Raw genomic sequence first — 57,671 nt, 5'->3', positions numbered from 1 at the left:
AGAGGGGTTGATTATTAATACGTCAGGTGACAATCAAGAGTACTTGAACAAGTTAAATCACTCTTCGATCCCTGTTGTATTGTTAGACAGAGGTGTACCAGATAGCCAAATAGAATTGATTTCGAATGATAATTACGGTATTGGCATTGAGGCGATGACTTATTTAGTGGCGAGTGGTTTTCGTTCTATTGGTTTTTTTGTTAATCCAGTGACGAATACGGTCAGAGCAGAGCGACTACGTGCGTTTCATGATGGCTTGGCCAATCATCCTGAACTATCAGGTGAGGTATATGTCGTTGAACCAGATAAGCAAGAAATAATCGCGACTCATTTGGCTGACTTTTATCAGTTACCTGAACCACGGGCTATTTTTACAGCGAATGGCTTAACAGCGCTATCCGTGATTGAAAAGATAAAAGCTGAAGGCTATCAACTTATTCGTGATTTTGGCTTACTTTCATTTGATGAGCTTGCATGGGCTAAGGTTATGAGCCCGAGTATTACAACGATTGACCAATCCTCTTATGGCCTTGGTGAAGAGGCATGTCGGCAATTGGTTAATAAAATCGAAGGGCATGGTACGACACGGGCTAAGGAGACACTTTTGCCTAGTGAATTAATTATTCGTGAATCAACGAAGTTGTGACAAAAGGGTGTGACAACTCTCGTTTTTCCTGTTCGTTGTTAATCGATACACTTATTGATTTAGCAGGAGTTTAAACTATGTGGAAATGAGGAATAATAATGGCAGAAGTAATGTTAATTGGTGAGCCGATGGTGATTTTTTACGCAAATGATGAAGGTTCCTTGGTGGAAGCTAGTTCCTTTTCTAAAGGCCTGGCAGGTGCAGAGGTAAATGTCGGCATTGGCTTATCTCGCTTAGGGCATTCGGCCGCGTATATGACCAAGTTGAGCAAGGATGAGCTTGGTACTTATATTTACAATTATTTGGAAAAAGAGGGGTTAGCGTCTGATCTGATTTCCTTTGACGAAACTAAACAAGTCGGTCTAATGTTTAAAAATAAGGTAATCAGTGGCGATCCCAAGACTCTTTATTACCGTAAAGGAAGTGCGGCTTCGACTCTATCGGTTGCAGATGTCAAGACTATCGACTTTAGTCAAATCGACGTACTACATGTAACGGGGATTCCGCCGGCACTCAGTCCAGAAACGCGTGAAGCTTGTTTCTACATGATGAAGGCAGCTCGTCAGGCCGGATGCTTTATTACCTTTGATCCTAACTTAAGACCTGCGCTATGGGAAAGTCAAGAGTTGATGATTGAGACATTGAATCAATTGGCTCAATACGCTAACATCGTTTTACCAGGTGTTGAAGAAGGAGAGCTACTGACAGGAAAAAAAACAGTTGAGAGTATTTCAGATTTTTACTTAAATCAAGGGGCAGACGCTGTTGTGATGAAGCTCGGGGGAGACGGTGCTTTTGTCAAAGAAAAGGGAAAAGAAAGCTACACTGTTCCAGGTTTTAAGGTCACTAAAATAATTGATACTGTTGGGGCTGGAGATGGTTTTGCAGTTGGCATCGTTAGTGGTCGCTTAGATGGTTTGAGTCTGGCAGATTCTGTTAGGCAAGCTAATGCCATTGGCGCGATTCAAATTCAAGATGCGAGTGATAATGAGGCCTTACCGACTCGAGAAGAATTACAGCGATTCATGATTGATAATCGTTAGTTGAGGGCGCTTATTATAAATTAAGTGGAGAGTGAGACATTTGTCTTACTCTTATTTTTGTAGCAAAGCATAGGTTTATTAAGAGAGGTAGCTTCGAGGGTGATTAAGTGTGTATTTGGAGTGGAAACTGTTATTAATCGAAAAAATCTCGACCTGTTCAAAAGGCTAAAAGCGTACATAGGGTTAAGTGTCGATGTGATTTAACCGATCTTACAATCAGCTGAAATCACTGATATACTCAACATTTAATAGGATAGACATGAAATTAAGCTGTTGTTTCAAGAGTGTCCGTATTTGGCGTACATGAGTTTTTGAGTTAATCGAAAAATTGTTATTAAATCGAAAATAGTTTAAATTTAAGAGACAAAATGAGCCGATGTTATTAATGAAAAAAATCTCGAGCCGTTCAAAAGGCCAAAAGCGTACATAGGGTTAAGCGTCGATGTGATTTAACCGATCTTACAATCAGCTGAAATCATTGATACAATCAACAGTTTAATAGGATGAACATGAAATTAAGCTGTTGTTTCAAGAGTGTCCGTATTTGGCGTACATCAGTTTTCGATCTAATCGAAAAACTGTTATTAAATCGACAATGGTTTAAATTTAAGAGACAAAATGAGCCGATGTTATTAATGAAAAAAATCTCGACCTGTTCAAAAGGCTAAAAGCGTACATAGGGTTAAGTGCCGATGTGATTTAACCGATCTTACAAGCAGCTGTAATCACTGATACAATCAACAGTTTAATAGGATGGATATGAAATGAAGTTGTTGTTTCAAGAGTGTCCGTATTTGGCGTACATCAGTTGTCGAGTTAATCGAAAAATTGTTATTAAATCAACATGATGGCTGATTCTTCTTTGTTAGTTCAGTTATACCATAGTCCTATGATGTTTGTCTAATGGGGATGTTTCCCTATTTGATGCTAACTTGCCTTAAATTAAGTCTAAATAGAACTAGTTTATTTTAGAAATGCCAGAAAGACGACAGTTAGAAAAAAATCCCTCTTTTTTTTAGATAATAACGGGGGAAAAGAGGTAAATTAGGAAATTAATTGTTATATAGGAAAGTTTTCGATAAATAGTTGCCCTTATTTTACTTTATCTTCAAAAAATGGTAAATTTTTAAAGATAGAATAGTTTGAGTAGACAATAGTCAAGCTTAAGAACGAGGTGAACCATGGAAATTTTTGAAACAGTGTTATTGATGCTAGCGATGGTCTTGGCATCAAATATTTTGAATCGATTTTTACCGAATATTGCAATTCCTTTGATACAGGTTGCTTTAGGGATGCTTTTAGCAATTCCATCTGCTCTTCATTCATTTGAATTGAGTTCTGAATTATTTATGCTCTTATTTTTGGCTCCGCTATTATTTAATGATGGTGCAAATGTTGATAAACGGGCCTTGTGGCAGCAGCGAAAAGCGGTATTGACGTTGTCAATTGGTCTAGTGTTTGTAACAGTGGCGATTCTAGGGAGCTTTTTACATTGGTTGATTCCTAGCTTGCCTTGGGCGGGAAGTTTTGCATTAGCTGCTGCTCTCGCGCCGACAGATGCGGTAGCTGTATCGGCTTTAGCTGAAAAGGTAAAAATTCCCCATAAAATGCTACACACGTTGGAAGGGGAGTCGCTAATTAATGATGCGTCTGGTTTAGTTTCTTTTCAATTCGCAGTGGCAGCCCTTTTAACTGGCGCTTTCTCATTTGCAAATGCGAGTCTTAGCTTTGTGTTAATTTCTTTGGGCGGGGTAATTGTTGGAATTATCGGAAGTGCTTTGGCGATGCAGTTCGTTAAATGGTTAAGGAGTCTAGGGATTGAAAATACTGTATCCTTTATGTTATTAGAATTGTTATTGCCTTTTGGTATTTTTTTACTGGCAGAAGCACTGAAAGTCAACGGAATTTTAGCTGTTGTGAGTGGTGGTTTGGTTTACTCTTTCAGCTATCAAAAGGTAAATCCAGAAGTAGCTCAGTTAAACCTTTTATCAAAAAATACATGGTCAATTTTTACCTTTAGCTTGAACGGTTTGGTGTTTGTTTTATTAGGAACGCAATTGCCACAGGTGATTCAAGTTGTTTGGAAAAATAACAATATCAATAACCCAACCTTGATTTTATATGTTTTGGCAACGACGGCGATTTTATTAGGGATTCGGTTGATCTGTTTTCTACTATTTAAAAACTTTGAAAAAGCGAGCGAGTTGACTCCTAAAGAACGATTACAGCAAGCGTTACTTTATACGATTTCAGGTGTGCGTGGAACCATTACTTTAGTCAGTGCTCTTAGTTTACCAGTGTTGTTTGCTGACGGTGGCGTTTTTATGGAACGAGAACTATTGATAAGTATTGCTGGTGGAGTGATTTTGACGACCTTACTTTTGGCTAATTTTGCGATGCCGCTGTTCGCTGAAAAACGAGAAACGCTTACTGGAGAGGTCAATCACGATCAGGAAATAGCGATTCTTCGTGAGGTTACATTAGAATTGAAGGAACAAGAAACTCCAGAAAATCAGCGAGCGATTGCGAGAGTAATCAAGATGTACAACGAACGGATTATGACACTTATTAATTCTGATGAGTTAGATGATAGTCAGGCTAAGTTGATGGAGTTGGTTTTGAAATGGCAATTTGCAGATACCCTTAAACAAGTCAGTAATCGCAAAATCAGTTTACAAGTGGCATTCATGCATTTACGCCGTCTAAATCGTCGTTTGTTCCGCTTAACTAAGGAGCAAACTTATCGAAATAATATGTTTTATGCTCGAGTGATTCGTCAAAAATTACGCTACGTGCGGTTACGTCCCTTAAGCTTCGATGAACGACAAGACCAACGAAGCTTTTTGATGGAGAGCAATCGAGAGTTTGTTGTGAGTAAATTACAGGATTTAGAGCCTGGGGCTTTTCCTCAGGAATTAATTGATTTTTATATGACGCGATATTTACAACGACGTAAAATTAAAGGAGCCGTTTCTACTGGGACAGTTGATGAATGGTTAGAGTATGCGATTCAACTGGAACGTGATGGGATTCAACAGGCTTTTGAGCGAGGAGACATTAATCGCAATGAGTTGAAGGGGTACCGAGAAAACTTATTAGCGATTGAAAATACGGTTCAGTTTATTGATTAATGGCGAACTGATTCTATTAAGAAAAAATTGGAGTGAACGATAAATGACGAATTATTTTAAATGGGGCTATACTCAGAAAATCATCAACGTATAAGTAGAAAGGAGAGGATAAAAACAACTAAATGACGGAGGTTAGTTTGATGTTAGATAATAGAAGCGTAACTAAAGAGGATTATGAGTTAATTTTAGCTATTTGGGAAAGATCAGTTAGAGCAAGCCATCACTTTTTATTGGAGAAGGATTTACTTTTTTTCAAAACCATTATTCCTGAAAATTTGGCCAGTATTAATGTGCTGTTGTGGTATGACGGGAGTTGTCCAGTTGGTTTTAGTGGTAGCGATGATGAGGAATTAGCGATGTTGTTCCTTGAGCCAGTATTTATTGGTAAAGGTTATGGCAGCAAAATTTTAGACTGGTTAATTGAGCATCATGAAATTAAGCAGGTTGATGTTAATTCTCAAAATGAAAGAGCAAAGGCGTTCTACCTTAGTCATGGTTTTAGGAGCGTTTCAGAAGAGGTTAGTGACGGGTTTGGTAAACCATATCCAATTACACATCTCGTCAGATAACCTATATATAGGTAAAGTGGGAGTGAGACAAAAGTCTCACTCTCTATTTTTTGCCATGAAGATATCATAATTCTCTCGTCGTTTTCTTATAAAGAACACCGTTTACATATGCTGTGATATACTTAACAAATAAAAAAGACAGAAAGGAAGAATCTTGATGAAAGTAACAGAAGGATACATGCCTTACCTTGGCTACCAGACCTATTACCGCACAGTTGGTGAATGCACTGGAAATAAGAAACCGCTTATTTTAATCCACGGTGGGCCCGGATCGTCTCATAATTATTTTGAGTTATTGGATGATTACGCAGAAGAAGGTCGCATGATTGTCATGTATGATCAATTAGGCTGTGGCAATTCGGAGGTGCCGAATCGTCCTGATTTGTGGCATGCGGAAACGTGGATTGAAGAGTTGATTGCTCTGAGAAAGCATTTGAAGTTGGAGGAGGTTCATGTTTTAGGTCAATCGTGGGGCGGGATGTTAACGATTGCTTATTTATGTGACTATCAACCAGAAGGGATAGCTAGTGCTATCTTCTCGAGTACGTTGCCTTCAGCCCAGCTTTGGAAGCAAGAACAACGGCGGATGATTAAGTTCATGTCTGAACAAGATCAGGAAATTATTCGTTTAGCAGAAGAGCGTGAGGACTATGAAAATCCCGCGTATTTGGCTGTCAATGCTAAGTATATGAGCTTGCATGCGGCGGATGAGCCTAATGAACAGTCACCAGAGCCGCTGCGACGACCAAAGGGTTCTGGTGCAGAAGCTTATGTTACTGCTTGGGGGCCCAATGAGTATTCACCAACAGGAACCTTAAAAGAGTTTGATTATGTGGATCAATTGGCAACTATTGAGGTGCCCGTCTTGATTACAAGTGGCACAAGTGATTTGTCGACACCTTTAATCAATAAAACGATGGTTGACCGTCTGCCAAATGCTCGTTGGGAGTTATTTGCTGCGAGTCGTCATATGCCATTTTTAGATGAAAAGGACTCTTATAAACAAATTTTGAGCGACTGGTTAGGGCAACATGATTAACAAATGAGTGAATTGGAGAGAGAAAAATGAATGAAGCAACTGAAAAAACAAAATTTCCTTTAGGGTTTTATTTATGTTCGATTACATTTTCCTTTGAACGAGCGGCTTATTATGCAGCCAAATGGTTAATTTATAGTTTTTTAACGACTGCGATTGTTAGTGGCGGGTTAAATATCAGTAATGGTGAGGCGGCTGTTATGCAATCTTATTTAGTTGCCTTTACGTATGCGGCGCCACTTTTTTTAGGAGTGATTGCGGATCGCTGGATTGGTGCGAGATACTTGATTCCAATCGGTATGTTTTTGATGGGGATTGGCTATTACTTAGCATCTATTGCTACCTCAACAGGAATGATTTGGGCGATGGTGATTTTGGTGTCGATCGGTACAGGTTTATTTAAAGGCAATTTGGCTGCTGTAACAGGAGAATTATTTGACAATCAAAAAGAGTTAGATGCTGCTTATTCTGTTCAATATTCCTTCGTTAATATGGGGTCTTTTATTGGGACAACGGCTGTCGGTGTGTTGGTGGCTTCAACTTTCTTAAAAAATGGTGTTCAAGGGTTTTCTCAGTGTTTCTTAATTGCGGCTATTTTATGTGTGGTCGGCGGAATTTGGTTTATTATTGCTTGGCGCTTTTTAGGTGATGCAGGGAAGACACCTTTTGCTAAAGACAAGGCTCATGAGTCTGTTGAAAAGGTAGCGACGGAAAAACAGCCTCTAACAGCTATTGAGAAAAAGAGAATTATGGCGATTATCATGGTCTCATTCTTTTCAATTATCTTCTGGTTGTTCTGGTATATGTCTTACTTATCTGTTTATGATTATATGGCTGAGTTTGTGAACTTATCTATTGGTAAGGTAACGGTCTCTACTGCGTGGTTTGATTCGTTGAATGGGTTAACTTGTATTGTTTTGGGACCTGTTTTGGCTGTTCTTTGGCTAAAATTATCGAAGCGGCCCCAAGGAGACATGAGTTTATTTAGAAAAACAGGAATAGGCCTAGCCTTGCTCGGTGCTTCTTTTGTCATGTTGATTGGTGCTGAGGTAACACGTGGAGTTGGTGCAAGTAGCGATCATAAGGCGAGCCTGATGTGGATTATTTTGTTTGGCTTGTTATTGAGTTTAGGCGAGATGTTCTTTTCACCACTGGGCAATTCATTCGTCAGTAAGTACGCACCGAAAAGAATATTGAGTATTTTGATGGGCGTCTGGACATTGGCGACCTTTGTTGCGGGCTTTAGTTATGGTCATCTATATGCGTTTGTTTTACAATTTGATATGATGGTTGTTTACACGGTTATTCCAGCGATTGCTTTTGCTGCGGCGTTGTTACTCTTTTTATTCGATAATAAACTTAAAAAACTTATTATTGAAGACTAGCTTCGTGTTGATTTTTAGTTATAATATAGGAAAAGAATAATTAGTTCTTGGTAATGAAACAGGAGGGATTTAGATGAAAGTACCTGAAAAACTTGCGCTTTTACGACAACGAATGGCAGAAGAGGGAATGGATATTTATGTTGTACTAACGGCTGATTTCCATCAGAGCGAGTATGTTGGTGAACACTTTAAGGCGAGACAATGGTTAACGGGTTTTACTGGGTCGGCTGGAACGGCAGTTGTTACGATGGATCGTGCAGGTCTATGGACAGATGGTCGTTATTTCTTGGCGGCTGAAAACCAATTAGCGACTAGTACGGTCGAGTTGTTCCGCATGGGTGAAGCAGGTGTGCCGACAATCGTGGAGTTTATTGATTCAGCGCTTCCGCAAAATGGCATACTGGGCTTTGATGGTCGAGTCGTTTCCATGGAGGAAGGCCAGTCTTACGAGTCAGTTGTCGAGAAGAAGCAGGGGACAATTATTTCTCAACATGATTTAATTAATGAGTGTTGGTCTGAGCGTCCGCCTTTATCTGAGGAACCAGTCTTTTTACTAGACACCGTATATGCAGGTGAATCAGTTGCCTCTAAGCTAGGAAGACTTCGAGCGAAAATGTCAGAAGTAGGGGCCAACTGTCATGTTATTGCGTCTTTAGACGACATTTGTTGGTTATTAAACTACCGTGGAAATGATATTGAGTTCTTTCCGTTGGTTCTGAGTTATGCGATTGTTCGAATGAATCAAGTGGATCTGTTTATTGATAGAAATAAACTGACCGAGGCGATGATAGAGCAACTAGCAGTTGACGGGGTTATTTTAAGAGATTATGATGACGTTTATGATAGTGTGGCTCAATTGAGTGAGGAGGATGTGGTATTAGTCGATCCAACTCGAATCAATTATGCGTTATTAACGAATATACCTGCAGAAACTAGTGTAGTAGCCCAAATGAATCCGACGGTCCTGTTTAAAGCGATGAAAAATCCGATTGAAGTTGAGAATATTAAAAAAGCTCAAATCAAGGATGGGATTGCTCATACAAAGTATATGTATTGGTTGAAAAATCGTGTAGGTAAAGAAACCATTACTGAAATGAGTGCGTCTGATAAGTTGGAGGAGCTTCGCCGAGAGCAAGGCGAGTTCATTCGTCAAAGCTTTGCGCCGATTGCGGCGTTTGGCGAGCATGGAGCGATTGTTCATTATAGTGCGACTCCAGAAACTAATTTGACCCTTAAAGAGGGAAATTTATTTTTAAGTGATACAGGTGCTGGCTTTATCGAGGGGTCAACTGATATAACCAGAACGTTTGCTTTAGGGGAGATTCCCGAATATATGAAGGAACATTTCACCTTGACATTGAAAAGCAATCTTCATTTAAGTCAGGCTCAATTTTTATATGGTACAACAGGGGTCAATCTTGATATTCTAGCTAGAGCTCCTTTTTGGAATCATCAGTTAAATTATAATCATGGAACAGGACATGGCGTCGGCTACTTGCTGAATATTCATGAAGCGCCAGCTGGAATTCGTTGGCAGTACCGGCCAGGTGAGGCACAGCCCTTTGAAGATGGCATGGTGATTACCAATGAACCGGGAATCTACATTGAAGGTTCTCATGGTGTTCGTCTAGAAAATGAATTATTAGTAAGAAATGGGCAGAAAAATGCCTATGGACAATTTATGTATTTTGAAGTGATTACATTTGTTCCTTTTGATTTGGATGGGTTACTTTCTGAGTTATTAACGATTGAAGAAAAAACATGGTTGAATGACTACCATCAAAGAGTTTATGAGTTAATCTCTCCAGGGTTGACTGATGAAGAACGGGTTTGGCTTAAGGAATACACAAGGAAAGTTGATTAGGAAGCCATTTTTGTAAAAATGATTGTTGAGGGAGAGAGGCGGATGGAGTATCAGGAGTTTGAAGGTGGAAATAGCTCATCTGTCTATACAGATGGCACGTATATTTACCGTGATTTGAAACCTCAAAGTCAAACGGCGCACCGACTTCTTCGTCATTTGCAACAAAAAGGAGCAGACTATGTTCCTATGTTTATTAAAGCAGATGAAACGACTGAGACGCTGTCATTTGTTCAAGGAGAAACCTTTGGGGATTATCCTCAAGCTACGGGTTTTAAGGGGCAATTAAGGACTGTTCGTTCTCTTGGGCACTTATTACGTAAGTTTCATGATGCAACGGCTGATTTTGAGGTAAGGGAAACGGATTGTTACTTTTTAAGTTATCCTGGATCTCTAGCCAAAGAGGTCATCTGTCATAATGATTTTGCGCCTTATAATGTGACGTTTCGTGATGGCGTAGCAGTAGGAATGATTGATTTTGATACATTATGTCCGGGGCCGAGAATTTGGGATGTGGCTTATGCTGTCTATCGATGTGTTCCATTGAGTCGTGAGGTTTTTGTTACTAAGACTAAATCTTATCGACCCTATGAGCAAAGAGATGCAGCGAAACGACGTCAGTTACTAGCTGAATTTTTAACAAGCTATGGCGGAGTAAATTCGGCTGAACTTTTTGAGGTGTTGGTGGAACGGCTTCAATCTTTAGTAGAGTTGTTTGACAGACAGTGTGAAAAGGGGGATGTTGCTTTTATTAAGATGAAGGCAGAAGGCCATCAAACTTTTTATCAAGAGGAGATCAACTTTATTAAGGGGCACTATCAGGAGTGGCTTTAAATTTGTTAAAATGAAGAAGGGAGTGGGACAAAAGTCTCACTCCTATTTTTCATGTATGTTAAATGACAAACGAGCGCCAAATGTCTGCTCACTACCCTATCCTAGACGTAATCTTGAACTTGGGTTTTGCTGTTAACTTGTTGGGCAAAATCTGTATAAATTCGTTTGGTTAGGTCAATTCCTTTTTCTTTAGCGATCAACCATGCAAGGAGTTGGAAAGGAATGATGAAGAGTAGTGGCGCTTTCCATTCGTCAACATCACTATCAAGAGAAATAGTTCGGGGAGCGCTACTCTTTTCAGTCGTAATCGTGTAGACATAGTCAGTGCATTTTTGTTCATATTTTTTTAATAGTTGCTCCTTTTCTAAATTAGGGCTGGCTACTTCCAAAAAGAAGATCCGATGCTCTGGATTCACTTCTAAGTATGGTCCGTGCATGAAGGCTTCAAGTTCAATTCCTTGTGAGGGAACTCGAACTGTTTCTGAAAATTTCGTCTCCATTTCTTTGGCAGAGCCAAACGCAGGGCCATAAGCAACGCTGGAAAAGCGAGGAGCAGCTTTAAGTTCTGCTTTATAGCTTTCGAAGAAATGGTTTGTCTGATTAAGTACTGTCGGGACTTTTTTGACTAATTGCTTGAATGAAGCGAGTTCCACCGCTTCTTGTTCCTGAGAAATTAGTCCCTTTTGTACTCCAAGATATAGGCCTAACAACATCAAACTTAGGACTGTTGAGGTAAAGCCAAGAGTGACATAACCAACTCGTTCTCGTCCACAGCCAATGTCCAGAGTCCAATCAGTCTCCTTTGTAATTTCACTATCAGGGATGCTAGTGACCGCAATACTTGGTAAAGGAACCGAGTGTTTTAGGTGGTTGATCGCATCGATGGTTGAGGTACTTTGTCCACTTTGAGATATACCCAAAACTAGGTCTAGTTGGGTTGAGATCCGCTCATAATGTTGAAAGTTAAAGGGTTCTTGGATGTCAATGCTGACATCAGCAACTCGTTCAATATAATATTTGGCGCTGTTTGCTGCATTAATACTAGAGCCTGTACCTAAAACAAGCCAGTTTTTTCTTTCAGTTAAGTCAGGCATTGTCACGAATTGTTGTGGGTAATTATCAAGAATGCGAAGTAATTTTTCAGGTTGTTCGTGGATATAAGAAAACATGGTTGGTTTAGTCATTAAAGAGACCTTCTTTCTGAAAATAGTTAGTTAAAAACTGATGCACACCATTCTCTAGATTCGTTGAAGTGGTGTATTTGGCTTGATTTTTGATAGTTTGGCTAGCGTTCCCCATCGCAACGCTGGTCTCAGCGGCTTGGAACATCTCTAAATCATTTTCCCCGTCGCCAAAACAAATAGTATGGGTGGCAGTGATACCGACGGCATGTTGAATAGCCGTAATGGCCGTTTTCTTAGATGTTTGGGCACGGGTGATTTCAATATTGTTACTATGAGAAGAAGAAATAGCTAGACGTGAGTCAGCTTTTAAGAGCGATTTAGCTTGCTCGAAAGAATCATCAGGTGTTTCACTTATCATGATGCCATTAATATAGTGGTCAGCGTGTTGTTTAAAATCTTCCTTTGAACGAATTGGGATAAAAGCATTTTCAGTCTCATCTCCTAATCGATCGCTATCGTTTTTATCCGTAAAATAATGAGGCAGAGTATCTGAATAGTAAACGGTTTGAGCAGAGAAAAAGAACAATGGAATGGCGTATTTTTTCGCAATATCATAAGCTTGCTCGGCATCTTTAGGATGTAGCCGACTAGTATGGCAATGATTGTTCAAATCGTAGATGCCACCATTTGAGCCAATAATTTGAATGCGCTCATCAATACTTCTAGCAATACTTTGTCCTGATTGATACATTCGCCCAGTTGCTAGGTAGACAATATGTCCAGCATCTAGTAATTGGCGGAATAGTTGTTTGGTTTCCAATGGAACCTGATGGTGGTTGTCTAATAAAGTTCCATCTATGTCTGATAAAATTAAATGTTTTGTCACAAGATTTGCTCCCTTAATTCTCTATTTTTTTGCACCACAAGATTCTCGTATGACTAATTCTGGGCGATGGTCAAAGGGTGTTTCAACTGCTTCTTCGGCGATAAGTTTTGTGAGAGTTTTAATCGCGATACGACCTAGAAAGTCGTTGTGTTGATTGATGCTTGTTAGTCGTGGAACTGAAAAAGCACTGGTTGAAAACTGATCACAGCTGGCAATTGCTAAGTCCTTGGGACAGCTTTTCTGGGCATCTGCTAAGGCTCTAATTGCGCCTAAGGCAACGGTGTCATTGATAGCAACAATCGCTTCTGGTAGAGCTTTTTTTGCTAATAGCTGGTTCATCGCTTCATAACCATCTTTAGCGTAATAATCATTTAAAATAATATAGTCATTTTGCAGAGTGGCATAAAGAGAAACTGTTTCTTTGAAAGCCTTTAATCGTTTTTCAGTGATGGTGACACCAGGTTCACCGCCGATAAAGCCGATCGTTTTATTGCCAAGAGCGAGGAGATGCTGAGTAATCATCATCGTGCCGAGTTCGAGATTTCGTTCGATAAAGTGACAATCAATATCAGGATGTTTTTGACCAACCACAACAGTAGGTATCTTGTGACTTAATTGATTTACTGCATGTGAGTATGTGTCAGCGATGATTTCTTTATCAATTTCTCCACCAAGAATAATGACACCATCAACTTGTTTTTCAATAATTGTTTTAAACATCTCGATTTCACTTTCGATAGGTGAACTGAATTTAGAACTGCCAGCAGACATGGTATTGAATAAAAGGATAGAGTAACCAACTGTTTTACTATATTGATTGATTTCAGCCACCAACTCAGTAAAATAAGGGTTGGTAATGTCAGAAACAACAACAGCTATAGTATTGGTTTTATTAGAAATCATCCCACGAGCAAACATACTTGGTTGATAATTGTATTCATCGATTACAGCTTTGATTTTTGCGCGCTTAGCAGGATTAACAGAAGGGCTGTCGTTTAGGACACGTGAAACAGTGGAGACAGAAACCCCGCATTTTTGGGCAATTTCCTTGATAGTGATATTTTTTTTATCCAAGATAGGCCACCTCGTTTATTTTTGTTAGTTCAAGTGTATCTCAATAAGATTATAAATTCAAGATAAATTTGACAACGATACCAAAAATTGTTTTTTGATCAAATTAAGGTTGACAAATTGATACAAACTGATTATATTGAGGATGTTAACGTTTTATGGAAAGTGGAATTATTTGGTAACGTTATCTAGGAGGTTATTAAAATTAAAACTATTTTATCTATTGATTTAGGTGGAACTAAGGTGATGATTGGCGAAGTAACGTTAGAAGGAAATGTGATTGCACATAAAAAATATCCTTCAATTGTCACATCCCAACAAGCAGCCTTAACAACAATCAAGGAAGCTTTAAAAAATTATCAAGAAAGTGTTGGTTATCATGGAGATGTTCAAGCTGTAGGGATCGGCTTAGTGGGGCGCGTTGATCATCAATCAGGACGATGGTTTGAAATCCATCCTGAACTTTCTGATGAAGTTGATGTTGTTGCTGAGATTCAACAACTCATTGATGTGCCCTGTTTTTTAGCTAACGACGTTTATTGCGCAACATTAGCTGAACTTTTCTTCGGATTTGGTAAGCTTACCAAAAATTTTGTTTACTTAAATATTGGCACAGGTATTGCTGCTAGAATGGTGATTGATGGCCAGATAATTTCTGGTAGTCACTATGATGCTGGTGAAATAGGTCATATGGTAGTAGATATGAATAGTCCACTAACTTGTGTCTGCGGCCGTCAAGGGTGTTCGGAAATGATCGCCTCTGGATTAGGCATGAGCAATCGGGTTAAAGCGTTAAAAAGTGAGTACCCGGATAGTCAATTTAATCGTTCTTACACAGTAGATGAGCGAATCACAACTCAGGCTATTTTTAAGGCCTATGAGGCTGGCGACGAGTTGGCAGTATATGTTATTGATGAAGCGTTAAAAGCTGTTGCTGCTGTCATCATGAATTTAGTGAGAACTAGTGATCCAACAGGATTTGTGCTTGGTGGTGGTGTGGTTTTAGATGGGTGGTTTTTAGAGAAGTTACAGCCCTATCTAGCAAAACGCACTAATCGTTTCTTAGACCATGGGATTGTGATCACTGCATTAGATACACGTTATATTACCTTAGTTGGTTGTGCTATTTTGGCCAAACAGGGATTAGAGCAAGGGAATCAATAAGAAAAGGGGGAAGCGTAGTGGAACAATTTAATCGTGTGTTGGAGCAGACTGGCTATTTAAGGCGTCCATTGAGAGTAAGTGACTTTAACCACAACTCTTATGAAGCTTTGAACCGGGAGAAGGAAATACTAAATCATCGTGGTCTAGATAGTGGTGATGAAAGTAAGTGGCTGACTAGAGGACAAGGGCTAGGAGGGTGCCTTGAGAATAGTGAAGGCGTATTTTTATCGTCTCAAGCAACTCTGACAAGTTGGGCCCCTGGAGCACCTGCTGACGGTGATTATGTGGGGTACGGAGAGGCGGTTGTTTATCAATCTTTGGCTCGAGAGAATTGGGAAGGATTTAATCGTTTATCTTTTAAAGTAAAACCGTTGTGTGATGGTTTGCCCAATCCTCATATTATTGTTGGAATTAAAAACGATGGCCAAATCAAAGTGCCAGATATATATAATCGAGAGGGGTATCATGTTGTCAATTTGGTTAATCATGAGGTGCAAGAGGTTTTCTTGGACTTTCCAGATTTGCCGAGAGATGAGATAACGGAAATTAGTTTTTCAACCCTGATTAATGGTCAAGATAAAGCGACAGGTGAGGAACTTTACTATGAGATCAGTGAGATTTTTTTACAGGAAGTGGCTGACTCAAATCACTCAAAAGGTTGGTTGCCTGTCGCAGGAGATATTATCTTTTCTCATAATGGGTATCAATCGAGTCAGCGGAAAACAGCATGGATGAAGCCGAGTGATGAGCCTACTTTTACTCTTTATTCTGAAACAAATGAGAAACGATTAGTTAAGCCACTTGAAAAAATTGAGAGCTCAGTCGGTGTTTTTAGTCTCTTGGATTTTTCTGAGGTGACTGAAGCGGGCTCATATTTTCTAGAAGTGGGCACAAGTCGAACGGAGAATTTTAAAATCGCGGCCTCTAAAGAACTGTGGTTGAATTCAGCTTGGAAAGCATTAAATTTTGTTTTTTGTCAACGCTGTGGCTGTATAGTTCCTGATCAGCATAGTAGCTGTCACGAGGATATTGTAGCGATTCATCAAGGAAAACATATTTCTTTTAATGGTGGTTGGCATGATGCGGGAGACCTTTCTCAACAATTGATTCAAACAGCAGAAGTGACGTTGAGTCTATTTGAATTAGCAGATAAAGTTCGTGAGACCGATCATCAATTGTATTTAAGGTTGATTGAAGAGGGAGAGTGGGGATATGACTTTATCTTGAAAACTCGCTTTGGAGATGGTAATCGAGCAACAAGTGCAGGGGTTACACGTTGGACTAATGGAAAAACTGGTGATATGGATGATGTTGTTGCTCGTGTTCATGATACTGCATATGAGAACTTTTTACTGGCGGGAATAGAGGCAAAGATTTCTCGTTATTTATCTGAGGATAATCGGCTAAAGCTTAGCGCGAAAAAGGTGGCTTTAGCAGATTTTGATTTTGCATTGACTGATTTTGAGAAGGATGGGTATAAGACGACCCCGATTTTTTGGGAACATACCTATAGCACGTCTAAGAGTACTTATTTAGCCACAATGATTGATGCCAGTGCGGCGCTTTATGAGCTAACTCAAGAAAAGCGATATGAAACATTGGCAGTGACTTGGATGGATGAACTATTGGATTGTCAAGAACGTCATGGACTTAAATTAACGTCGGGAGAGTATTTAAAAGGTTTCTTTTACCGAGATGAACATCGAAAGGTTATTCAGCATTTCAATCATCAAGCACGTGAGCATCTTTATAGTCAAGCTTTTGCAGGGGTGATGAATACTTTTCTGCATCACATTAATTATGACCGGTGGTTAGAGGCGGCAATAGATTATGGCAATTACTTCAAGTTTTTAGTGCCATTTACTGCTCCTTACCCAATGCTTGCGAGTGGTGTTTATCTGGCGAGCGAAGTGGCAGAGATTGAAAGCTTTGATCGACAACATTTATTAGTGGGTGAAGAGGCCAAGGCAGATTATATTGAGCAATTGAAGCAAGGGGTCGAGATTGGCGAAGGGCTCTACCTTAAGCGTTTTCCAGTATGGTTCTCATTTAGAGGGAATAATGCGATGGTCCTTTCTACTGGAAAGGCTGTGATTAGTATTGGCAAGCTACTTGAGGATGAGGTATTAAAAGAGTTGGGAGCTTGTCAACTTCAATGGGTATTAGGTGCAAATCCTTTTAATCAGTCACTGATGTACGGTGAAGGGTATCGCTTCGCTCAGCAATATGCTGTTTTACCTGGTGAAATGGTAGGGGAGTTACCAGTTGGAATTCAAACATTTGGAAATGAAGATGAGCCGTATTGGCCACAACTTAATAATGCGACTTATAAGGAAGTCTGGACTGGTAATGCTGGGAAATGGTTAAGTTTGCTTACTGATGTGTTATAAAAAATAGGAGGTTTTGGGGTTATGTCAAAAAACAATGAAGAGTCGAATTTAGTAATGAAGCTAACAATGATAGCAAATAAGGTAGCATCTCAAAGATATATAACCGCGATTCGAGATGCGTTTGCTTCAACAATTGCTATTACGATTGTAGCTGCGTTCTTTCTATTAGTGAATAACGTGCTTTTAAATCCAGAGACAGGTTTACTGAAAAGTATGCCTGGTCGGGAGATTGTTTCAGAGGTTTCAATTCAAGCTTATAATGGCACACTGGGAATTTTAGGGTTATTAGTAACTTTTTTGATAGGTTATCGTTTGGCAAAAACGTACGACTTAGAAGGGTCAGTCGAAGGGATTATCGCTGTGGCTTGTTACGTAGCGGTGGTGCCAAATACTCTTTCTGTTTATACAGCAGCAGGTAAAAATGTCGACGCTTCTGGTGTTTTAACTCAAACGTTTACAAGTTCGTCAGCGATGCTTTTGGGAATTATTGCGGCTTTGACAAGTGTCACATTGTTAGCGAAATTATATCAAATTAAGCAATTGAAAATTTCGATGCCAGATTCAGTGCCACCGGCTGTTGCAAAATCATTTAACTCGTTAATTCCAGCTTTTCTAGTGATTTCTCTTTTTGCTATTTTAGAAGTAGCGATTCGTCACCTTTCAGGAATGACAGTGCCGGATTTGGTGGTTAAGGTTTTACAAACACCGTTGATTGGTGGCTTTCAAACATTACCAGGGATTTTACTTTATGTATACCTTGCTACCTTTGTTTTTGTTTTTGGTATTCATGGCGCTTTTGTTTTTGGGGCTATTTCTGGACCGATTCTACTCACTTCTTTACAACAAAATGTTGATGCGATTAAGTTAGGGCAAGCAGCTCCAAACATTGTAACAGGTCCTTTTCTTGATGCGTATGTTTATATGGGTGGTGGAGGCACGATGATTTGCTTAGTGATAGCACTATTGATTGGATCAAAACGTTCTGACGAGCGAATGATTGCTAAAATTGGCGGTGTATCTAGTTTGTTTAATATTAGTGAACCATTGATGTTCGGGTTGCCGGTGGTGTTTAATCCGATTTACGCTATTCCATTTTGTATTGTTCCGATGATGTCAACCACACTTGCTTATTTAGCGACAAGTTGGGGGCTAGTGAGTCCGACTTACATTTTAGTTCCGTGGGTGACGCCGCCATTATTGTCAGGTTATTTGGCAACTGCTGGTGATATTAAAGCCTCTTTGTTACAGTTAGTGATCATAGTCGTGGGCGTATTGATTTATCTGCCTTTTGTTTGGATTTCTAATCGAGCTGAAAAATTACAGGAAGAAGGAACTATTTAAAGGGCTAGAGATAAGGAAAATTGGTTATGTCTCTTGAGAGGGTGTCGTTTAGCGGACTCTTTCAAGAGTTTTTTTGTAGAAAATTTTAGTGTTAATTGAAGAGGTTGAAAAGTGATTTAAGTTATGGCTTAGATGGTATATAATAGAGTTGTTTAAAAATTCACAAGTTAAATTCAGGGGGGAAGTAATGATGACGAAGTATCAACCGCTTTTGGAACCATTGACTTTAAAAAATGGGGCAGTGATTCCTAATAGGTTAGCTATGGCCCCAACATCTGTCACAGATGCGACAGATGATGGGCAGATTACAGCAGCCAATTTATTATTTTTTGAGAAACGCAGTCAAGTAGCTGGCTTATTAATAGCTGGAGCGGCAACTATTTCTGAGAATGGTAAGGCTTTTGAAGGTCAGATGAGTATCGGAAATGACCGTCATTTAGCCGGTTTAAAAGAATTGGCCAAGGCTATGAAAAAGGATGGCGCTAAGGCTGTTTTGCAGATTTATCATGCGGGACGTCAAGCTAAAGCTTCTTTTAGAGGTCAAGGTGAAACAGTAGCGCCGAGTAGTATTGACTTTCCGGGTGCTGTGACAGTCCCCCGAGAGTTAAGTGATTCTGAGATACTCAGCATTATTCGTCAGTTTGGTGAAGCGACTGCTCGAGCAATTGAAGCTGGCTTTGATGGGGTAGAAATTCACGGTGCTAATAACTTTTTGATTCATCAATTTTTTTCGCCTAACTCTAATTTAAGGCAAGACCGATGGGGCGGGAGTTTGGAAAAGCGTTTAGCGTTTCCTCTGGCAGTTGTTAAAGAAGTTAAGGCAGTTGTTGCGGCTCAAGGATCTGCAGATTTTATTGTTGGCTATCGTTTAATTCCAGAAGAAATGATCGATAAAGGTAAAGGCTATAGCTTTTCAGACGCATTACAGTTAATAGATGCGTTAGCAAATCAGCAACTTGACTACATTCACTTATCCCTTTTTTCAGGCTATGGCAGTCAAGCGAGTGAGTCTGAAAAGTCATATGGAACAGTTGTTAAAGAACTTGTGGGCGAACGATCAGCGGTCATGGTAGTGTCTCAAGTCACGACAGCAGATCAAGCTTTAGAGGCACTCGATAATGGCGATTTAGTTGCCTTGGGCCGAAGCTCGATGATTGAGCCAGCTTTTGCAGCGAAAATAAAAAAAGGGCAGGCAGAAATGATTATGACCGAAATTACGGCGGAAAGCGCCTCAGATTTAGGAATGCCTAAAGGGTTAACGCAACTTTTTGTATCTGGTGAAGTTTCGTTACCGTTACCTGGTAAGGAATTTTTGTAAGCGAAGATAATTGCTAGTAAAAACACAATTCGGTTGGTAGTCCGAATATTAAGAAGGCGCCGCGTTCTTATCAGTAACCTTCCCTCCTCGGGTCGTCCAGCTAGCAAATTAGTAAAATAAATGAAAAGAGGAGGAGTAAACATGTATTTACTTGTTTATTTTGATGGTCAGTATTGGATTGGAATTACGGAAGTCTGGGAGGATAATCGATTACGCGTATACCGGCATTTATTTGGAAGCCAGCCGAATGATGCGGAAATCTGGGAGTTTATTCATAAGACGCTGCCAGTGTTGTTAGTCCGCTCTCAGCAGTCTGGGGTATATGTTACACCAGAAAAATCGTTACAGCAGATGAATCCCAAAAGACGTCAACGTCAAGTAGCAAAAGAAATGAAGCGAAAAGGCACGTCGACGAAATCGCAGTTGGCGATGCAGGCTGCATTAGATGAGTCAAAGGTTGTTAGCCGTCAACAACGAGCGGTTAATAAAAAGCTAGTAGCCCAGCAAGCCTATGAGCGACGAGTTGCTAAGGCTAAACGTAAAAAACGTGGAAAGTAATTAATAATAAGCCTCTTAGTGATGGTAATCAGTAGGAGGTTTGTTTTTTTTATACATTAATAACGTATTTGTTTTATAATTCATGATTTTTAACTGTCGTATTTGTGAACGTCGATAGGTGATTAATTGCTTAATGTTCGTAAATTAACCTAACTACGACTAATGATAGTGACGACTATTAGAATGAGTGTCTAAAAGTGTTCTAAGGTTTAGTATGAGAAATCACTGTTTACGTAGTATTAATAGTAGAGTTATTTTTTTTAAGAAATTTTTCTTTAAAGGGTGGACTTTTGGCGAGAGTTTGGTAGAATTGATTTGTACGAACGATACCGTGAAACGGAAAAAATATACAGGGGGTAGTATTTATTTTTAGTAAAACGGTTTACATGGGATGTTTGTATATAAGATTGGGTATAAATTGATAGGAGGGAAAGAGTGAAAAAGAACAGATTACGCTTTACTAATGTTATGATGTTAGTCTTTTTACTTTTAGGCACAGTAGCACCGTCTTTTACGGCTGTTGCAGAAACGATCGATCGCACAGTTGGTAGTAGTAGTGAGGTGTTGACAAGTCAAAAAGAAATGGAACCGCTGTCAAGTCCGACTAGTAAAGATCAGGAGACGATGGGGTCAGTTTCAGATGAACAAATTACTGGAAGTGAAGCCAATTCTCAAGAGGAAGCTATTGTTCAAAAAGCCAAGAAGGAAGAACCAAAATCTGTGGAGAAAGCAACCAAAACTCTGACGATTTTAGGAACATCTGATGTTCATGGGAATGTTTGGGATTGGTCCTATGAAGACGATGCGCCTGCAGATTTAGGCTTTGCTAAGATAGGCACTATTGTAAAAAATGTTCGCCAGGAGAATCCTAATACGATTTTAGTTGATGCTGGTGATAACTTGCAAGGAACTCTTTTAACAGATGATTTATATAGTTCGGATGCGTCGCTTCAAGGTGTAGAGCATCCAGTGATTACAGCTATGAAAACGATCGGCTATGATTCGATGTCGTTAGGAAATCATGAATTTAACTTTGGTTTAGAGTTAATTAAAAAAGTCGAGGCAGAGGCGGCACCTGTTTTTCCATTGCTTTCTGCTAATACATATGTGAAAGAGACTAATAAGAATTTTGTTGAGCCGTATAAAATTAAAGAAGTAGATGGCGTTAAGGTTGGGATTTTAGGCTTAACGATTCCCCATGTTGCGATGTGGGATGGCGAAAAGGTGAAGAGTCTCTATTTTACTAATTTAAATGAAGAGGCCGCTAAGCAAGTTAAGTTGATGCAAGAAAATGAAAATCCAGACATTATTGTAGCTGCAATTCATGCAGGGCTTGATAATAGTGATCCAGGGGCAGCTGCTCGTAATGTGATTTTAGAAGTGCCAGAAATTGATGCTTTTGTGTTAGGGCATGATCACCGTGAATACGCAGAAATGATTACTGATGGTCAAGGAACACCTAAACCAGCTGCAGCAGTCAAGGATACTGGTGCAGGTGTGGTAAGGATTGACTTGGCTCTTGAAAAAGACCAAAGCGATGAAGAGGCAAAATGGCAAGTGGCTAGCAGTTCGCCAAGTATCATCTCTTCAAAAGGTGTTGCGACAGATCAAGCTGTTCGTGATGCGACGGTGGAGGCTCATAAAGCGACACAGGATTATGTTAAGGAGACGATTGGGACAGCCACGGCAGATTTCTTACCAGATAATGAGATTCCGGGGATTCCTGAGGCACAGTTACGTCCTACAGCAATGATTTCTTTGATTAATAATGTACAAAAGAAAGTAACTGGAGCAGATATTGCGGCAGGAGCTTTGTTTAGAGCGGATAGTGATTTAAAAGCAGGTCCTATTACTTTTGCCAATGTGTTTAATATTTATAAGTACCCAAATACTTTAGTTGGGGCTAATATGACAGGGAAACAGTTAAGGGCATTTTTGGAAAAACAAGCGGATTATTATCAACAATATGAAGCAGGGGATTTATCAATCGGGTTCAATTCAGGTATTCGTGTTTATAATTATGATATAGTCACAGGTGTTAAGTATAAAATTGATATTTCGAAGCCTGTAGGGCAGAGAATTGTTGAGTTGACTTACAAGGATGAGCCAGTTTCAGATGATTTACCACTAAAGATTGCGATTAATAATTATCGTTTTGAGGGAATGGTTAAGGAAGGCTTTGTTGATCCTGATCCGTACTATGAATCAGATCCTGATACACTACGTGGTGAAATTGTTAAGTATATTAAAGAGTTTCGTAAAGGAATTATTAAACCAGAGGAAGAGCTTGAAGATAGCTTTGAAATTGTTGGAGCAGATTTATCTCATCCTTTAAGGAATTATGTGATTCAACAGATTAAAGCGGGAGCTGACGGTTTTAAGGATTTAGTTAAGGTATCGGCAGACGGTCGAACTCCAAATGTTCAAAAGATTAATATTAACCAACTAATCGAGGCGGGGGTGATTCCGCCAGAATTATTAGGTGATGGATTCAATATCATGCATACGAATGATATTCATGGTCGTTTGGAGTATTTAGAGGATAAATATAGTCCATCGATTGGGATGGGACGTCTAAAAACCTTTAAGGATAATCAAAAGCCTACCCTGTTGGTTGATGCCGGAGATGCTATGCAAGGACTACCAATCTCTAATTTAACTAAAGGGGCAGATATGGTTAAAGCGATGAATGCTGTGGGGTACGATGCCATGACCCTCGGTAATCATGAATTTGATTTTGGGATTGAGACTGCTTTACAGTATCAACAGGATCTTAATTTTCCAATTGTATCTGCGAATGTATATAAAGGAGACAAGTTAGTATTCGATCCTTATACGATTGTAACGAAGAAAGCGGCAGATAAGGAGTTGAAATTCGCGCTTATCGGGTTAACAACACCTGAAACGAGTGTCAAAACTCATCCAAATAACATTAAAGGGATTACCTTTAAAAAGCCAGCACCAGTTGCGATAGAGATGATTAGAGAGATTGGCGATGCTGCAGATGTCTATGTCTTTATGACTCATTTAGGCTTCGATGAAACGACAGTTGAGGATGAAAGAAGTACTTATTTAGCTAAGGAGTTAGCTAAGGCTTACCCAGATAAGAAAATCTTTATCGCAGATGGTCATTCTCATTCTGAGTTACCAAATGGCCAAAAAGAAGGCAATGTTTTAATCGGGCAAACAGGTAATTACTTAAATAATGTCGGACTTATGTCTGCCGATTATTCGGGTGAAACGGCAACAACATCTGCTAAATTAGTTCCTTTTGCTGAAATAAAAGGGCTAGTACCTGATCCAACCGTTCAAAAAATTGTGGACGATGCTAAAGCTAATTTTGAAGAAGTTATGCAGGAAGTTGTGATTGAGACTAATACGATTCGTTTTAACGGGACGCGAGAGCATGTTCGTTCGCGGGAAACCAATTTAGGAAACTTGATTGGCGATGCATTGTATAAGTACGGTCAAACTGGATTCAAGGAAGCATCAGATTTTGCTGTAGTTAATGGTGGTGGAATTCGACAGGATATTGGGATTGGTCAAGTGACTAAGGGCGATATTGTCGGTGTCATGCCGTTTGGTAATACGATTAGCCAAATCCAGATGACAGGTCAAGAAATCTATGACATGTTTGAGCATTCACTTCGTTCAACGGCTAAAGATGCTGAAGGGAATACCATACCAGATGAAAATGGCTTGCCAACTTTAGGTCAGAATGGTGGCTTTTTACAAGTATCAGAGTCAATTAAGGTTACATATGATTCTAATAAAGTCGGGGCTGATCCTGAGAATAAAATACCAGGTGAGCGTGTGACGTTGATTCAACTTAAAGATAAAAAGACAGGTAAGTTTGTCGCGATTGATAAGGCCAAGAAAGATTATTTTATGGCGACGAATGATTTCTTAGCTGCTGGTGGCGATGGCTATTCGATGTTGGTTGGAAAACCAGTTGAAGAAGGAGCTTCTCTAGATGAAGCCTTTTTACCTTATTTACGTGAACTAGATGAGGCTGGAATGGCTAAGTATGCGAAGGAGTTTAGTTTTGACCGGATTATTCCGAAAAAATCAGAGAGTGTGAGTAAGGACTTCACTTTCTCAATCATGCATACAAATGATATGCATGGCCGTCTAGATTTTGAAAAGGATAAATCTCTTGGTATGGCTAAGTTGAAAACTTATAAGGATACAATTAACCCAACCCTGATGTTAGATGGCGGTGATTCTGTCCAAGGTTTAGCGATCTCCAATTTTAGTGAAGGGATGGATATGGCAAAAGCAATGAGCTTGCTGCCATACGATGGGGTTGCTGCTGGAAACCATGAGTTTGACTTTGGTTACGAGCGTGCAATGGCCTTTAAACAGTTGTTGCCAATGCTTTCAGCTAATGCAGTTAAGGATGGTAAAACGTCGTTTGACGCCCATAAAATAGTCGAAAAAGATGGCAAAAAATTTGCGCTAATTGGGTTGTCTACTCCAGAGACTGCTTTTAAAACGCATCCTAAGAATGTTGAGGGCGTGACGTTTAGAGAACCGATTGAAGTAGCAAAAGAACAGATTAATGAGTTAAAAGATCAGGTTGATGCCTTTATTTTTGTGACTCACTTGGGAATTGATAAAACAACTCCAGAAGCATGGCGTGGAGATACGTTGGCCCAAGAATTGTCACAGGCGTATCCTTCTGACATGATTGTGATTATTGATGGTCATTCTCACAGTGAATTGCGTGAAGGTCAGGTTTATGGAAATACACTTTTGGCTCAGACTGGTAATTACCTTAACAATGTCGGGAATATTGAAGTAGCAGTTAAGGATGGTAAAGCCGCATTTAATGCTCGTTTGGTACCGACTAAGGAATTAAATGATGTTGTAGATAATCCAGAGGTCAAGGAAATTGTTGAGGCTACTAAGAAAAAATTTGAAAAAGAAATGAGTCAAATTGTTTTAGAGGATAATCCTGTTTATTTTGAAGGAGACGGCGCTTATGGTCGGACTCGTGAAACAAATCTAGGAAATATCATTGGTGATGCGTTATATAATTATGGACAAACTGCTTTTAGCACACCATCAGATTTTGCTGTGATCAATGGCGGCGGGATTCGCGTACCAGTTGAAAAAGGGAAAGTGACTAAGGGAGATATTTTAGCAGTTTTACCTTTTGGAAATACAATTGCCCAAATTGATGTTACCGGGCAACAAATTTATGACATGTTTGAGCACTCACTTCGTTCTGAGGCACAGAAAAATGCGGATGGCACAGTCATTTTGGATGAAAAAGGGTTGCCGATGCTCGGTCGTAATGGTGGTTATCTACAGGTGTCGGATTCTGTTAAAATAATTTACGATGCGAATTTGCAAGGAGCGGTTCCTGAGAAGAATATTGTAGGGGAGCGGGTTTTGGAAGTTCAGATATTGAATCGTCAGACTACTAAATTTGAAGCAGTGAATCGTGAGGCAATTTATAAAGTAGCGACGAATGATTTCTTAGCAGCTGGTGGTGATGGCTATACGATGCTAGGCGGAAAACGTGAAGAAGGTAAGTCAATGGATGTCATCTTTACGGAATTCCTTCAAGCTATCGCAACACCTAAACAAGCTAAGGTAGTTCCTTTAGCTGCAGGTAAGTATCAGTTAGCGGATTATGCAGATCCCTTCCCTTATAGTCGGATTATTCCAATGACTAAGGCGGATTTTGAGGCACAAAAACCTCAGCCAGAATTGGATGTATCTAAATTAGTAATGGCAATTGAAACAGCGACTGCCTTGAAGGAAGCGAGCTATACAAAAGAGTCTTGGACATTTGTTGCAGAGACTTTGGCTGCTGCTAAAGTAATGTTAGAGAAGTCTCAAGAAACACCAACGACTATCTCTCAGACGGAAATTGACAATGCTGAAAAAGCTTTAGTTAAGGCATGTGAGTCTCTTGTTGAAATCAAATTAGATTTAAGTAAGCTTGAATTAGCTATCAATTCGGCACGCGGACCAAAAGAAACTGATTTTACAGCTAAATCATGGGAGAAATTTGCGAAAGCTCTAGCAGAGGCTCAATCTGTTTTAGCTGAAGCGAAAAAGGCGGATACGACTGTGACTCAAACTGAGGTGGATTTGGCAGCTGTGAATTTAGGAGTTGCTCAAGGTCAGTTGATCAACAAAGATGAACAATTAAAAGTGAAGTCTCTTGCTGATGCGATTGAGAAGGCTATGTTACTTGTTGAAACAAATTATACTGCGGAGAGTTGGCTGCCATTTGCTACAGCTTTAGAAGAGGCTCAAGATGTCTTGGCACTGGCTAATGCAGAGAATTATCCAATGACCCGTGTGGTTAATACCACAGTGGGACAGCTTGAGGTTGATACGGCTCTTGCTAAGTTAGTAGCAGCTCAAGCTGCTCTTAAACCGATCAGCAATCCAGCATTAGATTTTGCTCGTTTGAATGCAGTTATTAAACAGGCTGAAACAAAGGTTGAGAAAAAGTATACAGCGGCTAGTTGGAAAGTCTTTGCTGAAGCGCTAGCTCATGCAAAAGTGATTGTAACTAATGCTAATCAGACAGTGACTCAAGCTGATATTGATCAAGCAGTAGTTAAATTGGAAGTAGCGATGAAACAACTGGTTCTTGTTACTGGAGCAGGTAAAGGCACAATTAATAAGGGGAAAGATTTGCCAAAAGCTGGAGAAATTGCAGCGAACGGTATGCTTCAAGGGTTGATTCTTATTTTGGGTGTTGGTTACTTGTATAGAGAAAAACGTCGACGTGAAGGTGGCTTGTAGTAGTCAGTTTTAGCGTATGACAAAAAAAGAGCTCTTAAAGACTGGATTATCCATTCTTTAAGAGTCTTTTTTATAGATTAATAAACACGAACAACTTCAGAACCAAAAGGCATTAAGGCTAGTTTAGCCATTTTAAATGATTGTAAGCCAAAAGGAATGCCAATAATTGTAAGACACATTAAAAGGCCTGAAACAATTGATACGATCGCCATAGGAATACCAGTTATAATCAACCAAATGATATTTAGGATCAAGGAGCCTGCTCCGCCACCGTAGCGAATTTCTTTTCCGAAGGGGGTAAAAGAAATTGAAGCAAATTTGAAGCATTGTAAGCCAATTGGAATGCCGACAATGGTGATACACCAAATAACACCTGCTAGAAACCAACCTAGACCTTGGACGAGACCGCCAAAAACAAACCATATTAGATTTCCAATAAAATTCATATTATCACCTTTATCCTTTTTATAGTTCTAGTTTAACATAAAAATGTGAGAGAATTATGGGGCCAAAGAAGTATCTTTATGTCAGACAGATTACAGTTATATTGATTTTCTTTATCTTTTTCGTGCATTTTTAATAAAAAAGCGCTTATCAGTTGTGAATGTCAACCATTACACGTATGATAGGTATATAAGTTATTATTAGGAGGTCGCGATACTCATGATACCAAAAGATATTCAAAAATTGAATTCGTTTATAAAGTATTTTTTGACTTACATTAACTATTTGGAAAAAGAAATGGCAGATGATTCATATAATTTCAATGAAATTAGGCTTATTTTCGAACTTCTAGAAAATGGGGAAATGTATGCAAAAGATATTGAGAACGAGTTAGACCTTGATAAAGGGTATACGAGTCGGATTTTAAAGCGCCTACTAGATGAAGGGATGATTGAACGTCAGCAATCCAGTGAGGATAAGCGCTTGTATTACGTTTCTTTTACTAAGGCTGGCAAAAAGCGAGCAAAGGAACTTTATCAAAAGTATGAAGCGATTATTTCGAATGATTATAAACAACTATCCGACGAGGAACGCCAGCCGTTTTTAGACTCGCTGGATTTAATTGAAAGCTTACATAGAAAGAAATTTAACTGGAAAAATAATAAATAGCTAGAATCCTGAAGGGACAGCAAAAGATAGTGTTACACACTAACTTTTAGCTGTCTTTTTGTATAAAGTAGCGCGTGAGGAAACTTTATCGCTTATTGTTGTCACAGAATCCATTGTTGTTTAAAGAATTTGGGGGTACTATTAGAGAGAGGTGATGTTAATGACAACATTTAAAATCGGAGAAGTCATTCAAGAGAAAAGGAAAGAGCGGCAGCTGACTCAAAGCGAACTTGCTTATCAGATGGGGATTTCTAAATCTTCCGTCTCCAAATGGGAAACAGGGCAGACGTACCCTGATATCTATTTATTACCTGAGTTAGCAACATATTTTAGTATTACTGTTGATGAATTATTAGGCTATACACCTCAATTGACAAAAACAGAAATTCGTGAGCATTATGTGAGGCTTTCTAAAGCATTTAGCGAGGAACCTTTTTCAGAAGTTTTAGAGGAGTGCCGGGCGTTAATAAAGAAGTACTATGCGTGTTTGCCATTTTTACTACAAATGTGCGTATTACTTGTGAATCATGCGAATTTGACAAGTGAGGAAGAGCAGAGGGAGATTCTACAGGAAGCGATTGAATTAGTTAAACGAGTAAAAACAGAAACGACAGATTCGCGGATGGTTAATCAAGCCATTTCGTTTGAAGCGAGTTGTCAAATGTTTTTAGGGAAGCCGACAGAGGTTTTAGAGTTACTGGGTGAAGATGTCTCACTCTATTTTGGGAATGAGCTGCTAATGGCTAACGCTTTTAAAATGTTAGGTAAGGCCGACAAAAGTACAGAAATTTTACAAGTTAATTTGTATCAGCAACTTATGGGAGCTTTGTCGACAAGCGGTCAATTATTGCACTCCCAAATTGGTGATGTAGTGAAATTTGATCAAACAATCGCACGGATGAAGGGGTTAGTTGAAACCTTTGGTATAGTGGAACTTCATCCATTTTTATTAGTGACGTCGCTAGTTGAGATTTTTATGTGCTACACTCAACAGACTCGTCTGGATTTAGCAATAGATGCAATGAAAGAGATGTTGAGAGTTCTTGAGACGATTACATTTCCCGCTCATCTTCATGGCGATGATTATTTTGATTCATTGGATAGTTGGATTGATGATCAGCTTGAACTAAGTAGTACAATGCCTAGAAATGAACAAATTGTTAAGGATTCTTTGGGAGCTTTCTTTAAAGAAACGTCGCTACTACAAGAGGTTTATGGTGATCACCAAGAATACCAAGAGTTGTTGAAGCAATTAGAAGTGGTTTTAAGTTAGAAATAGTATGCAAAAGGAGTGCAGTTACATGAATATTGGGATAAATATGCCGTCAATGGCAGAGTTAAGTGCATTATTACCACTTTTAATTCCGTTTATTTTGATTCAGCTCTTTATAGCAGGAGTTGCAGTTAGTAAAATAGTTAGACAAAAACAATTTAAGTATTTAAATAAAGTTAGTTGGCTCATTATAGTGGTTCTTATCCAGTTAATTGGTCCGATTTGTTATTTTATTTTTGGAAAAGGTGATGAATAATGTTAGTTTTAGAAGTAGAGGGGATAAAAAAACAATTTGGGTCACAAGAAGTATTGAAGGGGTTAAATTTTGATTTGCCAGAAAACTCTGTTCTAGGTTTTATTGGTCAAAACGGAGCAGGAAAGACAACCTTGATGAAGTTGATAGTTGGTCTGCTGAAAAGTGATGCTGGACAAATTAGAGTTTGTGGAGAAAAGGTTCAATATGGTAACACCCAAACGAATCGATTGATTGGCTATTTGCCTGACGTCCCTGAGTTCTATGGCTATATGACTGCTTATAATTATTTGCAGCTCTGCGGAGAAGTGACGGGGATGAGCGGGAGTGTTATTAAAGCCAAGGCGATTGAATTGTTGGCCTTAGTTGGATTAGAAAATAGTAAAAAGAAGATTGGCACTTTTTCACGCGGAATGAAGCAACGTTTAGGGATTGCGCAAGCACTTTTAAATGAGCCTAAATTATTGATTTGTGATGAGCCAACTTCCGCACTAGATCCTCTTGGAAGAAAAGAGATTTTAACGATTTTGCATCGTGTTAAAAAGCATACGACAGTTATTTTTTCGACACATATTTTATCGGATGTGGAGAAAATTTGTGATCATATTGTACTCTTACATGAAGGGGAAATAAAGCTATCATTGCCACTTGATGAGTTGAAAGGGCGTTATTCATCAAATAAACTGCTAGTTGAATTTAGTCACGGGTTATCTGCTGAAGCGGAGAACCGTTTATTTAACGGATTAGACGTGGCAGGAGAGTCAGGAATTTATGTGATTAAAAGCGAAACAATAGTAGATACCCAAGCAATGCTGTATGAGCGTTTTGTTCAGACTAGATTCTTCCCACAAAAAATGGAACTGTATCAGCCGAATTTAGAGGATATTTTTACGGAGGTGGTTAAATGAGTGCTTTAATCGCATTTGGTAAGAAGGAATGGCGTGAGTCGTTGGCAACATATCGAGTGTTGATTGTTTTTGGGTTATTTGCCATTTTAGGGCTAATGAATGTTTTTACGGCTAAATTCACACCTCAGTTAATTGCTCATTTTGTTTCGGATGAGCTTGCAAGTACTTTCCCTGAGCCAACTGTTTTAGATGTTTGGTTGCAATTTTTTAAGAATGTTGGCCAGATTGGTCTTGTGGTGGTAGTGATTATTTTCAGTGGGGTATTGACACAAGAATATCATAAAGAAACACTGACGATTTTATTAACAAAAGGATTAAGTAGATGGAAAGTGATTGCAGCTAAACTAATCATGAGCAGTCTTGTTTTCAGTTTAGGCTATTGGTTAAGTGTCGCGGTGACGTATTTATATGCTTGGTTCTACTTTAAAGAGGGGAGTGTGACACATTTATTTAACGCTGTCTTCCTGTTATGGCTATTTGGTTTATTTCTTATCGTCATCAGCCTTCTAGGTGGGGTTATTTTTAACTCAAATTATGGCGTGTTATTATTTACTGGTGGTCTAATAGTAGTTATGTTTATGATTAACTTAGTACCTGCTGTAAAAGAAGTGAGTCCATTGCTACTTGGAATGGGAAATACGGCACTGATAGAAGGAACCAGTAAGTTTTCAGATTATTATCAACCACTCTGGATCACCCTTATTTTAAGTATTTTGATGATTGGAGTATCTATTCCTCTGTTTAATAAAAAATCCTTATAACCGTAACAGCCACTAGACAGTTGTTTTTGTCTAGTGGCTGTTTGTTTAATCTAATTCTAAAGCTCCTGTTGCTAGTTGATAATAAACACCTTTATTAGCAATCAAATCTTCGTGATCGCCACGTTCAATAATTTCTCCTTGATCAAGCACCATGATAGCGTCGGAATTTTGAATGGTTGATAGACGATGAGCAATAACGAAAACGGTACGACCCTTCATTAAGGCATCCATTCCATTTTGAACAATTCGTTCAGTCCGTGTATCAATACTCGAGGTTGCTTCATCAAGTATCATGACTGGTGGATTAGCGATGGCTGCTCTCGCAATAGCTAAAAGCTGACGCTGTCCTTGGGAGAGTCCTTCACCGTCACCAGTAATGATGGTGTCATAGCCATGGGGAAGTCGAGAGATAAAGTAATCAGCATTGGCCAATTTTGCAGCATCTTTCACCTCTTCTTCAGTAGCATCCAGTCGTCCGTAGCGGATGTTGTCGCTAATACTACCAGTAAAAAGGTGAGTATCTTGCAGGACAATTCCAAGTGAGCGACGTAGAGACTCTTTTTTTATTTTTTGAATATTGATGCCATCGTAGCGAATCTTACCATCTGTAATATCATAAAATCGATTAATTAAATTAGTGATGGTTGTTTTTCCTGCACCAGTTGCACCAACAAAGGCTAGCTTTTCTCCTGGCTTAGCAAAAAGTGAAATATCATGTAGGACAATTTTTTCCGAGTTGTAGCCAAAATCAACCTGTTCAAATCTAACATCGCCAGTTAAGGGCGTATAAGAGGTGCTTCCGTCTTCATGAGGGTGTTTCCAAGCCCATTGACCTGTTTTTTCAGGACATTCCACGGGTTGATTATCTTCGTATCGAACGTTAACAAGTGTGACATAACCATCGTCGACTTCAGGTTTTTCATCCATCAAAATAAAGATTCGTTCGGCTCCAGCTAGAGCCATAATAACGAAGTTGATTTGCTGAGATATTTGACTTACTGGCATATTAAGCGAGCGACTTAATTGTAGGAAGGAAGCAATTGCCCCAATACTTAAAACCGCCACACCATTAATACTTAATAAACCACCAACAATCGCAATTAAGACATATTGAATGTTTAGTAGGTTCATCATGACCGGCATTAAAATATTGGCGTATTTATTTGCTTCCGTCGCACTATCTGCAAGTTCTTCATTCAATTGATCGAATCGTTCAATCGTTTCTGTTTCATGATTAAAAATCTTAATAACTTTTTGACCGTGCATCATTTCTTCGATAAAGCCGTTAACTTTCCCTAATGATTTCTGCTGTCTACCGAAGTATTTCCCACTTAAACTACTAATTTTCCGAATAGTTAAGACCATCACGCTGACTGATAAAATAACGAATAGAGTTAGTGGAATACTGACAGAAAACATCGCTACAAAGACACTAACAAAGGTTACAATAGCTTGCAGCAGCTGAGGGGCGCTTTGTGAGAGCATTTGTCTTAAAGTGTCAATATCATTTGTGTAGTGACTCATAATATCTCCGTGAGGATGAGTATCAAAGTAGCCAATAGGGAGGCTTTCCATATGAGTAAATAAATCATCACGAATCGTTTTTTGGACTCCCTGGGAGACATTTACCATCAATTGATTGAATGTGATGGTGGCTAACACACCGATTGCATATATAATTGCCATCGTAATGACCGCTGTCAGTAGCCCAGAGAAATCAGCTTTCCCACTTTTAGCCAATAGCGGTGTTACATAATCATCGATTACAACTTGTAAAAATAGCGACCCTTTAACTGAAGCAAAGGCACTTATAACAATACAAAGGACGACTATTCCAAGTTGAATTGGATAGCCCTTGATTAGATAGTTAAGCAATCGTTTTAGCGTTCTGAGAGGGTGAGCTTGGCGGTCAGTTCCTTTTATTTGTATCTTACTCATTAACTTCACCAAATCCTTTCCCTTGTGATTGTGTGACTTCTTGATAAATTTTATTGGTCGCTAGAAGTTCTTCATGAGTCCCAATTCCGTTGATTTGTCCATTATCCATCACGATAATCTGATCAGCATTTTCAATGGATGATACACGTTGAGCGATGATAAATTTGGTTGTATTAGGAATGGTCTCTAAGAAAGCTTGCTGTATTAGTGCGTCTGTTTTAGTATCTACAGCGCTAGTAGAGTCATCTAAGATCAAAATCTTCGGCTTTTTAAGGATAGTCCTGGCGATTGTTAAACGTTGCTTTTGACCACCAGAGACATTTGTTCCGCCTTGTTCAATATATGTGTCATAGCCATCGGGTAATTTGGTAATAAATTCATCGGCTTGTGCTAAACGACAGGCTTCATATAATTCGCGATCAGTTGCATCGGGATTCCCCCATCGTAGATTCTCTTTAATGGTACCTGAGAAGAGGACATTATTTTGAAGAACCATCGCGACTGAATCACGCAATGAAGCGATATCGTAGTTACGTACATCTAATCCACCAACTTGGACACTACCGCTTGTGACGTCGTAGAGTCGTGGAATGAGCTGAACAAGGGTCGTTTTTCCGCTGCCAGTTCCGCCAATAATTCCGACTGTTTGACCTGATTCAATTTTAAAATTACTTTTTGTTAGAACAAGTTTGTCTTCATTATCAGAATAACTAAAGTCAACATCCTTGAACTCAACTGATCCATCACGAATCTCCATAATTGGTTTACTAGGGTTGGTTAAATCACTTTTTTCATCAATTACGGCTACGATTCTTTCAGCTGATGGACGTGAGATAATCATCATAACAAATACCATAGACATCATGTTTAATGAATTAAGAATTTGCATAACATACATAAACATACTCATTAATTCACCAGTAGTCATCGAGCCACCGACAATTAGTTGAGCGCCAATCCATGAAATTAGCAACATACAAGTATACATGGTAAATTGCATTAGAGGCCCGTTGAAGGCGACGATTTGTTCTGCTTTAGAAAAAGTTTTATAAATTAATTGGGAGACTGATTTAAATTTAGCTACCTCATGATCTTCTCGGACATAAGATTTAACCACACGAATACCTTGTAAATTTTCTTGAACAACTTGATTGAGTCTATCATAAATTTTGAAGACTTTTTCAAATGAAGGATGGGCTATTCTTACGATCAGAGCGAGACCAATTCCTAGAAAAGGAATGGCGTAGAGAAAGATCATTGCTAAATCGCGGTTTAGTTGAAAGGCCATAAACAAGGAAAAAATAAACATTAAAGGACTTCTAACAAGAATCCGAATAATCATTTGAAATGAGTTTTGAACGTTACTAACGTCAGTGGTTAGGCGAGTGACTAAACTTGATGTAGAAAAGCGATCGATGTTTGAGAAAGAAAAGTTTTGGATGTTATCAAACATTTTTTTTCGTAAGTTTTTGGCGAAACCGGCAGACGCAATTGCACCGTAGCGACCGGAAAGCATCCCAAAAATGAGGGCTAAAATAGCACAAACAATCAAGGATGCTCCAATAGTAAGGATACTATTTTGACTCTTGGAGGAGATGCCTTTGTCGATAATCATCGCCATTAGGACAGGGATGATTATATCTAAAATAACTTCGAGAGTCACGAAAAAAGGCGTTAATAATGTATCTCGTTTGTACTCTCCAATATTCTTGGCCAAGGTTTTTATCATGGTACCAACTCCTTTTTTATTTTTTGAATAAAGGGAAATTATTGCTTTTTATTTTCTTCACACTCAATATTGAGGTAAATTTTATTCATCACAGCATAAAATATGTCCAAGTCTGCTTGATTTATACCATTTATCAAATGACTATCAAGGGCATCAAGTCTTTTGCGACGACTGTCAAAAACAGCTTGACCTTCAGTGGTGAGAACAATTTCTTTAAGACGAGCATCCTCAGTGCTTGTTTGACGAGTGATCAAATTATTTTTTTCTAAAACTTGCAAGATCCCCGTAGCAGTGGACCGTCTGATATTAAATTCACTTTCGAGGTCTCGTTGAAAAACTGATGTTGTTTCCGAAAATTGACCAATATAGTTCATAAAGAAAAATTGAATCATTGTATATTGTTCTTCGTTGCTAGCATTAATATTTGTTCTAATATAGCGTGTGATTTCATTGGACAAGGCTTTAATATCTTTACCTATTTTTTTTGTCATCATGCTTAGCCCTCCTTTCATTCGGGAATGTTGTTAGCTCCCTAACAATATCTATTCTCCGTAAATTTCATGAAAATGTCAAGTAATTATATGGGAAATGTTTTATAATGAAAAGAAGATTAAAAAAATCTCATTGAAAGTGAGATGGGAATTGAAAAAAGAAGGGGATTACTATGAAAATTAGAAATGGATTAGTGATAGAAAAAGACCAATTTGAAGGAGTTCTGAAGCAAGCTGCTACACGAATTAAAGCAACAGGTTCTGCTCAATGGGGGCATATTTTAGAGGGGGAAGAAGGCCCAATCGTGGCAGCTCGTCTTAAGCAAGAAGAGGCCTATTTTTATGAAGAAGATGTTTCGGACCAAAAGCAAATCACGGCTGTTTTCTATTTATATGAACGCCCTAATGATTGGGACTACGGGATTTGGCAAGAGGAGGAGCAGGCGGGAATTTATTACTTACATCGGCTGTCATTAGCGGATAACTATACTGGAAAAGGGGTAGCGGAGCAGCTTTTGCATCAGTTGCAATCCGAATTAAAGAAAAAAGGCGCAAAAGCGATCCGTTTGGATTGTATTTCGACACAACCAGTATTGAATAGTTTGTATCAGCGTAGCGGGTTTCAATTAGTGAAAGAGATACCTAACTTGGATGCTGGCCCAATTACTGCTGATTTTAATTTATATGAGTGTCGGCTGTAGTTGTAAAATTAAGTGGAATGAGTGTCTTTTTTAGCCACAAAAGAGTGCTTATATGATAGTATGGAATTAGCGTATAAATGAAAGAGAGATGAGGAGTGCTGATGATTACAATTGAAGAATTTGTTGCAAAGTATGGCGTCGAAAGAGCTCACACTAATTCAGTCAAATGGGATAGTATGACTGAGAATTTTGGTACCAATGACTTGTTGCCAATGTGGGTAGCTGATATGGAATTTAAAGCACCAGAAGAAGTCCAAGAGGCTATGATGGCGCGAGTTAAACATGGTGCTTTTGGGTATTCGATCGTCCCAGATTCTTATTATGAGGCTTACTTTAATTGGCAGGCTGAGCGTTATCAGGTTCGGCTAGAAAAAGAGTGGATTCGTTTTTCTCCAGGTGTTGTTAGCTCATTTTTCTGGATGGTTAATGCCTTTACCGAAGAGCAAGATAGTGTAATTGTTTTGGCGCCTGTTTATTATCCTTTTTATCATTCTATCAATGATACTAATCGTCAGCTTGTTACCTCAGGCTTAATCAATCAAGATGGGCGTTTTGAAATAGATTTTGTCGATTTTGAAGAGAAAATCATTGCTCATAAGGTAAAATTATTCATTCATTGCTCTCCTCATAATCCAGTTGGTCGAGTGTGGACAGCTGCTGAACAGGCGAGATTATATGATATTTGTTTAAAACATGATGTTATTATTGTTTCAGATGAAATTCATCAAGATTTAACTAGAAAAACTAACCCTCATGTAGCTGCATTGGCTTTAGATGATAAGTATCGAAGTCATTTAATTGTCTTAAACGCTCCATCGAAAACCTTTAATTTGGCTAGTTTATTGAATTCACATATTGTAATTGCAGATAAAAATTTACGAGACAAATATGATGCCTATGCGAGCACCACAGTTAAATCGACAACGAGTCTTTTTGGCACAGTGGCAACAGAAGCTGCCTATCGTGAAGGTGGTGAATGGCTAGAAGGATTGAATGAAGTGATTGAATATAATTTTGATTTATTAAAGACCATTTTGGTTAAAAAAGCGCCTAAAAGCATTTTGACTGAAAAAGAAGGAACCTATTTAGCGTGGCTTGATTTGAGAGCTTATTTGAAACCAGATGAGGTCGAGACATTTATGCAAGAGAAATGTGGTATAGCTGTTGATTATGGTGAGTGGTTTGGTGAGGGATATGAAGGTTTTATTCGTATCAACCTAGGGACTTTACCCAAATATGTTGAAGAAACTGCCACTAAGATTGTGGAACAGTTAGTAGAATTATAGGTTTTGCTGAACTTTTTAAGGAAAAGGTTCTATCAATTAAGAAATGAGGCTGCGGTGGATATCGCAGTCTTTTTTGTCTTTACGTATGAAAACTTATTTTTAAGAAAGAGTTAAGGATTTGCTAAGTTGAATTATATAAATCGATGGTAGAGAAGTGGTTTAATGTATCTATTAAAGAAAGCTGTAGAGCATTTTAATTAATAGATAGGAGAGATTACATTGAGACGACGGAAAAAATCACGTGCCCTTAACTTAACAATGATATGTTTTTTACTAGTTGCGATTTTAATGGCGTCTTTATTTTTAAGTAAAGTAGCTACCGTTTTTACTCGTAGTGTCGATAATCAAGGACTGCCTAAAATAATAAGTAAAAACGCGATTTTAATTAATCTAGAGACAAATCAAGTTATTGGTAAAAAGAATGAAACTGATAAAATCTATCCAGCCTCATTAACAAAAATTATGACAGCTTATGTGGTTATTAAGAATCTTGGAGATTTCAACCAGTTGGTAATGATTTCTGATAGTATATTTGATGAATTAGTTGCGGAGGAAGCATCAATGGCTGGATTCACGAGAAATGAAGAGGTTCCTGTCGCTGATTTACTTTATGGGCTACTCCTTTCATCAGGGGCTGAGGCAGCCAAGGCTCTAGCTGTAGCTACAGCAAAAAGCGAAGAAGCGTTTGTTGATTTAATGAATCAAGAAGCAGAAAAGATAGGCATGAGCAATACACACTTTAAAAATGTTACAGGACTTCATCAGACAGGTCATTATTCGACAGTTGCAGATATTGCATTGCTTTGGCAAGTTGCTCTTAAAAACAAACGTTTTAGCGATATAGTGACAACTAAAGAGTATGTTTATCAAAGTTCATTTCGCCCTGAAAACTTGCTTTTAGCAAGTACCTTATTTAGTCACCTGCCGTCAGAAGCACTGACTAACGGTGTGATAGAAGGGGGAAAGACTGGCTATACTAAAGAAGCGGGGCAATGTTTAGCGAGCGTCGCAAAAATAAACGGAGTTCGTTATATTTTAGTGACTGTAGGAGCCAGCGGAACACCGCTAACTGAAAATCATCATATCGAAGATGCGTTGACAGTTTACAACTCATTATAAACTGTCAAGAAGGGCAAGCATTTTTGCATCAGTTAATTATGTTTCAAAGGTATGGGCTAATTGATTGCTGTAAACATCTACTTCTAATTTTTCAACAGTCGCCAAATGTGAATAAAAGTACTGTAAAATGTCTGTTTCTACAATGTTTTTGATAAAGCTGATTGTTAAACGATTGTTGCAAGATATTAAACCACAAGCCATAGGACTTTTTTGAGTGGGGTAAGCAGCGATTTCCATGTGCTTGATAAATTGAAACATCTCAGATGGTAAATCTACACGACCTAAATTTGTTAAGGTAATAGTTTTTTTACTTTCACTTAGATGATCGAAGCCAATTCGAACAAAATAATTTTTCACAAAAAGTGGCACAAATTTTGATGCTACATTCCTCTCAAAGTTAACATTATTGTTAATGGATGATTGAAGATAGGTTTTATTCGTTTTTTGAATTAGCATTTCTTGAATTAAAGGAACTAATTTTTCAAGTGTCATATCCTCATTCATATAGGCGCCAACATTAACGACATTGAAAAAGTTTCGTAATGTTTTTGATGGAAATGAGGCGCGTAAATTGACGGGGACGGCTATAACAATTGGTTTAGTCGCATCACGCTGATGGCTACGTGTTTGGTAAATCGAATAAATTAATAAAGAAGCCAGATAAGACGTGATTGAGCCTCCGTATTTTTTAGCAATTTGATTAAGGGCTTGACTATCTACTACACCATGAACGAGACTATTATCACCATCGCCATATGACACACCGCGGATATGAAAGGAGCGCGGATTGCGTGTGCTTTCAGAATAGATTGGTGTATAGTGTTTGCTAAAACTGTCTTCGACCTCTTCTTGAGGAGAAGGTTCTTCTCCTAATTTTACTTTGCCTTCATGAGGAAAATCATGACCTAGACATTTAAAATAGTAATATAAAAGACTCTTAAAAAATTCAATTGCGCCACTACCATCTGTCAGTGCATGAAACATTTCGATAGATAGACGGTGTCCACTATAAAGAACACGTAACATGTAGCCACCATCTCTTGCAGAATCAATTTGAACACAAGGTGGATTTTGTTCTTTTTGGATGAGTAAGCCATGTTTGTTAGCATCTAAATAATTCCAAAAAATGCCTTTCCTTAAACGAACAGAAAACATAGGGAAACGAGGCATAACAATGTCGACTGCTTTTTGCAAGGCGACTGGATCGACTTCATCATAAAGAATAGCGGCGAATCGAAAGACGGATGAATTTTTATTACCTGTAACTGAAGGGAAGACTTTTGCTGCATTATCTAAACGATACCATTTATACATGGAAACCTCCTAAGTAATCAGTGAAACGTGTATTTGATCTAAGAATCCGATTAAAAGTGAAATCTTTTTTGTAGTTCATATAAAAGTCGTTTACCTGAGAAGATAAATAGACCTAAAATGGTGATTCCTCCATATATTAAAGAAATAATACTTGGCCATAATACATTGCCACCCTTAGCAAAAAATAGTAATAGGGGAATGATATTAATGCTAACAATTAGCAGGATATAACCGATGTCATCACGCCACATTGATTTATTACGGACGGACCAGATTGTCATGATTAAGCCAGTTGCTATACCTAAAAAAGGGATGGCATAATTGAGCGACCAGCGACCAAAGTCGGTTGACAGGTCAATGATAATAAAGACAAGTGAGAGGAAGAAGTAGTTTTTCCAAAGAGTTTTCCCAATCAAGTTAATGTTGAATTTTTGATATAAATCTTTGCCGACGAACCAAATATAAAAGCTAGCGATAGAGACAATGGGTGCCCATGTTAGAGATAGATACTCCCAGGTAAGGACATTTAAGACAAAAGAAAGAGTAATGATAATAATCGTTATAAATAACCAAATTTTAACTTTGAGTTTTTTATTGTTTTTTGTTTCAGGGTAAACTGGATAGGTGGTCAAAGTAGGCTGAGTAGAGTCGCTTATAACAGCATGACAAAGTGGGCACTGACTATGATCTGGGCTAACGTTGACTTGACATCTTAAACAAGTAGGCATTCTTGTCCCAACTTTCAATTTTTTATTATTGGTTTAAATGTGTTCTATTGTCATTTTAGCATATTTTCTAGTGAATAGTTCAAAATTATTAGTTAGTAGTTTGCTATTAAAATTAATTCGGGTAAGATATAGGAAAATAGGTAATTAATTAGAATTATGAGAAGTAGTCATTCATATAAAAGGAGACAGGGATGAAAAAAATACTGATTGTAGATGATGAAGAGGCTATTGCAGATTTAGTTGAGTTGTATTTGAAAAATGAAGGTTATCAGGTAATTAAGTTCTATACAGGTCAGGAAACCTTAACGTATTTGACCCATCATTCAGTTGACCTTGCTATTTTAGATATTATGTTACCAGATATTGACGGCTTTGAAATCAGTCAAAAAATTCGTGAGAGTCGCCATTTTCCTATTATTATGCTGACTGCTAAAGATCAAGAATTAGATAAGATTACAGGATTAACTTTAGGAGCAGATGATTACGTAACAAAACCGTTTCAACCTTTAGAACTTGTAGCTCGTGTAAAAGCTCAAATCAGACGATATACGATGTATAACGATGATCGGGGGAAACTATTTGATCAAGCAGCTGAACAGGTTATCTATTATAAAAATTTAGTGGTTAATAAAACGACCTATGATGTGACGATTAATAAAAGTAAGGTGGAACTAACACCCACAGAATTTAGAATTTTATGGGTGTTGTTGGAACGTGTGGGGAAGGTGGTTAGATCTGAAGAGTTGTTTCAACTTGTTTGGGGTGAAAAGTATTTTGAGAGTTCAAACAATACCGTAATGGTTCATATTCGTCATTTACGATCAAAGTTAGCGGGGCCAAATGGTCAGCAATCCTATATTAAAACAATTTGGGGAGTGGGATATAAAATTGAAATCTAAAAAGAATGATTATAGTTTATTTAAACGAAAATTATTGACACGAATTTTCTTGATTATCATTGGAGCGGGTGTCGCTCTCTTTATTTTACAATCATTTGCTCGTGGACTAGTAGGAGACTGGGTAGTCAATTTGTTAATCACTCAGTTTCATTTCAATGAAGAGACGGCCTTTTCTATTCATCAGAATTTAATACGCAGTAATCTTATGGTTATTATAGGAGTAGTAGGGACTGGGAGTCTTTTCCTTATTTTCCGAGTTTACACGAATTATATCACTTCTTATTTTGATGAAATTGCTGTCGGAATGGATCAATTAATCAGCGAAAGTGAAAAACCTATTGAACTTTCGTTAGAAATGAAGAGCATTGAATCTAAGATGAATCAAATCGATCAAATCATAAAAAAAAGGGCTCGAGATGCAAAAGAAGCGGAGCAACGAAAAAATGATTTAGTTGTATATCTGGCTCATGATATTAGAACACCGCTAACGTCAATTGTAGGGTATTTGAATTTGTTACAGGAAACAGAAGGAAGTTTACCACAAGAGCAGCAAGCGAATTATATCGACCTAACATTAAAAAAAGCGTATCGGTTAGAAAATTTAATTAATGAGTTTTTTGATATTACACGGTTTAATCTGCAGGAGATTATCTTAAGTAAACAACCTATCGATTTACGGTTATTAGCTGAACAGGCGGCAGATGAATTTTTCCACCGAGCAGAAGAGCGTGGTCAGTTAATAGTGATTCAGGGGGAAGAGAGTCTCGTAGTTTCTGCGGATCCTGATAAATTGGGACGAGTTTTTACTAACGTGCTAAAAAATGCGCTAAGTTACAGTTTTGAAAACACACCCATTGAGTTTGAATTGAAGTCAAATGATTTGGCAGCTATCATTAGAGTTGCTAATCAAGGGTCCGATATTCCAGAAGAGAAACAACGAACTGTATTTGATAAATTTTACCGGATGGATAATGCTCGTTCTAGCCAGACTGGTGGCTCAGGCTTAGGATTAGCAATTTCTAAAGAAATAATTTTAGCACATGATGGAGAGATAACCTTGACAAGTCAAGCAAATAAAACGATTCTTGAGATCGTTTTACCCTTAACCCCGTTATTAAAAGCAGAGGGAGATTCCTTCGTAATTTAGTTGAATTAGTTTATAATAAGATAACAGACGAAGGAGGTGCTGATAAATGACACTCATAAAAAATGTACACTATAGCTTTAAACGGTTGTTAGAAAACTGGCCTGATTATTTTAGAAGTATGTTGATTTTACAAGTTATACGTATAGTCATCATTCTGCCTCTTCTTTCATATCTGTTTTATAAAATGCTCAGTAAAGCTAAAATAGCAGGTGTAACTAATGAAAATTTCTCAGCCATTTTTCGTCATCCAATGGCGTTGTTAATTGGTCTAGGCCTATTGTTATTATTTATTTTTTTTATATTTTATGAGTTGGGTTTTTATTTTTTATTGGCTCATAATCAAGCAACAGGTCAGTCTGTAGCCTTTTTGGAGATTGTAAAGAAATTGAATCGAAAAGTGCGATTCTTTCTTAGTCTAAACTCCCTTTTTTTAGTGGGGTATTTTATTTTAGTGTTACCCATTGTATCTCTGGGTCTCAACCCAGAATTAACCTCGATGATTAAGATACCAGATTTTATTGTGGATGAATTATCTATGACACCGATGGGGGTAGCGTTGTACATGGGGGTGGTTTTGATCCTTTCATATATTGCACTACGCTTGCTTTACTTAGTTTATTTTTTTGTAATAGATCCGACGACCTCAATTTGGCAGGCCATTAAATCTAGTTGGCAATTTTCAAAGGGACGTTCAATTAGCAATCTAATTACTTTAGGATTGCTGGTAGGCGGCTACGGAGTAGTATTTGGTGCCTGTTTAGCTATCTTGTTTACCCCATTAGCATTAGTCGATAGCTTCTTCCCATTAATCGCTCCTATCATAGCTGGATTAACAGTTACGATTGTTGAAATAGTTGTTTTCCTATTTGGTGGTTTGATTCAACCATTAGTTGCGAATGGGATTGTTGGAACAACCAGAGAAGGGAAACCTTTCTTAATTAAAGAAAAGAAGTATACATTCGAGCCTAAGCTTTGGGCTAAAACCTATCCCAAGTGGCGTAACTTGATAATTATTTTCGGTATCGGTTTTGTTAGCTTTAATATCTGGTCAACAGTAACTGTTGTTTATGCGCCGCAAACAGAAATAGTTGCTCATCGAGGGTTTACTGAAAAAGGGGTAGAAAATACAATTGGTTCTTTGGAAGCGGCAGCGAAAGCTCATGCTAACGTAGTTGAGATGGATATTCAAGAAACGAGAGATGGTCAATTTGTTGTAATGCATGACTATAATTTAAAACGACTAGCTGGTGTTAATGAAGAGGTGCGTCACTTAAATTTGGCTGAATTAGAGCAGCTGACGGTAAAACAAAATGGATTTAAAGATAAGATTCCTAGCTTGAGTGATTACATTGATGTAGCAAAAAAGCAACACATTAAATTATTGATAGAAGTTAAACCCCATGGGGATGAATCTAAAGGGATGGCCCAAAATTTAGTTGATTTGTTACAAGAGAAGCAGGTAATCACTGATTACTATGTTCAATCTTTGGACTTAGGAATATTGAATGAGATTAAGAGAATTTCGCCAAAAATTCAAACGGCTTACGTAATTCCTTTGAACTTAGGAAGTTTACCAAAAACTAAACATAATTTTTATGTGTTAGAAGAGTTCTCAGTGAGTCAGAGTGTGCTAGATGAAGCAGCTGAAATGAATAAACAGGTGTTTGTTTGGACGGTTAATAAGGAAGAGCTACTAAAAAAATATTTACGTTTAGATGTGGATGGTATTATTACGAACCATCCCGACTTGGCCATTAAATTACGTGACAGCCAGGAAGAAACACGAACTTTTTTAAATAGGGTTCACTATTTGTTAGATGATTAAAAAGCACATGCGCTCAACTGTAATAGACAGTGTGAGATGCATGTGCTTTTTTATAAGCTAATTAGAACGATTAGCGTATGTTTGCCAGTCAAGTTGACGGGCTTGACACCATGTTTTAATAGGATCTCTTAAAATGAGATCTGTTTTCTGCAAGTCAGTAATGGTTTTAGCACCTAAAAGAGTCATAAGAGTAGTTAGGGTGCGACGCCATTCGAAAACTTCATTAATAGTTTTTTCGACACCATCTTGTTGAACTAAATGCAAGAAGTGACCCGAAAGACCGCATGCTCTAGCTCCTAAGGATAAAGCTTTGATCATGTCAATTGGTGTTTTAATGCCACCAGAGGCCAGAATTTGCACCTCTTTTTGGTAGCGAACTGATTCGATGAGAGAAATTGCTGTTGATTGCCCCCAATTTTCCGCAAAAGAAAACTCTTGCTTATCACGACGAGAATTTTCAATGGCGACAAAATTTGTTCCGCCGCGTCCACTTACATCAATCGTTTTAACCCCAATTGTAATTAGTTGTTGAATGGTCTCACGACTCATACCAAAGCCAACTTCTTTGACAATTACTGGTACCCCAACTTGTTCAACCATGTGTTGAATTTGGGTTAGCCAGTTATCAAATGAACGCTCACCTTCACCATCAGGCATTACTAATTCTTGGGGAGCATTGATGTGAATCTGTAAAGCATCTGCTTGAAGAAGCTCAACAGCGCGCTTGCCATTTTCCACTGAATGTTCAGCCCCGAGATTAGCAAAAATGAGGCCTTTAGGATTTATTCGACGAATGACAGCAAAACTTTCAGCTACCTCTGGATGCTTGATGGCAGCACTGACAGAGCCGGAAGCCATTGCTAATCCTGTTTCACGAGCCACTAGAGCCAAGTCATGGTTAATAGTGGCAGTTTTATCACTACCGCCAGTCATACCATTAATGTAAAAAGGGAGACTTAAATCAAATCCTGCAAAAGCAGTATGTAAATTAACATCAGCTACATTCATGTTAGGAAACGAGTGATGGACAAAGGTCATCGCCTCAAAGTCTGTTAGAGGATGACTTCCGTATAGTTTTTCAGCTAATTCGACATGTTCGTCTTTACGATTTTGATGAATTGACATCGAGAACCCTCCAAATATTATGCCAGTAGATAGGCTTCTTCGTAGTGGACACTTACAGATAATTGACAAATATCAGCTTTGTCCCATTCAGCAATTAAAGGCTGCGGATTGATACTGTTATCAATTAAAACAATGCCACAATCGCCGCCGCCAGCACCAGATGACTTAGCAGCACCTCCAAAATCTTCGGCTATTTCACATAAATCGAAGAGTGTTGCCGTTTCAATGTGAACGCCACTGTTTGAACCTAAGTGTTGCAATAGTTGCCGATTTTGGCGAATACCAGTTTGAATCGTTGCAAAATCATTGTCTTTAAAGGCTTTAATAATCGCTGAAACGCAGGCTAAACTATTTTTTAGAAAAATAGAATAATAATGATCAATTTCACTGATTTCTTCATTTAGTAAATCTACTAAATGCGTAGTTGAGGCAGGGTTTCCTGTCCAACCAATTAATAAATTAAGATTTTCAGGTGGTGTCAAAGAATCGATCATTAATTTGGGCCAGTTCATATTAAGTAAAGCTAATAAAGAATGTTCTTTTTGTCGTTCTTGAACCCATTCACGGTCGAAGCATGAGTAAGCAATCCAGCCCCCGAAAGAACTAGCTGCCAAATCACCAAATGATCCGTTGCTTTTAATTGAAAGGTGAGTAAGAGCTGCCAGTTTATAAACGAGCATGGCATCAAATTCAACTTTATGAAAAGTAAGTAAGGCTTTGATGGTTGCCACTGTTACAGCGCCACTTGAGCCTAGTCCATATTTACGACCATCTTTATTATCTAAGTCACTTTCAATTTCTAAATCAAAGAAAGTTAATTTTTTACCAATTTCTTCTAAGTATTTCTCTGTCATAGTCACGGCTTGAACGACATAGGTAAAAGGGTTTTCCCGTTCGTCAATGAATAACTGACCGTTCTTACGAGTCCAAGGAATCATGAATCCGTTGGAATAGCTAGAACGGATACTCCCTTGAAATTTTGCCTCACGCAGTCTCACAGTTATATATTGATCTAAGGCGACTAAAATCGCAGGATGACCTGGTTCTAGTACAGCATATTCACCTGCTATATAGAGTTTTCCAGGTGCACTAGCTTCTATCATGTATCTCGTCCTTTCTTAATGTTAAACTGCTTAGAGCAATTTAACACCGCTTCCGACCTTTGAAATAATAACCGGATTGTCTGGAAAAGCGGTAGTTAACAATTTTTGAATGGCCTCTGCTTCAGAATAACGACAGAGGATCTTAACATTAGGTCCAGCATCCATTGTAAAGTAACACTGCCACCCTTGTCTACGTATTTCACGAATTTTAGTCAAAACTTCAACAGTTCTGGCTTCCCAATATGAGAAAGGGGGAAGCGCTCCAAGCATGGTACCATGCATTTTCATCCCATTTGACTCAGTGATTTCACCCAGTTGTTGAAAGTCTCGTTTATTTATGGCTTCTTTAATATTTCTTAAATCTTTTGTTGCACTTTCGAGCCATGCTGGATAGAATGCGGAGGTTTCTACGGTCAATTTCATTCCTTCGCGACTAGAAATTGATTTTTTATTGGTGTTGACAGCGACAGTAATCATCCCAATATCCCAACTAGCATCATCAATTTCAATCGCTAAGCTGTCTTCAGAATTTGATCCCATCTGCCATTCAACAAAGCCACCGTAAACGCTGCGAGTTGCACTACCACTCCCTCGGCGAACATAGGTTGAAAGAGTAGGGAGATCTAATTTCAACCCACTCGCATCATTTATTGCCGCACCAAGGGCAGCAAAAGCAGAAGCAGAAGAAGCCAGACCAGCAGCTGTTGGAACAAAATTTTGACTGGTAATTTTAGCAGCAGAAGTGATTCCAGCTTCTTGTCTAAATAAATCTAGAAACTGACTTATTTTAGAAGTTTCTTTTTCATTTTGAGGTTCATTATTTAAAATAAAGCTATCTTGTTCAAACGTATCTGATAGTTCAACGGTGGTTTCAGTATAAAATTTATCTAAGGTCAGCGAGAGACTGCTATTCATTGGTAAGAATAACTTTTCATCTCGTTTGCCCCAATATTTAATTAAGGCAATATTAGTATGTGCACGTGCTTTACTTTTTCGTTCCATTTAATTTCCACTCATTTCATATAACCATGTTGCTTTTGCTCCAGCATTTTCGAGTGCTGCTGCAATAACTCGGGCTTCTTTTATATCTCTTGCTAATGCTATCATACATCCGCCACGTCCGCCACCTGTTAATTTTGCTCCTAAGGCGTTGTGTTTAAGGGCGGAATTAACTAACGTATCAAGCTCTAAACTGGAAACACCAAGTGCAGATAGTAGGGTATGAGCTTGGTTCATTGCTTGACCTAATTTTTCAGGCTGATTTAGACTCAAATAATCTTTACTAGCACGGGCTAAGCTACCTAATTCAGTGATTTTTGCTTGGTAGCTAGCTGCGTGGTGATTCCGAATTTTTTCACCAACACTGGCTACAGCTTCTTTTGTTTGGCCAGTTTTCCCTGTATCAGCCACAACTAACACAGCATTTAGATTTAACGTTATAGGTACAAATGGCTGTCCTTTAATATAATAGTAAGGATTAGAGCTACTCGTCATTAAGGCATCCAAGCCGCTTGGATTTCCATGAGCAATCTTTTCAGAAATTTCCACAAGTTCTAAAAGCTGTTCGTGAGAAAGAGGGGATTCATAAAAATCAAAAATTGCTCTTATTGTTGCAACGGCAACGGCAGCACTTGAGCCCATTCCTCTTTCAGCTGGAATGGTGCTGTCGATCGTTAAAGCTAGATGGTCTTTTCCGTGTCCTACCTGTTCAAGCGAGACTTGTATGACTGTTTTTAGACTTTCTAATAATTCAGGCATGTCTGCTAATAGACCTTTGTAAAAAAAACAATCAATTAGTGTTTCATTTTCAGCTGCTTGAACAGTTGTTTTTATTTGTGTTGCTGGAAAAGGGATGGCAATAGACGGTTCGCCGTAAACAACAGAGTGCTCTCCCATTAAAATGATCTTTCCATTAGCGTATCCTATTCCTTGTGTTGACATCACTTACTCAACCTTTCTTCATTTTAGCTATTATTAAAGATTTAGTTGTCACTCGAGAGGGGATGGTAGTTATTTATGTAGTTTAGTAGACTAATTTGATTGTTTAGTAAAAAAACCAGACTTTGTTAGTTTATACTAAGTTACTAAATAATTCAATAATGGCTGGGGCAGCGTAAAGTGTCATAAATTGAATCCCATAATTGACGCCTAAACGATTCAGAGTACCACAGGCAAAACCGATAAGTAAAATACCGAAGATATTAATCAATCCTGCATCAAGATAGCCCAGAAGAACAACTAACCCAATAAAAAGACCTAGAATAGCTTCATGAGGAATTTTACGTAAGACAAAAGATGTAATTCTTGAGGCGAAGCGCATTGCGACATAATAGACAATCGTAATAGCTAAAATTGACCCAATAATAAAAGCAATTATTAACTGATTTTTTGGAAATTGTGTGGTTATATTGTCGCCAATTTTGAAAATAGGAGGAGCTTCAAAAAAAGCAGCACCAGGTCCAATCGCAGATGGGGCCAATGGGATTCCTAAAGCAATTAGACTAATTACTAAACCGGACATATAAGTAGCTTGAATGAGTGCGCTCATTGTAACAATTGCTGCCTCAGCCTTTTTGATTATTGCTGTTTCGCGTTTAGCAACCATTTCGCCAAATAATATGGTAAGCCCAACAGGACTAAGCACGAATAGAAAACATGCGATTAGAGTGGAAGCTAGACTGCCAATTGCTTCATTTTTCGATAATACATTGAAAGGACTTAGGCCTTCTTTTTTTATCACAGGAAGGAGGGTGATTTTCTCTTTAGTTTGTCTTAGTTTTTCACGTTCATTTGTATTGAAAAGTGAAATCAGAGATAATAGCAGAGGGGCAATTGTTATTCCTAAAAAGAATGAAGTCGTGATATTTTGTGTTTCAGGCACGACGCCCATTTGCCAGTAAAGTGTTCGTAATCCTTGAAAAAGCAGTGACATTGGAATAATACTGATTAATGAGATGATTTTAGCTTTTCCAATTAATGAAAGAAAAATTGCACCTCCAATAAATAACCAAGCGGAGTATTGTTTTAGGTTATCGGCATAAGGTGCGATCGCATTTGCAATAAGTAAACTGATAGGTAACGCAACCAGTACACCAATTAAGCTACCGACTGCCGCTTTTTTGACTGCGGAAGCAGTTTTTCCATGCTCTTTTAGAACAAGTGCGTGCTCGACTATTGGGGTTGACATAACGCCGCCAGGTAAACCAACAATTAGTGCAGGCATCAAATTCATTAATCCTAAAGTAACAAATGATGCAACAAAAAATGTTAGAGCGACAATTGGATGAATGCCTCCTAAAATTAAGGCTAACGATACTGGCATTAAAACAGAAGTTTCATCAGTACCAGGAATAAATCCAATAAAAACGTAAAGAATGATTGCCCCTAAAGCAGCTACAATCATTTGTATTAATAATGATAGATCCATACAAACAAGCTCCTTTATGTGTTATGGTTTAGCTGACTCAGCTTAAGAGTTGATTTTACGTTTTGGTTTAATTAGCCAGGTATTGATAATAAAGCCACCAATTGCTCCAACTAAGCCAAAAAACAACTGATGGGTAGGTTGGGTGTTAGGGGCAAGAAAAAAGCCAACCATTGTTCCAATGACGGAGATAGAGATGGCGATTGTTAAGTCTTTAATTCCAACTAGATCATTCCAGACATTAATGAGTTCTTGCTCCTTTTTCATAAACTTCCTCCTATTGTTGTTTATAAACATTTCTTTTTTTATCTTAATTAGACAATTTGCTTTTTGAAAGTTCGTTATATCTACATTTTACATTCTAAGTGTAACGTAATTGACAAATAATGGAATAAAGAGTGAAACTATTTAACAAATTCTTATGACTTAAGTGTGACTTTTAGTTAATTATTTTGTGATTTTAATTTTTAAAGTGAAAAAGATTAAAAAATGATTAAATTCATGTTGAAAATGTGATAAACTAGATTGAAATATGTGAAGGAGTTGTTTAAATGGAGAGTATTGATTGGAAGAATTTGGGTTTTAATTATATTAAAACACCTTATCGATTTTTAGTTGAGTACAAAAACGGCGAATGGGGAACTGGTGCGCTAACGGAAGACAATTTCTTACACATTCATGAAGGCTCGACGGCTTTACATTATGGGCAACAATGCTTTGAAGGTTTGAAAGCTTATAGATGTAAAGATGATAGTATCAATCTTTTTAGACCATATGAGAACGCCAACCGCTTGAATCGAAGTGCGCAGCGTTTGCGCATGCCGTTAGTGCCAGAAGAATTATTTGTTTCAGCTGTTAAAGAGGTTGTCAAGGCTAATGAAGAATTTGTGCCACCGTATGAGTCCGGAGCATCTTTATATATTCGTCCGTTGTTAATTGGTGTTGGGCCCAATATTGGTGTATCTCCAGCACCAGAATACATTTTCACTGTATTTTGTATGCCAGTTGGCCCTTATTTTAAAGGAGGTTTATCTGCTACGAATTTTATCGTCTCAGATTATGATAGAGCCGCACCAATGGGTACAGGAGCTGTTAAGGTTGGGGGGAATTATGCTGCAAGCTTGCAACCAGGTAAAGAAGCGCAAGAGCGAAATTATTCTGACTGTGTCTACCTTGATCCAGCAACTCATACAAAAATTGAAGAGGTTGGTTCAGCTAACTTTTTTGGCATTACAGCAGACAATAAGTTTATTACACCTGCGTCTCCTTCTATTTTACCAAGTATTACGAAGTATTCGTTGCTTCATTTAGCTGAAACTCGTTTAGGGATGGAGGCAATTGAAGGTGATGTTTATTTAGATCAATTGGATCAATTTATAGAAGCTGGGGCTTGTGGTACGGCTGCGGTAATTTCACCAATTGGTGGATTAGAGACGGGTAAAGGCTTTCATGTTTTTTATAGTGAGACGGAAGTGGGGCCAGTGACAACAAAATTGTACGATGAGTTAGTTGGAATACAGTACGGTGATGTGAAAGCACCAGTGGGCTGGATAGAAAAAGTATAAAAAAGTGATTACAACCAACGGTTGTAATCACTTTTTAGCTTTACTTAGCTTCTTTTAAAACATTAACTTCCTTGATTAGAATATCTTTAGTTGGTGTAGATTTTTCACCAGAATCGCCAACTTTGACTTCTGTAGCCGCGATTTTATCAACTACATCAAGGCCTTCAATTACTTGGCCAAAGACCGAATAGCTGAAGTCTAACATAGGAGCTCCACCATTTTTGTACGCCTCAATAATTTTTTCAGGGTATTCACTTTTCAATAGACCATCTGATAAGTTTTCATGATTTTGAACAATGTAGAATTGACTTCCTTGTGTTTTTTCAGAAACATCTCCGCCCGTTCTAGCCATAGCTAGCGCACCATTGATATGGTAAAGTTGGTCAGAAATCTCTGGAGCAAATTCTTCATCCCAAATACTTGCACCGCCACTACCAGTTCCTTCTGGATCGCCACTTTGAATCATGAAACCTTCAATAATGCGGTGAAATTTGACATCTTTGTAGTAACCATCTTTGGCATGAGTGATAAAGTTCTCAACCGCTTTTGGTGCTTGTTCTGGGAATAATTTTATTTTAATATTACCTTCCGATGTGACAAGTTCTACTAAAGATTCATTGTCAGCCACTTCTTTGCTAAGTTGCGGTAATTCCAAGCTGTTTAAGTCCACTTTTTCTTTTACTTCTGATGATGTTTCAGTTGTTTTACTTTCACTAGAGCTTGATCCAGTTGCTTTTTTTTCATTTCCACAGCCAGCGATCATTAATAGAGTTAACGCTAACGCACTCAAGCTAATAAGTAATTTTTTTGTTTTCATTTGAATACCTCGTTCTTATTTTTTGTTCACCATTAATAATAACAAATTTTTTGTGATTAACCTAGTGAAATCTAAAAATAGCTGATTATTCATTTAATTATTGAAATGGTCTAGACTATTATTTTTTTAATTGTTATAATATTTTAAGAACGATAAACTATTTAATAGGGGGCATCACAATGGGAAAATTAGGTATTTCTATTTATCCTGAGCGATCAACTTTTGAGAAAGATAAGGCGTATTTGGATTTAGCTCATCAATATGGATTTAAACGAGTCTTTACAAGTCTACTACAAATTACAGAAGATAAAGAAAAAGTTTTAGCCGATTTTAAACAAGTCGTCGATTATGCAAATAGTTTAGAGATGGAAGTTATGGTGGATATAAATCCAGCTTTATTTGAGCAATTGGAAATTTCATATGATGATTTAACTTTCTTTAATGAGATGGGCGCTTATGGTGTTCGTCTGGATATTGGGTTTACTGGGCAGGAAGAGGCTCGAATGACACGTAATCCATTTGGGATTAAAATAGAAATTAATATGAGTACAGGGACTAGTTATGTGGATAATATTATGAGTTATTCGCCGAATGTGAATAATCTACTAGGATCTCATAACTTTTACCCTCATCGGTACTCTGGTTTAGGCTATAATCATTTTGTAAAATGTACTGAGCAATTTACAAAATATGGAATCAATACAATGGCTTTTGTTAATTCCCATGCTGCAGACTTTGGACCTTGGCCAACACAAGATGGATTGTGCTCTTTAGAGGATCATCGAGATTTGGAAATTGCGACACAGGTTAAACATTTAGTTTTAATGGGAACAATAGATGATATTCTAATTGGCAATGCCTACGCTTCAGAAGAAGAGTTAAAAGCGATGTCGGAAGCTTTCTTTGCAGAATATCCAGTGATTAAAGTAGACGTTGCGGCTGATATTACAGCAGATGAAAAAGAAGTGCTTTTTAACAATTTACATAGTTACCGTGGGGATCGTTCTGAGTATATTTTACGCTCAACTATGACCCGAATTAAATATAAAGATTTACCTTTTGTAGCTCATAATACGGTAGATATGGTCAAAGGTGATGTGTTGATAGACAATGTTGGTTATGGGCAGTATAAAGGGGAGACTCAGATTGCCTTGAAATCAATGAAGAATGATGGACGTGTCAATGTTGTGGGGAAAATATCTACAGATGAATTGTTTTTACTTGATTTCTTACGACCTTGGTCAAGTTTCAAATTGATTGAGAATAAGTAAACTCAGAAAAATTTTATATGACTTCATAATCGAACAGCGAAGCAGGGACTTATGTCGGTGCCTCGTTGTTTTTTGTGGTGGTTAAAATTATTACTTTATTGTTTTTCGGTAAATCACGCTTATTTTGAAGCAAGTGGGCATTGGTCTATTTTTTATGCTAAAATTAAGAGACTAATAATAGAAGAGGTAGGTGTTTTATATGGAAGCCAGAACTATGATGAGATCACTAACTGCAAACTATAATACGTTAAAATCAACAATGAAGTGGACTGACAGACGTATCTTGTATTTAATGGCAAAGGCATTTATTGGTAAAGAGGAATTGCTGGATACGGTAGAAATTGAGCACGTTCGCAAACGATTAAAAGCCGAGACAGGTTTTTTTACTAACCTTAATTCAATAGTACGAGACATGATTGTTGCGTTAATGGTTGCGAATGATAAGAGTACTGACAAAGATGTCGTATTATTGATGGATAGCTACAATGAAATGAAGGAAATCGGTTTTAAGGGATCTTCTTATACTTACTTTGGGGCTTACTTGCTTCAATTTTCTAAACAAAGTGATAAGTTTGAAGAGATGAGAAAGGCTTTAGAAATCTACGAAGCGATTAGAGAAATTCATCCATTCATTACGGGAAAAGAAGACTATTCTATCGCTGTATCTTTGGCTCAAAATGAAGGGTTAGCTGGTCTTAGAGCTCAAGAGATAGCTGAAATGGTCGAATTTTACTATGAAGGCTTGCGAAAAGCCGGATTAAAGAGTCGCGACAATGCACAGTCGGCTGCTGCGACCTGCGTTTTGTTATTAGGTGAACAAAGTAGTAACTTTGTTTTAGAGATGGAGCAAACTGTTGCTCTGCTAGCAGATTTTGATATTAAACCAAAACCATTATTATATACATCTATTGTTATCTTGACTTATTTAAAACAGGAAGTTGGAACACTTGATTTTTCTTTACTTGAAGACTATTTGGAAGAAGCTAAGGAACATGTTAAGGTTTTTTTAGATAAAAATTATCAACGGACAATTGCTCTCGGCTTATTTATTGAAAGTCAATCCAAAGAGTTAAGTGATGAACTGACAAATACAGTTGCAGTCACACTTAATCAGATTATTATTCAGGAGCAAGTGATGGCTGCAGCGGCGGCGTCAAGTGCAGCAACGACCGCTGCAAGTAGTAGTAGCGCTTCTTAAATTTTGTAAGTAGTGCTAATGTATTCCCTAGGAGGGAGAAAATGTTTACATACGAACAAATCCAACGGTTAAATGATTTGGAACTAGGTGTTTACAATTACGTAATTCAACATATTGAAAATGTACGTACAATGAAAATACGTGAGTTAGCAGATAATGCACATGTTTCGACGACAACTGTTCTTAATTTTTGCAATAAAATGGATTGCAAAGGTTATTCAGAATTTAAAATTAAACTTCAATTATTACATGAAAAAGAAAATCTAGCGGAATTAACCGATGATACAGTAGCTATGATGGATTTCTTTAAAAAAATCAATACTGATGATTTTAAAGATCAAATTAACCATAGTGCTAAAATAATTGCGAATGCATCAAGTGTTTTCTTTTATGGGATTGGAAGCAGCGGTATACTAGGTCAATATGGAGCGCGTTATTTATCTAATATGGGGATTTATGCGACTCATATTAATGATCCTTTTTATCCGATTCCACAAGAAGTTAAGGAAAATACGATTTTAATTGTTTTGTCGGTTTCTGGAGAAACCTCCATGGTTTTACATCGTGTTAGTGAATATAAGCAAAATAATTTTAAGATTATTAGTATAACAAACAGTGATTCTTCAACGCTTTCAAAAATTTCTGATGGAGCAGTTGGGTATTATATGCCGATTGAAAAGAAAGGGCCAATTCATAATATTACGACTCAAGTACCAGTTGTTCATATTATTGAAACTCTAGCGCGAAAAGCTTTTGAAATTCGTGAAAAGCAAGATTAATTTGATAGATAGTAGATTTTTAACTCTCTAATTTTATTGTATGAGAAAGGAGGAGCAAGATGGGATTAGTGATAATAATTGGACCACAAGCTGTTGGGAAAATGACAGTTGGTCAAGAATTGGAAAAGTTGATTCCATACAAATTATTGTTTAATCACATGACAATTGATTTGCTCGCCCCTTTTTTGGGCTATACCCCAACAATGTGGGACTTATCAACTAATATTCGTTTAGACTTGTTTCAGCGATTTGTTGCCAATCAAGAAAATCCTGTTTCAGGAATTATTTTCACTGTAATGATTGATTTTGATTTAGATGCTGATAAGCTTTTCTTACAAAAAGTTAAATGTATTTTTGAGCAGGCTGGACAAGAGGTTTATTTTGTTGAATTAGAAAGTGATTTAGAAACACGTTTGAGCCGTAACATAACTGAAAATCGGTTGAAAGCTAAACCCTCTAAACGAAATATTGATTTTTCAACAAAGGAATTAGAGGATGCTGTTAAAAAGCACCGATTAAAATCATTTCCTGGTGAGTTGAGCACAGAGCATTATCTTCTGATAGATAACACAGACTTAGAGGCGACAGAGACTGCGCAACAGATTTACACTCACTTTTTTATGAACTCAAAAAAAAGTTGATTTTTGTTTTTGGGTAATAGATAGAAACAAGGAATAGGCTTTTTGGATTATGGAAAAACGGATTTTCATTGATGAGGTGTGTTGATAAAGTTGAATGGAGTGGCAGAGTCATGGCGATAAGAATGATTGCAGTTGATATGGATGGTACTTTTTTATCAAACAATAAGACGTACAATAGAGACAGGTTTGCCAAAATATATCAAGAAATGAAGCGACAGAATGTCCGCTTTGTTGTTGTAAGCGGGAATCAATATTATCAATTGAAGTCTTTTTATCCAGAAATTCAGTAAGAGATAGCTTTTATTGCTGAAAATGGGGCGTTGATTGTTGATCAAGAGGAATCACTTTTTGTTGGAGAAATGCCCCAAAGGGTGGTTGATCATGCGTATGCTGTCTTAAAAGAGCTGAAAAATGTAGACACAATTGTGTGCGGTGAAAAGAGTGCCTATTTATTAAAGAGTGAAAAGCCAGAGTTTTATACAAATAGTAAACACTATTATCACCGTTTGCAATTAATTGATCACTATAATAATATTGAGGATAAAATTATTAAGTTTGCTTTGGGATTTCCAGTTGAAGATGTTCATAGATCATTAGATATTCTGAGACAAGAGTTAGGAAATATTTTAGTTCCTGTAAGTAGTGGTCATGGCGCTATAGATTTGATTACACCTGGGACGCATAAAGTCCACGGTATTAAGCTTTTTCAAAAACGCTGGGGGATTGAGTCAACTGAGATAGCTGTGTTTGGTGATAGTGGAAACGATTTGGAGATGGTTAGCCACGCAAAGAATAGTTATGCAATGAAAAATGCTGCACCTGTAATTTTAGAAGCAACTGCTTATGTTACAGAATTTGACAATGATCATGAGGGGGTTTTAGTAGAAATGGAACGAATGTTAAATGAGGGTGAGACAAAACTCTCTTAAAACAGAAAAATATCTTGGTGACAATCAGAATAACTGAATCAATTTCATAATCAATATTTTATTTGAGAATAAACTTACCCAATTTTATTTATGTGATTTTTTTTAAGCGACTAATTTCAGTTTGAGAGATAATCTTTCTACCGCAAATCTGACAGAATTATAAGCTAACTGGATAATACTCAAGTGGGTTTTTGCTGCTTTGCCGC

46 protein-coding genes and 1 pseudogene (1 of these 47 running past the window's edge) are annotated in these 57,671 nt (G+C 38.0%); 31 read left to right on the top strand and 16 right to left on the bottom strand.

The genetic code is table 11. The features are described from left to right. The 8 genes from AC5KOD_RS15090 to AC5KOD_RS15055 all read left to right on the top strand — a co-directional run. Window positions 1-646, top strand: partial view of a LacI family DNA-binding transcriptional regulator gene (locus AC5KOD_RS15090; RefSeq protein WP_496915397.1) — the 3' portion only. It extends 359 nt beyond the left edge of the window; 646 of the gene's 1,005 nt are visible here — the last part of the coding sequence; the start codon falls outside the window, past its left edge; it ends in the stop codon at window positions 644-646. A gap of 98 nt (window positions 647-744) precedes the next feature. Then, the gene (locus tag AC5KOD_RS15085) at window positions 745-1,689 is read left to right on the top strand and encodes a sugar kinase (protein ID WP_496915396.1); all 945 of its coding nucleotides are present in this window, start codon (window positions 745-747) and stop codon (window positions 1,687-1,689) included. Window positions 1,690-2,870: 1,181 nt separating this feature from the next. Next, entirely contained in the window at window positions 2,871-4,820 is a 1,950-nt protein-coding gene (locus tag AC5KOD_RS15080; RefSeq protein ID WP_496915395.1) for a Na+/H+ antiporter, read from the top strand. Window positions 4,821-4,960: 140 nt separating this feature from the next. Further along, window positions 4,961-5,389 (top strand): GNAT family N-acetyltransferase, encoded by a 429-nt coding sequence (locus tag AC5KOD_RS15075; protein ID WP_496915394.1) that lies wholly within the window; start codon window positions 4,961-4,963, stop codon window positions 5,387-5,389. 157 nt (window positions 5,390-5,546) lie between these two features. Next, the gene (gene pepI, locus AC5KOD_RS15070) at window positions 5,547-6,428 is read left to right on the top strand and encodes a proline iminopeptidase (RefSeq protein ID WP_496915393.1); all 882 of its coding nucleotides are present in this window, start codon (window positions 5,547-5,549) and stop codon (window positions 6,426-6,428) included. A gap of 26 nt (window positions 6,429-6,454) precedes the next feature. Beyond that, window positions 6,455-7,810 (top strand): peptide MFS transporter, encoded by a 1,356-nt coding sequence (locus tag AC5KOD_RS15065; protein ID WP_496915392.1) that lies wholly within the window; start codon window positions 6,455-6,457, stop codon window positions 7,808-7,810. 73 nt (window positions 7,811-7,883) lie between these two features. Next, entirely contained in the window at window positions 7,884-9,674 is a 1,791-nt protein-coding gene (locus tag AC5KOD_RS15060; protein ID WP_496915391.1) for an aminopeptidase P family protein, read from the top strand. A gap of 42 nt (window positions 9,675-9,716) precedes the next feature. Continuing rightward, window positions 9,717-10,505, top strand: coding sequence for a phosphotransferase enzyme family protein (locus AC5KOD_RS15055; protein ID WP_496915390.1), 789 nt, complete (start codon window positions 9,717-9,719; stop codon window positions 10,503-10,505). Between the two features lie 101 nt (window positions 10,506-10,606). Here the strand turns inward: AC5KOD_RS15055 and AC5KOD_RS15050 are convergent, their stop codons facing one another. The 3 genes from AC5KOD_RS15050 to AC5KOD_RS15040 are packed head-to-tail and all read right to left on the bottom strand — an operon-like array spanning window position 10,607 to window position 13,589. Then, window positions 10,607-11,689 carry an SIS domain-containing protein gene (locus AC5KOD_RS15050; RefSeq protein WP_496915389.1) on the bottom strand — a complete coding sequence of 361 codons (1,083 nt, stop codon included), beginning with the start codon at window positions 11,687-11,689 and terminating at the stop codon, window positions 10,607-10,609. After that, a complete protein-coding gene (locus AC5KOD_RS15045; RefSeq protein ID WP_496915388.1) occupies window positions 11,682-12,515 on the bottom strand; it encodes an HAD family hydrolase in 834 nt (277 codons plus the stop codon). Before AC5KOD_RS15045 ends, AC5KOD_RS15050 begins: the two co-directional genes overlap by 8 nt. A 21-nt stretch (window positions 12,516-12,536) precedes the next feature. Then, the gene (locus AC5KOD_RS15040; protein WP_496915387.1) at window positions 12,537-13,589 is read right to left on the bottom strand and encodes a LacI family DNA-binding transcriptional regulator; all 1,053 of its coding nucleotides are present in this window, start codon (window positions 13,587-13,589) and stop codon (window positions 12,537-12,539) included. A 195-nt stretch (window positions 13,590-13,784) separates the two neighbouring features. On the opposite strand from AC5KOD_RS15040, the gene AC5KOD_RS15035 reads away from it, so the two are divergent. The 6 genes from AC5KOD_RS15035 (at window position 13,785) to AC5KOD_RS15010 (ending at window position 27,128) form a co-directional block, all read left to right on the top strand. Then, entirely contained in the window at window positions 13,785-14,750 is a 966-nt protein-coding gene (locus AC5KOD_RS15035) for an ROK family protein (protein ID WP_496915411.1), read from the top strand. 17 nt (window positions 14,751-14,767) lie between these two features. Further along, on the top strand, window positions 14,768-17,140 hold the full coding sequence (locus AC5KOD_RS15030) for a glycoside hydrolase family 9 protein (RefSeq protein WP_496915386.1): 2,373 nt from the start codon (window positions 14,768-14,770) through the stop codon (window positions 17,138-17,140). Between the two features lie 21 nt (window positions 17,141-17,161). Then, entirely contained in the window at window positions 17,162-18,481 is a 1,320-nt protein-coding gene (locus tag AC5KOD_RS15025; RefSeq protein ID WP_496915385.1) for a PTS sugar transporter subunit IIC, read from the top strand. Between the two features lie 190 nt (window positions 18,482-18,671). Then, window positions 18,672-19,799 (top strand): oxidoreductase, encoded by a 1,128-nt coding sequence (locus AC5KOD_RS15020; protein ID WP_496915384.1) that lies wholly within the window; start codon window positions 18,672-18,674, stop codon window positions 19,797-19,799. 141 nt (window positions 19,800-19,940) lie between these two features. Next, window positions 19,941-20,357 carry a YjdF family protein gene (locus AC5KOD_RS15015; protein ID WP_496915383.1) on the top strand — a complete coding sequence of 139 codons (417 nt, stop codon included), beginning with the start codon at window positions 19,941-19,943 and terminating at the stop codon, window positions 20,355-20,357. Window positions 20,358-20,792: 435 nt separating this feature from the next. Beyond that, window positions 20,793-27,128: a 5'-nucleotidase C-terminal domain-containing protein gene (locus AC5KOD_RS15010; protein ID WP_496915382.1), complete on the top strand. Its 6,336-nt coding sequence runs from the start codon at window positions 20,793-20,795 to the stop codon at window positions 27,126-27,128. Between the two features lie 77 nt (window positions 27,129-27,205). Here AC5KOD_RS15010 and AC5KOD_RS15005 read toward each other — a convergent pair whose 3' ends face one another. Next, the gene (locus AC5KOD_RS15005) at window positions 27,206-27,574 is read right to left on the bottom strand and encodes a YccF domain-containing protein (protein WP_496915381.1); all 369 of its coding nucleotides are present in this window, start codon (window positions 27,572-27,574) and stop codon (window positions 27,206-27,208) included. A 217-nt stretch (window positions 27,575-27,791) separates the two neighbouring features. Between AC5KOD_RS15005 and AC5KOD_RS15000 the strand changes: the two genes are divergently transcribed. From AC5KOD_RS15000 to AC5KOD_RS14980, 5 genes are all read left to right on the top strand, one after another. Further along, window positions 27,792-28,241 (top strand): MarR family winged helix-turn-helix transcriptional regulator, encoded by a 450-nt coding sequence (locus AC5KOD_RS15000; RefSeq protein ID WP_496915380.1) that lies wholly within the window; start codon window positions 27,792-27,794, stop codon window positions 28,239-28,241. A 160-nt stretch (window positions 28,242-28,401) separates the two neighbouring features. Next, a complete protein-coding gene (locus AC5KOD_RS14995) occupies window positions 28,402-29,514 on the top strand; it encodes a helix-turn-helix domain-containing protein (protein WP_496915379.1) in 1,113 nt (370 codons plus the stop codon). A gap of 28 nt (window positions 29,515-29,542) precedes the next feature. Next, window positions 29,543-29,770 carry a PLD nuclease N-terminal domain-containing protein gene (locus tag AC5KOD_RS14990; RefSeq protein ID WP_496915378.1) on the top strand — a complete coding sequence of 76 codons (228 nt, stop codon included), beginning with the start codon at window positions 29,543-29,545 and terminating at the stop codon, window positions 29,768-29,770. Beyond that, the gene (locus tag AC5KOD_RS14985) at window positions 29,770-30,675 is read left to right on the top strand and encodes an ABC transporter ATP-binding protein (RefSeq protein WP_496915377.1); all 906 of its coding nucleotides are present in this window, start codon (window positions 29,770-29,772) and stop codon (window positions 30,673-30,675) included. Before AC5KOD_RS14990 ends, AC5KOD_RS14985 begins: the two co-directional genes overlap by 1 nt. Further along, the gene (locus AC5KOD_RS14980; protein ID WP_496915376.1) at window positions 30,672-31,436 is read left to right on the top strand and encodes an ABC transporter permease subunit; all 765 of its coding nucleotides are present in this window, start codon (window positions 30,672-30,674) and stop codon (window positions 31,434-31,436) included. The genes AC5KOD_RS14985 and AC5KOD_RS14980 overlap by 4 nt, the downstream gene beginning before the upstream one ends. Window positions 31,437-31,481: 45 nt before the next feature. On the opposite strand, the gene AC5KOD_RS14975 is transcribed toward AC5KOD_RS14980, so the two are convergent. The 3 genes from AC5KOD_RS14975 to AC5KOD_RS14965 are packed head-to-tail and all read right to left on the bottom strand — an operon-like array spanning window position 31,482 to window position 35,597. After that, window positions 31,482-33,374, bottom strand: coding sequence for an ABC transporter ATP-binding protein (locus AC5KOD_RS14975; protein ID WP_496915375.1), 1,893 nt, complete (start codon window positions 33,372-33,374; stop codon window positions 31,482-31,484). Beyond that, complete coding sequence (locus AC5KOD_RS14970; protein ID WP_496915374.1) at window positions 33,367-35,103, bottom strand: ABC transporter ATP-binding protein; 1,737 nt, start codon at window positions 35,101-35,103, stop codon at window positions 33,367-33,369. Before AC5KOD_RS14970 ends, AC5KOD_RS14975 begins: the two co-directional genes overlap by 8 nt. 38 nt (window positions 35,104-35,141) lie before the next feature. Next, window positions 35,142-35,597 (bottom strand): MarR family winged helix-turn-helix transcriptional regulator, encoded by a 456-nt coding sequence (locus AC5KOD_RS14965; protein WP_496915373.1) that lies wholly within the window; start codon window positions 35,595-35,597, stop codon window positions 35,142-35,144. 170 nt (window positions 35,598-35,767) lie between these two features. Here AC5KOD_RS14965 and AC5KOD_RS14960 point away from each other — a divergent pair, with 170 nt between their 5' ends. The 3 genes from AC5KOD_RS14960 (at window position 35,768) to AC5KOD_RS14950 (ending at window position 38,700) form a co-directional block, all read left to right on the top strand. After that, window positions 35,768-36,295 carry a GNAT family N-acetyltransferase gene (locus AC5KOD_RS14960; protein WP_496915372.1) on the top strand — a complete coding sequence of 176 codons (528 nt, stop codon included), beginning with the start codon at window positions 35,768-35,770 and terminating at the stop codon, window positions 36,293-36,295. A gap of 101 nt (window positions 36,296-36,396) precedes the next feature. Beyond that, window positions 36,397-37,581 (top strand): MalY/PatB family protein, encoded by a 1,185-nt coding sequence (locus AC5KOD_RS14955; protein WP_496915371.1) that lies wholly within the window; start codon window positions 36,397-36,399, stop codon window positions 37,579-37,581. Between the two features lie 219 nt (window positions 37,582-37,800). Then, window positions 37,801-38,700 (top strand): D-alanyl-D-alanine carboxypeptidase family protein, encoded by a 900-nt coding sequence (locus AC5KOD_RS14950; RefSeq protein ID WP_496915370.1) that lies wholly within the window; start codon window positions 37,801-37,803, stop codon window positions 38,698-38,700. 36 nt (window positions 38,701-38,736) lie between these two features. On the opposite strand, the gene AC5KOD_RS14945 is transcribed toward AC5KOD_RS14950, so the two are convergent. Together AC5KOD_RS14945 and AC5KOD_RS14940 are read right to left on the bottom strand one after the other, a co-directional pair. After that, the gene (locus AC5KOD_RS14945; RefSeq protein ID WP_496915369.1) at window positions 38,737-40,014 is read right to left on the bottom strand and encodes a hypothetical protein; all 1,278 of its coding nucleotides are present in this window, start codon (window positions 40,012-40,014) and stop codon (window positions 38,737-38,739) included. Between the two features lie 50 nt (window positions 40,015-40,064). Continuing rightward, window positions 40,065-40,742, bottom strand: coding sequence for a DUF6320 domain-containing protein (locus AC5KOD_RS14940; protein ID WP_496915368.1), 678 nt, complete (start codon window positions 40,740-40,742; stop codon window positions 40,065-40,067). 191 nt (window positions 40,743-40,933) lie between these two features. On the opposite strand from AC5KOD_RS14940, the gene AC5KOD_RS14935 reads away from it, so the two are divergent. From AC5KOD_RS14935 to AC5KOD_RS14925, 3 genes are read left to right on the top strand one after another with little or no spacing between them, the layout of a single operon-like run. Then, on the top strand, window positions 40,934-41,641 hold the full coding sequence (locus tag AC5KOD_RS14935) for a response regulator transcription factor (protein WP_496915367.1): 708 nt from the start codon (window positions 40,934-40,936) through the stop codon (window positions 41,639-41,641). Next, window positions 41,631-42,788: a sensor histidine kinase gene (locus AC5KOD_RS14930; protein ID WP_496915366.1), complete on the top strand. Its 1,158-nt coding sequence runs from the start codon at window positions 41,631-41,633 to the stop codon at window positions 42,786-42,788. Before AC5KOD_RS14935 ends, AC5KOD_RS14930 begins: the two co-directional genes overlap by 11 nt. Window positions 42,789-42,834: 46 nt before the next feature. Continuing rightward, the gene (locus AC5KOD_RS14925) at window positions 42,835-44,613 is read left to right on the top strand and encodes a glycerophosphoryl diester phosphodiesterase membrane domain-containing protein (RefSeq protein ID WP_496915365.1); all 1,779 of its coding nucleotides are present in this window, start codon (window positions 42,835-42,837) and stop codon (window positions 44,611-44,613) included. A 57-nt stretch (window positions 44,614-44,670) separates the two neighbouring features. Here the strand turns inward: AC5KOD_RS14925 and fni are convergent, their stop codons facing one another. The 6 genes from fni to AC5KOD_RS14895 form a co-directional block, all read right to left on the bottom strand. Next, window positions 44,671-45,738 carry a type 2 isopentenyl-diphosphate Delta-isomerase gene (fni, locus tag AC5KOD_RS14920; protein ID WP_496915364.1) on the bottom strand — a complete coding sequence of 356 codons (1,068 nt, stop codon included), beginning with the start codon at window positions 45,736-45,738 and terminating at the stop codon, window positions 44,671-44,673. 17 nt (window positions 45,739-45,755) lie between these two features. Beyond that, the gene (locus tag AC5KOD_RS14915; RefSeq protein ID WP_496915363.1) at window positions 45,756-46,841 is read right to left on the bottom strand and encodes a phosphomevalonate kinase; all 1,086 of its coding nucleotides are present in this window, start codon (window positions 46,839-46,841) and stop codon (window positions 45,756-45,758) included. 30 nt (window positions 46,842-46,871) lie between these two features. Next, the gene (gene mvaD, locus AC5KOD_RS14910; RefSeq protein ID WP_496915362.1) at window positions 46,872-47,843 is read right to left on the bottom strand and encodes a diphosphomevalonate decarboxylase; all 972 of its coding nucleotides are present in this window, start codon (window positions 47,841-47,843) and stop codon (window positions 46,872-46,874) included. Further along, entirely contained in the window at window positions 47,844-48,782 is a 939-nt protein-coding gene (mvk, locus tag AC5KOD_RS14905; protein WP_496915361.1) for a mevalonate kinase, read from the bottom strand. A gap of 130 nt (window positions 48,783-48,912) precedes the next feature. After that, a complete protein-coding gene (locus AC5KOD_RS14900) occupies window positions 48,913-50,268 on the bottom strand; it encodes a tripartite tricarboxylate transporter permease (RefSeq protein WP_496915360.1) in 1,356 nt (451 codons plus the stop codon). A gap of 42 nt (window positions 50,269-50,310) precedes the next feature. After that, window positions 50,311-50,532: a hypothetical protein gene (locus AC5KOD_RS14895; protein ID WP_496915359.1), complete on the bottom strand. Its 222-nt coding sequence runs from the start codon at window positions 50,530-50,532 to the stop codon at window positions 50,311-50,313. 284 nt (window positions 50,533-50,816) lie between these two features. On the opposite strand from AC5KOD_RS14895, the gene AC5KOD_RS14890 reads away from it, so the two are divergent. Next, window positions 50,817-51,830 (top strand): branched-chain amino acid aminotransferase, encoded by a 1,014-nt coding sequence (locus AC5KOD_RS14890; protein WP_496915358.1) that lies wholly within the window; start codon window positions 50,817-50,819, stop codon window positions 51,828-51,830. 40 nt (window positions 51,831-51,870) lie between these two features. On the opposite strand, the gene AC5KOD_RS14885 is transcribed toward AC5KOD_RS14890, so the two are convergent. Further along, complete coding sequence (locus AC5KOD_RS14885) at window positions 51,871-52,647, bottom strand: peptidylprolyl isomerase (RefSeq protein WP_496915357.1); 777 nt, start codon at window positions 52,645-52,647, stop codon at window positions 51,871-51,873. Between the two features lie 179 nt (window positions 52,648-52,826). Between AC5KOD_RS14885 and AC5KOD_RS14880 the strand changes: the two genes are divergently transcribed. From AC5KOD_RS14880 to AC5KOD_RS14860, 5 genes and pseudogenes are all read left to right on the top strand, one after another. Beyond that, window positions 52,827-53,918 carry a DUF871 domain-containing protein gene (locus AC5KOD_RS14880; RefSeq protein WP_496915356.1) on the top strand — a complete coding sequence of 364 codons (1,092 nt, stop codon included), beginning with the start codon at window positions 52,827-52,829 and terminating at the stop codon, window positions 53,916-53,918. A 214-nt stretch (window positions 53,919-54,132) separates the two neighbouring features. Further along, window positions 54,133-55,116: a DUF4003 family protein gene (locus AC5KOD_RS14875; RefSeq protein WP_496915355.1), complete on the top strand. Its 984-nt coding sequence runs from the start codon at window positions 54,133-54,135 to the stop codon at window positions 55,114-55,116. 41 nt (window positions 55,117-55,157) lie between these two features. After that, window positions 55,158-55,895: a MurR/RpiR family transcriptional regulator gene (locus AC5KOD_RS14870; RefSeq protein WP_496915354.1), complete on the top strand. Its 738-nt coding sequence runs from the start codon at window positions 55,158-55,160 to the stop codon at window positions 55,893-55,895. A gap of 59 nt (window positions 55,896-55,954) precedes the next feature. Next, window positions 55,955-56,536 carry a DEAD/DEAH box helicase family protein gene (locus tag AC5KOD_RS14865; protein ID WP_496915353.1) on the top strand — a complete coding sequence of 194 codons (582 nt, stop codon included), beginning with the start codon at window positions 55,955-55,957 and terminating at the stop codon, window positions 56,534-56,536. A gap of 71 nt (window positions 56,537-56,607) precedes the next feature. Further along, window positions 56,608-57,465 (top strand): annotated as a pseudogene (locus AC5KOD_RS14860) (Cof-type HAD-IIB family hydrolase). Window positions 57,466-57,671: the final 206 nt, after the last annotated feature.

The sequence above is a fragment of the Vagococcus sp. WN80Y genome (assembly GCF_059621045.1).
Note: the sequence above shows the minus strand (reverse complement) of the source record. Positions and strands in the feature narration are given on the sequence as shown.

What these genes read in the sequence shown, in the direction of transcription:
- mvaD (WP_496915362.1), bottom strand. Translation starts at nt 47,843, where the DNA reads ATGGAACGAAAAAGTAAAGCACGTGCACATACTAATATTGCCTTAATT.
- AC5KOD_RS15080 (WP_496915395.1), top strand. Translation starts at nt 2,871, where the DNA reads ATGGAAATTTTTGAAACAGTGTTATTGATGCTAGCGATGGTCTTGGCA.
- AC5KOD_RS15085 (WP_496915396.1), top strand. Translation starts at nt 745, where the DNA reads ATGGCAGAAGTAATGTTAATTGGTGAGCCGATGGTGATTTTTTACGCA.
- AC5KOD_RS15050 (WP_496915389.1), bottom strand. Translation starts at nt 11,689, where the DNA reads ATGACTAAACCAACCATGTTTTCTTATATCCACGAACAACCTGAAAAA.
- AC5KOD_RS14985 (WP_496915377.1), top strand. Translation starts at nt 29,770, where the DNA reads ATGTTAGTTTTAGAAGTAGAGGGGATAAAAAAACAATTTGGGTCACAA.
- AC5KOD_RS15025 (WP_496915385.1), top strand. Translation starts at nt 17,162, where the DNA reads ATGTCAAAAAACAATGAAGAGTCGAATTTAGTAATGAAGCTAACAATG.
- AC5KOD_RS14885 (WP_496915357.1), bottom strand. Translation starts at nt 52,647, where the DNA reads ATGAAAACAAAAAAATTACTTATTAGCTTGAGTGCGTTAGCGTTAACT.
- AC5KOD_RS15065 (WP_496915392.1), top strand. Translation starts at nt 6,455, where the DNA reads ATGAATGAAGCAACTGAAAAAACAAAATTTCCTTTAGGGTTTTATTTA.
- AC5KOD_RS14955 (WP_496915371.1), top strand. Translation starts at nt 36,397, where the DNA reads ATGATTACAATTGAAGAATTTGTTGCAAAGTATGGCGTCGAAAGAGCT.
- AC5KOD_RS14900 (WP_496915360.1), bottom strand. Translation starts at nt 50,268, where the DNA reads ATGGATCTATCATTATTAATACAAATGATTGTAGCTGCTTTAGGGGCA.
- AC5KOD_RS14945 (WP_496915369.1), bottom strand. Translation starts at nt 40,014, where the DNA reads ATGTATAAATGGTATCGTTTAGATAATGCAGCAAAAGTCTTCCCTTCA.
- AC5KOD_RS14960 (WP_496915372.1), top strand. Translation starts at nt 35,768, where the DNA reads ATGAAAATTAGAAATGGATTAGTGATAGAAAAAGACCAATTTGAAGGA.
- AC5KOD_RS15060 (WP_496915391.1), top strand. Translation starts at nt 7,884, where the DNA reads ATGAAAGTACCTGAAAAACTTGCGCTTTTACGACAACGAATGGCAGAA.
- AC5KOD_RS15055 (WP_496915390.1), top strand. Translation starts at nt 9,717, where the DNA reads ATGGAGTATCAGGAGTTTGAAGGTGGAAATAGCTCATCTGTCTATACA.
- mvk (WP_496915361.1), bottom strand. Translation starts at nt 48,782, where the DNA reads ATGTCAACACAAGGAATAGGATACGCTAATGGAAAGATCATTTTAATG.
- AC5KOD_RS14895 (WP_496915359.1), bottom strand. Translation starts at nt 50,532, where the DNA reads ATGAAAAAGGAGCAAGAACTCATTAATGTCTGGAATGATCTAGTTGGA.
- AC5KOD_RS15075 (WP_496915394.1), top strand. Translation starts at nt 4,961, where the DNA reads ATGTTAGATAATAGAAGCGTAACTAAAGAGGATTATGAGTTAATTTTA.
- AC5KOD_RS15000 (WP_496915380.1), top strand. Translation starts at nt 27,792, where the DNA reads ATGATACCAAAAGATATTCAAAAATTGAATTCGTTTATAAAGTATTTT.
- pepI (WP_496915393.1), top strand. Translation starts at nt 5,547, where the DNA reads ATGAAAGTAACAGAAGGATACATGCCTTACCTTGGCTACCAGACCTAT.
- AC5KOD_RS14935 (WP_496915367.1), top strand. Translation starts at nt 40,934, where the DNA reads ATGAAAAAAATACTGATTGTAGATGATGAAGAGGCTATTGCAGATTTA.
- AC5KOD_RS14870 (WP_496915354.1), top strand. Translation starts at nt 55,158, where the DNA reads ATGTTTACATACGAACAAATCCAACGGTTAAATGATTTGGAACTAGGT.
- AC5KOD_RS14990 (WP_496915378.1), top strand. Translation starts at nt 29,543, where the DNA reads ATGAATATTGGGATAAATATGCCGTCAATGGCAGAGTTAAGTGCATTA.
- fni (WP_496915364.1), bottom strand. Translation starts at nt 45,738, where the DNA reads ATGTCAATTCATCAAAATCGTAAAGACGAACATGTCGAATTAGCTGAA.
- AC5KOD_RS14865 (WP_496915353.1), top strand. Translation starts at nt 55,955, where the DNA reads ATGGGATTAGTGATAATAATTGGACCACAAGCTGTTGGGAAAATGACA.
- AC5KOD_RS15015 (WP_496915383.1), top strand. Translation starts at nt 19,941, where the DNA reads ATGTATTTACTTGTTTATTTTGATGGTCAGTATTGGATTGGAATTACG.
- AC5KOD_RS14970 (WP_496915374.1), bottom strand. Translation starts at nt 35,103, where the DNA reads ATGATAAAAACCTTGGCCAAGAATATTGGAGAGTACAAACGAGATACA.
- AC5KOD_RS14975 (WP_496915375.1), bottom strand. Translation starts at nt 33,374, where the DNA reads ATGAGTAAGATACAAATAAAAGGAACTGACCGCCAAGCTCACCCTCTC.
- AC5KOD_RS14925 (WP_496915365.1), top strand. Translation starts at nt 42,835, where the DNA reads ATGACACTCATAAAAAATGTACACTATAGCTTTAAACGGTTGTTAGAA.
- AC5KOD_RS14880 (WP_496915356.1), top strand. Translation starts at nt 52,827, where the DNA reads ATGGGAAAATTAGGTATTTCTATTTATCCTGAGCGATCAACTTTTGAG.
- AC5KOD_RS14965 (WP_496915373.1), bottom strand. Translation starts at nt 35,597, where the DNA reads ATGATGACAAAAAAAATAGGTAAAGATATTAAAGCCTTGTCCAATGAA.
- AC5KOD_RS14940 (WP_496915368.1), bottom strand. Translation starts at nt 40,742, where the DNA reads ATGCCTACTTGTTTAAGATGTCAAGTCAACGTTAGCCCAGATCATAGT.
- AC5KOD_RS14890 (WP_496915358.1), top strand. Translation starts at nt 50,817, where the DNA reads ATGGAGAGTATTGATTGGAAGAATTTGGGTTTTAATTATATTAAAACA.
- AC5KOD_RS14980 (WP_496915376.1), top strand. Translation starts at nt 30,672, where the DNA reads ATGAGTGCTTTAATCGCATTTGGTAAGAAGGAATGGCGTGAGTCGTTG.
- AC5KOD_RS15005 (WP_496915381.1), bottom strand. Translation starts at nt 27,574, where the DNA reads ATGAATTTTATTGGAAATCTAATATGGTTTGTTTTTGGCGGTCTCGTC.
- AC5KOD_RS14875 (WP_496915355.1), top strand. Translation starts at nt 54,133, where the DNA reads ATGATGAGATCACTAACTGCAAACTATAATACGTTAAAATCAACAATG.
- AC5KOD_RS14995 (WP_496915379.1), top strand. Translation starts at nt 28,402, where the DNA reads ATGACAACATTTAAAATCGGAGAAGTCATTCAAGAGAAAAGGAAAGAG.
- AC5KOD_RS14915 (WP_496915363.1), bottom strand. Translation starts at nt 46,841, where the DNA reads ATGATAGAAGCTAGTGCACCTGGAAAACTCTATATAGCAGGTGAATAT.
- AC5KOD_RS15020 (WP_496915384.1), top strand. Translation starts at nt 18,672, where the DNA reads ATGACGAAGTATCAACCGCTTTTGGAACCATTGACTTTAAAAAATGGG.